This is a genomic window from Bradyrhizobium sp. UFLA05-153 (assembly GCF_054185185.1).
Window position 1 is genome coordinate 1 of sequence record NZ_JBBIAM010000014.1, and the last position, 57,671, is coordinate 57,671.

At 58.7% G+C, this 57,671-nt stretch carries 45 protein-coding genes and 2 pseudogenes (1 of these 47 running past the window's edge); 23 read left to right on the top strand and 24 right to left on the bottom strand.

Annotation, left to right across the window (positions count from 1 at the left end; genetic code table 11):
* On the bottom strand, positions 1-1,432 hold a 1,432-nt coding region (locus tag Q2941_RS10830; RefSeq protein WP_458192444.1), incomplete at its 3' end, for an alpha,alpha-trehalose-phosphate synthase (UDP-forming).
* Positions 1,433-2,110: 678 nt separating this feature from the next.
* Between Q2941_RS10830 and Q2941_RS10835 the strand changes: the two genes are divergently transcribed.
* From Q2941_RS10835 to Q2941_RS10855, 5 genes are all read left to right on the top strand, one after another.
* Positions 2,111-2,770 carry a GMC oxidoreductase gene (locus Q2941_RS10835; RefSeq protein ID WP_458192445.1) on the top strand — a complete coding sequence of 220 codons (660 nt, stop codon included), beginning with the start codon at positions 2,111-2,113 and terminating at the stop codon, positions 2,768-2,770.
* The gene (locus Q2941_RS10840) at positions 2,770-4,080 is read left to right on the top strand and encodes an aminotransferase class III-fold pyridoxal phosphate-dependent enzyme (protein ID WP_458192446.1); all 1,311 of its coding nucleotides are present in this window, start codon (positions 2,770-2,772) and stop codon (positions 4,078-4,080) included. Before Q2941_RS10835 ends, Q2941_RS10840 begins: the two co-directional genes overlap by 1 nt.
* A gap of 29 nt (positions 4,081-4,109) precedes the next feature.
* The gene (locus Q2941_RS10845) at positions 4,110-5,051 is read left to right on the top strand and encodes a sulfotransferase family protein (protein WP_458192447.1); all 942 of its coding nucleotides are present in this window, start codon (positions 4,110-4,112) and stop codon (positions 5,049-5,051) included.
* Positions 5,048-5,911, top strand: coding sequence for an MFS transporter (locus tag Q2941_RS10850; RefSeq protein WP_458192448.1), 864 nt, complete (start codon positions 5,048-5,050; stop codon positions 5,909-5,911). Before Q2941_RS10845 ends, Q2941_RS10850 begins: the two co-directional genes overlap by 4 nt.
* Positions 5,912-6,030: 119 nt before the next feature.
* Positions 6,031-6,297: a hypothetical protein gene (locus Q2941_RS10855; protein ID WP_458192449.1), complete on the top strand. Its 267-nt coding sequence runs from the start codon at positions 6,031-6,033 to the stop codon at positions 6,295-6,297.
* Between the two features lie 620 nt (positions 6,298-6,917).
* Here the strand turns inward: Q2941_RS10855 and Q2941_RS10860 are convergent.
* The 4 genes from Q2941_RS10860 to Q2941_RS10875 form a co-directional block, all read right to left on the bottom strand.
* Entirely contained in the window at positions 6,918-7,427 is a 510-nt protein-coding gene (locus Q2941_RS10860; RefSeq protein ID WP_458192450.1) for a hypothetical protein, read from the bottom strand.
* A 355-nt stretch (positions 7,428-7,782) separates the two neighbouring features.
* Positions 7,783-8,094: a hypothetical protein gene (locus Q2941_RS10865; protein WP_458192451.1), complete on the bottom strand. Its 312-nt coding sequence runs from the start codon at positions 8,092-8,094 to the stop codon at positions 7,783-7,785.
* Positions 8,095-8,145: 51 nt separating this feature from the next.
* Positions 8,146-8,331: a hypothetical protein gene (locus Q2941_RS10870; protein ID WP_458192452.1), complete on the bottom strand. Its 186-nt coding sequence runs from the start codon at positions 8,329-8,331 to the stop codon at positions 8,146-8,148.
* Between the two features lie 502 nt (positions 8,332-8,833).
* Positions 8,834-10,063, bottom strand: coding sequence for a Fic family protein (locus Q2941_RS10875; protein ID WP_458192453.1), 1,230 nt, complete (start codon positions 10,061-10,063; stop codon positions 8,834-8,836).
* Between the two features lie 846 nt (positions 10,064-10,909).
* On the opposite strand from Q2941_RS10875, the gene Q2941_RS10880 reads away from it, so the two are divergent.
* The 3 genes from Q2941_RS10880 (at position 10,910) to Q2941_RS10890 (ending at position 12,981) form a co-directional block, all read left to right on the top strand.
* On the top strand, positions 10,910-11,197 hold the full coding sequence (locus tag Q2941_RS10880; protein WP_458192454.1) for a type II toxin-antitoxin system ParD family antitoxin: 288 nt from the start codon (positions 10,910-10,912) through the stop codon (positions 11,195-11,197).
* A 7-nt stretch (positions 11,198-11,204) separates the two neighbouring features.
* Complete coding sequence (locus Q2941_RS10885; protein WP_458192455.1) at positions 11,205-11,561, top strand: type II toxin-antitoxin system RelE/ParE family toxin; 357 nt, start codon at positions 11,205-11,207, stop codon at positions 11,559-11,561.
* A 934-nt stretch (positions 11,562-12,495) separates the two neighbouring features.
* On the top strand, positions 12,496-12,981 hold the full coding sequence (locus tag Q2941_RS10890) for a hypothetical protein (RefSeq protein WP_458192456.1): 486 nt from the start codon (positions 12,496-12,498) through the stop codon (positions 12,979-12,981).
* A 204-nt stretch (positions 12,982-13,185) separates the two neighbouring features.
* Here Q2941_RS10890 and xopAD read toward each other — a convergent pair whose 3' ends face one another.
* Positions 13,186-21,381, bottom strand: coding sequence for a XopAD/skwp family type III secretion system effector (gene xopAD, locus Q2941_RS10895; RefSeq protein WP_458192457.1), 8,196 nt, complete (start codon positions 21,379-21,381; stop codon positions 13,186-13,188).
* Positions 21,382-22,029: 648 nt separating this feature from the next.
* Between xopAD and Q2941_RS10900 the strand changes: the two genes are divergently transcribed.
* Positions 22,030-22,152, top strand: coding sequence for a hypothetical protein (locus Q2941_RS10900; RefSeq protein WP_458192537.1), 123 nt, complete (start codon positions 22,030-22,032; stop codon positions 22,150-22,152).
* A pseudogene (locus tag Q2941_RS10905) lies at positions 22,095-22,288 on the top strand (ATP-binding protein); the annotation flags it as partial. The gene Q2941_RS10900 and the pseudogene Q2941_RS10905, both read left to right, overlap by 58 nt.
* Positions 22,289-22,422: 134 nt before the next feature.
* On the opposite strand, the gene Q2941_RS10910 reads toward Q2941_RS10905, so the two are convergent.
* From Q2941_RS10910 to Q2941_RS10930, 5 genes are all read right to left on the bottom strand, one after another.
* The gene (locus Q2941_RS10910; RefSeq protein WP_458192458.1) at positions 22,423-23,589 is read right to left on the bottom strand and encodes a Wadjet anti-phage system protein JetD domain-containing protein; all 1,167 of its coding nucleotides are present in this window, start codon (positions 23,587-23,589) and stop codon (positions 22,423-22,425) included.
* Positions 23,586-27,209 (bottom strand): SbcC/MukB-like Walker B domain-containing protein, encoded by a 3,624-nt coding sequence (locus Q2941_RS10915; RefSeq protein WP_458192459.1) that lies wholly within the window; start codon positions 27,207-27,209, stop codon positions 23,586-23,588. Before Q2941_RS10915 ends, Q2941_RS10910 begins: the two co-directional genes overlap by 4 nt.
* Positions 27,206-27,910 carry a DUF4194 domain-containing protein gene (locus Q2941_RS10920; protein WP_458192460.1) on the bottom strand — a complete coding sequence of 235 codons (705 nt, stop codon included), beginning with the start codon at positions 27,908-27,910 and terminating at the stop codon, positions 27,206-27,208. Before Q2941_RS10920 ends, Q2941_RS10915 begins: the two co-directional genes overlap by 4 nt.
* Before the next feature lies 1 nt (position 27,911).
* Positions 27,912-29,345 (bottom strand): Wadjet anti-phage system protein JetA family protein, encoded by a 1,434-nt coding sequence (locus Q2941_RS10925; protein WP_458192461.1) that lies wholly within the window; start codon positions 29,343-29,345, stop codon positions 27,912-27,914.
* Positions 29,346-30,805: 1,460 nt separating this feature from the next.
* Positions 30,806-31,315 carry a hypothetical protein gene (locus Q2941_RS10930; protein WP_458192462.1) on the bottom strand — a complete coding sequence of 170 codons (510 nt, stop codon included), beginning with the start codon at positions 31,313-31,315 and terminating at the stop codon, positions 30,806-30,808.
* A gap of 2,049 nt (positions 31,316-33,364) precedes the next feature.
* Between Q2941_RS10930 and Q2941_RS10935 the strand changes: the two genes are divergently transcribed.
* The 3 genes from Q2941_RS10935 to Q2941_RS10945 are packed head-to-tail and all read left to right on the top strand — an operon-like array spanning position 33,365 to position 36,223.
* Positions 33,365-34,066 carry a response regulator gene (locus Q2941_RS10935; protein ID WP_458192538.1) on the top strand — a complete coding sequence of 234 codons (702 nt, stop codon included), beginning with the start codon at positions 33,365-33,367 and terminating at the stop codon, positions 34,064-34,066.
* 17 nt (positions 34,067-34,083) lie between these two features.
* A complete protein-coding gene (locus Q2941_RS10940; RefSeq protein ID WP_458192463.1) occupies positions 34,084-35,547 on the top strand; it encodes a type II and III secretion system protein family protein in 1,464 nt (487 codons plus the stop codon).
* A gap of 10 nt (positions 35,548-35,557) precedes the next feature.
* On the top strand, positions 35,558-36,223 hold the full coding sequence (locus Q2941_RS10945; protein ID WP_458192464.1) for a CpaD family pilus assembly lipoprotein: 666 nt from the start codon (positions 35,558-35,560) through the stop codon (positions 36,221-36,223).
* Positions 36,224-36,462: 239 nt separating this feature from the next.
* Here Q2941_RS10945 and Q2941_RS10950 read toward each other — a convergent pair.
* From Q2941_RS10950 to Q2941_RS11005, 12 genes and pseudogenes are all read right to left on the bottom strand, one after another.
* Positions 36,463-36,617: pseudogene (locus tag Q2941_RS10950) on the bottom strand (IS1595 family transposase); the annotation flags it as partial.
* Positions 36,618-36,983: 366 nt separating this feature from the next.
* On the bottom strand, positions 36,984-38,021 hold the full coding sequence (locus Q2941_RS10955; protein ID WP_458192465.1) for an EscU/YscU/HrcU family type III secretion system export apparatus switch protein: 1,038 nt from the start codon (positions 38,019-38,021) through the stop codon (positions 36,984-36,986).
* Complete coding sequence (sctT, locus tag Q2941_RS10960) at positions 38,018-38,845, bottom strand: type III secretion system export apparatus subunit SctT (RefSeq protein ID WP_458192466.1); 828 nt, start codon at positions 38,843-38,845, stop codon at positions 38,018-38,020. Before sctT ends, Q2941_RS10955 begins: the two co-directional genes overlap by 4 nt.
* A gap of 11 nt (positions 38,846-38,856) precedes the next feature.
* Positions 38,857-39,132 carry an EscS/YscS/HrcS family type III secretion system export apparatus protein gene (locus tag Q2941_RS10965; protein ID WP_458192467.1) on the bottom strand — a complete coding sequence of 92 codons (276 nt, stop codon included), beginning with the start codon at positions 39,130-39,132 and terminating at the stop codon, positions 38,857-38,859.
* A 2-nt stretch (positions 39,133-39,134) separates the two neighbouring features.
* Positions 39,135-39,800: a type III secretion system export apparatus subunit SctR gene (sctR, locus tag Q2941_RS10970; RefSeq protein WP_458192468.1), complete on the bottom strand. Its 666-nt coding sequence runs from the start codon at positions 39,798-39,800 to the stop codon at positions 39,135-39,137.
* Positions 39,793-40,902: a type III secretion system cytoplasmic ring protein SctQ gene (gene sctQ, locus Q2941_RS10975; RefSeq protein WP_458192469.1), complete on the bottom strand. Its 1,110-nt coding sequence runs from the start codon at positions 40,900-40,902 to the stop codon at positions 39,793-39,795. Before sctQ ends, sctR begins: the two co-directional genes overlap by 8 nt.
* Entirely contained in the window at positions 40,902-41,435 is a 534-nt protein-coding gene (locus Q2941_RS10980; RefSeq protein WP_458192470.1) for a hypothetical protein, read from the bottom strand. The genes sctQ and Q2941_RS10980 overlap by 1 nt, the downstream gene beginning before the upstream one ends.
* Positions 41,411-42,769 (bottom strand): type III secretion system ATPase SctN, encoded by a 1,359-nt coding sequence (sctN, locus tag Q2941_RS10985; RefSeq protein WP_458192471.1) that lies wholly within the window; start codon positions 42,767-42,769, stop codon positions 41,411-41,413. The genes Q2941_RS10980 and sctN overlap by 25 nt, the downstream gene beginning before the upstream one ends.
* Positions 42,766-43,389, bottom strand: coding sequence for a type III secretion system stator protein SctL (gene sctL / locus Q2941_RS10990; RefSeq protein WP_458192472.1), 624 nt, complete (start codon positions 43,387-43,389; stop codon positions 42,766-42,768). Before sctL ends, sctN begins: the two co-directional genes overlap by 4 nt.
* On the bottom strand, positions 43,386-44,018 hold the full coding sequence (locus tag Q2941_RS10995; RefSeq protein WP_458192473.1) for a nodulation protein NolU: 633 nt from the start codon (positions 44,016-44,018) through the stop codon (positions 43,386-43,388). The genes sctL and Q2941_RS10995 overlap by 4 nt, the downstream gene beginning before the upstream one ends.
* Positions 44,019-44,030: 12 nt before the next feature.
* Positions 44,031-44,885, bottom strand: coding sequence for a type III secretion system inner membrane ring lipoprotein SctJ (gene sctJ, locus Q2941_RS11000; RefSeq protein WP_458192474.1), 855 nt, complete (start codon positions 44,883-44,885; stop codon positions 44,031-44,033).
* Between the two features lie 5 nt (positions 44,886-44,890).
* On the bottom strand, positions 44,891-45,409 hold the full coding sequence (locus Q2941_RS11005) for a nodulation protein NolB (protein WP_458192475.1): 519 nt from the start codon (positions 45,407-45,409) through the stop codon (positions 44,891-44,893).
* Between the two features lie 191 nt (positions 45,410-45,600).
* On the opposite strand from Q2941_RS11005, the gene Q2941_RS11010 reads away from it, so the two are divergent.
* Positions 45,601-46,296, top strand: a complete 696-nt coding sequence (locus Q2941_RS11010) for a secretin N-terminal domain-containing protein (protein WP_458192476.1) — start codon at positions 45,601-45,603, stop codon at positions 46,294-46,296.
* Between the two features lie 1,275 nt (positions 46,297-47,571).
* On the opposite strand, the gene Q2941_RS11015 is transcribed toward Q2941_RS11010, so the two are convergent.
* Complete coding sequence (locus tag Q2941_RS11015) at positions 47,572-47,967, bottom strand: hypothetical protein (protein WP_458192477.1); 396 nt, start codon at positions 47,965-47,967, stop codon at positions 47,572-47,574.
* A gap of 572 nt (positions 47,968-48,539) precedes the next feature.
* Between Q2941_RS11015 and Q2941_RS11020 the strand changes: the two genes are divergently transcribed.
* The 9 genes from Q2941_RS11020 to Q2941_RS11060 all read left to right on the top strand — a co-directional run.
* Positions 48,540-49,178 carry a YopT-type cysteine protease domain-containing protein gene (locus tag Q2941_RS11020; protein WP_458192539.1) on the top strand — a complete coding sequence of 213 codons (639 nt, stop codon included), beginning with the start codon at positions 48,540-48,542 and terminating at the stop codon, positions 49,176-49,178.
* Positions 49,179-50,091: 913 nt separating this feature from the next.
* Entirely contained in the window at positions 50,092-51,942 is a 1,851-nt protein-coding gene (locus Q2941_RS11025) for an HrpF/NolX family T3SS translocon protein (protein ID WP_458192478.1), read from the top strand.
* A 635-nt stretch (positions 51,943-52,577) separates the two neighbouring features.
* The gene (locus tag Q2941_RS11030; protein ID WP_458192479.1) at positions 52,578-52,763 is read left to right on the top strand and encodes a hypothetical protein; all 186 of its coding nucleotides are present in this window, start codon (positions 52,578-52,580) and stop codon (positions 52,761-52,763) included.
* Between the two features lie 71 nt (positions 52,764-52,834).
* Entirely contained in the window at positions 52,835-53,113 is a 279-nt protein-coding gene (locus tag Q2941_RS11035; protein ID WP_458192480.1) for a nodulation protein NopA, read from the top strand.
* A gap of 115 nt (positions 53,114-53,228) precedes the next feature.
* Entirely contained in the window at positions 53,229-54,116 is an 888-nt protein-coding gene (locus tag Q2941_RS11040; RefSeq protein WP_458192481.1) for a SctD/MshK family protein, read from the top strand.
* 37 nt (positions 54,117-54,153) lie between these two features.
* Positions 54,154-54,690 (top strand): hypothetical protein, encoded by a 537-nt coding sequence (locus Q2941_RS11045; RefSeq protein ID WP_458192482.1) that lies wholly within the window; start codon positions 54,154-54,156, stop codon positions 54,688-54,690.
* Positions 54,691-54,692: 2 nt separating this feature from the next.
* Positions 54,693-55,136, top strand: coding sequence for a tetratricopeptide repeat protein (locus Q2941_RS11050; RefSeq protein WP_458192483.1), 444 nt, complete (start codon positions 54,693-54,695; stop codon positions 55,134-55,136).
* Positions 55,133-57,274, top strand: coding sequence for a type III secretion system export apparatus subunit SctV (gene sctV, locus Q2941_RS11055; RefSeq protein ID WP_458192484.1), 2,142 nt, complete (start codon positions 55,133-55,135; stop codon positions 57,272-57,274). Before Q2941_RS11050 ends, sctV begins: the two co-directional genes overlap by 4 nt.
* 173 nt (positions 57,275-57,447) lie before the next feature.
* Positions 57,448-57,671 carry the 5' portion of a tetratricopeptide repeat protein gene (locus Q2941_RS11060; protein ID WP_458192485.1) on the top strand. It continues 175 nt past the right edge of the window, so only the first 224 of its 399 coding nucleotides appear in the window; the start codon lies at positions 57,448-57,450; the stop codon falls past the right edge of the window.

The window sequence follows — 57,671 nt, forward strand, 5'->3', positions numbered from 1 at the left end:
TTGGATCCACGTGCAGCGCCTCATCTTCGTTGAGGTCTTCTGCCGCGCCTGCGAACTTCGATAAGACCAGCACGCCCGGATCGTCCGGATCTTGCGCAGCAACGTATTCTTTCGCCACCAGGTTCATGCCGTCACGCAGCGGCGTCACCACACCAACCTCCGCGGTGCGGTAAAGGCCCGCGAGCTCCACCTGCGAGACGTGATCCTTCTCATAGAGAATCGGCCTCCAGCCGTCGTCGATTCCATGCTTACGATTGACGTCGTCGACGAGGCCGTCGATATCGCCCTGATATTCACTGTATGCTGGAATATCGGTGCGCGAAGGGGTCGCGATCTGCAACAGCGAGATGCTATGCGGCTTGTCTGTCAGCAGCTGATCGAAAGCTTTGATCCGGTTGTCGATACCCTTCGTATAGTCGAGCCGGTCGACGCCAATTGCTAGCTTCGTGCCATCGATTTTTGACTGCACCGACGAAATCTTCTCTCGATGCTTGGTCAGCGATTCCACAACATAGTCTGCGAACTGCTTTGGATCGATTCCAATGGGAAACACTTGGCACCGGGTCAAGCCGCGGGCCGAGATCACGACATCGCTCCTGCTCTCCAGCCCAAGATGCGATTGGAGGCAAGAAAGGAAATTATCGAGATTCCAGCGGGTTTGAAAGCCGACAAGGTCGTAGGCCAGCATCGATGCCATCAGTTCGTCATGATGGGGCACCTCTTCTATCACATCAGGATTCGGCCATGGCGTATGTAGGAAAAAGCCGATCGGCTGCTCAATCTTGAGCTCGCGCAGCTCGCTGCCGAGGGGAAGGAAATGATAATCATGCACCCAGATCGCGCCTCGACTTTCAAGGCGCGACAGCGCGCGCGCCACGGCGCAGTTGACGTCGCGATAGCTCTTATAACTTTCCTCCGAAGCGGGGGACATCCGCTCGGTCAGCGAATGAAATGCCGGCCACAGGGTAGAATTTGAAAATCCATAATAGAATCCGGCATAGTCGTCGGCCGGCACCTCTATCTTTGCAACTTGACCCTTGCCGTGCTGTTCAAAGGCGGATACCTGCTCGCTGCCCTCGCTTAGGGTCCCCGAAGTCCCCATCCAAACGGCGCCAGAACGTTCAACGACGGGCTCAAGGGCCGCGGCAAGACCACCCGTCTTGGGTTTGTTAGGGTCGAAAGTCGAACCACGGTTGGAAACAACGATAAGTTTCTCATCGGGCTGCTGAGACGCTGTGCCGATCTCGGCCGCCTGCAGGGCAGAAGCAATATGACGGGAGAGCTCCGTATCGGCTTGCCTAGGCCGCCCCTGTGCGGCTTTCCTCAGGCGCGGCTCAAGGGCGGCTTGGTTCACTTGCAGCCGTTCTGGCCTTGCGCGCGACATGCCAGAAGAAGTCGTACTTGAAGCCTTCATGACGTTAAACGGGTCCATTCCACACCTCCGATTGAACAATCAGAACGGTTAGCTCCGGACTCCCCCGCTTCACATGTTAGGGGCTCAATCTATCGAGAAGCTGACGAGAGTTAGATCGAATCATGGCGGCCGCAGGCTCGATGCGGCGGCAAGCTCGATCATGTCCTCGATGCCGCGAGGGCGTCGAGGCATCCTATGACGACCTTTCTTGCAACCATGCCAATGTAAATCGCGCTTCGGATTCAAAAGCCGGCGTATGGAACGAAAGGTATCGTCGGCGGCCGCCCTGCAGCAGGTGCGTTTGGCATAGCTGCTGGTCTATGGTGCACAAGACCCAACCGTATAATCGTGGCGTGCGCACAACAACAAGGCGGTCTCTCGGGACGGATATGGTTGAGCTACCCGCTGCCACTGCTCCATCGCCACGCGGCCGTCAGACGCCTTGAGCATAACGGTCATATTCTTCATACTTTTTTGCTTCAGCCGATCTTGAACGTATTCACCCGACCCGCGCGCTCAAGGGACTTGAATCGCACGGAGCGTCATATTGTACGAGTTTCAAAGTAGGTCGCGACGGTCTGACGAGTGCGTACTTCAAAGCTATCGCTGACAGTTCTCGTTAGCTGTCTTGGCCTACTGTTTGTGTGGACACGTCGCCATGACGCATGGCCGATGTCCCTTGCTACAGGTGGGACAATGACGTCCGTTGACGTATCCGTAGTCGGCAGCGGTGCCAATGGCTCGATCGTTGCCCACGAGGTCGCGCGAGCCGGATTCCGGGTGCTCGTCCTCGAAGCGGGCCACATGCTTCCCATCGGCGCCTCACTGTCAACTGTCCAAAATGGCAGGGATGACGCGGTCCTGGTGCGCTCTCCGGCCGGCACATTGATGCCGTTCGAACAGCCATGGAGCGTGTCGGCGCCCGGCGGTGGAATGACGTTGTACGCTGGGATCGCCTTCCGATATCGCAGTGATTTCGACGCGGAAGCGCATGTCGCGGGCGACGCGCTCGACCCGATCTGGCCTATCGATTACGCCGACCTTCGCCCTGACTACGAGGAGCTCGAACTTCGGATGGAGGTGGCCCGGCTGGCCGGCGCAGATTCACTCGAGCCACCCAGCGATGGAGCCGTTCTGCCGCCGCACGGCTGTCGAGCGGGGATTGATCCGAAGGCCTCCGCGGTCGACCGCTGGGGCCGCGTGCACGATATCGACAACGTCTACGGCACTGACCGCCGGTTCTTCCCGTATCCCGGGGGCGTCAATCCAACCTTCACCATGCAGGCGAACGCGTTGGGATTGCTCACAGAACCCTCACGCAGCTGGTCTGACCGGCCGCGACCGGAGAATCGTTGATGTTCACCAGCACCCCCAATGGCACGTTGACCGCGACGGATAGGCACAAATCCGCACTGCGCCGCGCCTTGCGGATCACGGCGTCGGAGAAATGGGATCTCAATCGGCGTTTTCCGGTCGTCATGAGCCGTGCCTGCGGTGCGCATGTCTGGGATGTCGACGGAAGACAATACGTGGATCTGACCTCGTGTAGCGGGGCTGCGCCGCTTGGAGCCGGATATGAACCGGTCGTCGATCATGTGACTGCCGAAATGCGCCGCACCGGCGGCATTCTGCCCGGACCGTTGTCCGTGCATCGGATCGAGGTGGCCGAGCGGTTGGCGGAGATATTCCCCCTCGCGCAACGCTCGATATTTTTCCGCACTGGCTCCTGCGCCACGACCGCTGCAGTCCGCCTTGCCCGCGCGCATACCGGTGTAAACTTGGTGCTTACCAGCGGATATCACGGCTGGCACGACTGGCACTTACAGGACCGTCCGGGGATGGGACTACCCGACCGGGACCTCGACAGTATCGACTTCCACTACGACCTTGACCTGCTCAAGAGACTGACCAAAGGGCAGCTTGTCGCTGCTGTGATCATCACCCCCGAGGTCAACTTCTTCCCGCCTGAATATCACCGGGAATTGCAGAATATCGTACACCGGTACGGCGCCCTGCTGATCCTGGACGAGGTGATGACGGGATTTCGCTACGGCCTCGGCGGCTATCACACCGCGATCGACCTTGCGCCCGACCTGATCACACTTAGCAAGGGACTGGCCAACGGCATGGCACTGTCGGCGGTGGCAGGTCACGCAGACGTGCTCGATGCCGCCGAAAAGACCTACATGGGCAACGCCTGTCAAGGCGAGATCAGCCCCTTCGCGGCAGCGCTCAGCACCCTCGAAGCGCTTGCCGATGGTACCGCGCTCGAGCGGATGCGTCAGGTTGGCGAGCAACTCATGAACGGTCTCAACGAGATCTTCGTCCGCCAAAAGGTTCAGGCGCGCGCGTTCGCATGGCCCACGATGTTTGACGTGGTGTTTGCCAATGCCGAGCTTGGTCATACCTTCTTTCAGGAAATGTCGTCGCGCGGCTTTCTCATGCAGTACGGCGGCCGTTTTATGCCCTCCGCGGCGCTCTCCGATGCCGACGTGCGGGCCGCGATTGAAGCCGCCGCACACGCCCTGCCGGCGGCACTGACTCAGGTAGAGGCTACGTCCGACGATCCGGATCCGACTGCCGCTGCCGTGCGGTTCGCCGGTGATCACTTCATTGCCACTGCAGATTCGATCCGGCGTTGGTTTTCCGCGCCGAGCCGCCCGTGAGCACCAACCGTCGAACAGGGAACACTGCCATGTCCGAGGCCGACCCGTTCTCCACCTCGCCAGTGCTGCTCGGTGGCGATGACCGGTCCGGCATCACCTTGCTGAGCGTCATGCTGGACTCGCATGCCGATCTGGTGGTGGGGCCGGAGATCGACTTCCTAGAACCTCCGAATCTCGGCTCGCACATTCTGGGAGCGACCGACCTGCTCGCAGCTAACGATCCCGGGGTCACCGGCACGATCAAACGTGTGATCGACCCGTTCTGGTATGACGGCGCGCACTTCGTGGTGCAGTGCCAGCGGTTTGGCCTCCACTTCGACGACGTACGCAAGCTCGTCACCAAGGTGATGGACGAGACAGCCGGCGACATCGTTTCATTCGCCGACAGATGCAGGCTGATTAACGAGATCGGGGAGCTCGTTAAGGCACGAAAGGGCGCTCGGCGCTGGGGACTGAAGCTGCAACGCAAGATCACCCAAATCGACGTCTTCGCCCAGCTATGGCCGGATGCGCATTTCGTGCACATCGTACGGGATGGTCGGGACCTTGCCGCCTCGCATGCGGAAACCGTGCCAGACTGGGGCTACCAGACCATACCCGAAGCCGCGCGGGGCTGGCTCGAATTGGTATCTCGGCCTCATTTGGTCGCACCGCCTGAGCGCTATCTCGAGGTGCGCTATGAGGATCTGGTGACTTGCCCCCGTGTCTGGCTGATGCAGATCCTGAATCACCTGCACCTGCCCTGGGACGAAGCGGTTCTGCGGCATGCCGAACATGAGCACGCGCTGTTCGAACGGCCGTACGGCCACCCAGCGGCCAAGCCCGCAGGCATGCCGCTGCATGCCAGCCGTCTTGGTCGCTACACGCAGGATCTCACACGCGCGGAGATCGAGGAGTTCGAGCGCATCGCCGGCGGTGAATTAGCCCGGTTGGGTTATCTGCCGGCCTCGAGCCCAGCCATCGACGCATGAATCCCACCGAGATCTCCAGCCCATCTCGCAGGCTACCGGGCGGCTATCTGGGGCTGCTTGTCGGACGCACGGTCTCTGAATTGGGATCCGAAGTGACGCTGCTGGCGCTACCGCTGACGGCGATCACTCTGCTGGGAGCGGGCCCGGCGCAGACCGGGCTGCTGCTCGCCTGCGGCCGGGCGCCGTACCTCATTATTGGCCTGTTCGCCGGGGTGATCGTGGACCGCCGCCCGCACCGATGCATCCTGTTGACTGCCAATTTAGTGATGGCAGCAACGCTCGCAACGATTCCGCTGCTCGCCAGCCTTGGCCAACTTGGAATGGTCCAACTGTGTATGGCAACCACCCTTGTCGGGACGGCTGCAGTGATCGGCGACGTCGCCTATCTGGCGTACGTGCCAACGGTCGTGGATCGGGCTCTATTCGTCAGAACCCAGAGTTCCTGGCAACTCAGTAGGTCTTGCGTGGTGACCGTCGGTCCGTTCCTGGCAGGCTGGCTGGTCAGTGCGTTCTCCGCGCCAACCGCGATTCTCGCCGACTCGGCCTCCTTCGTGCTGGCCACTGTCTTGCTGTCGCTAGTGCCGGCACGCACGGCCGAGCTGCCGACAACTGAATCGAGCTCGGTCATCGGTCAGATCGCGGAAGGACTGACGGCCGTGTTTGGCAATCCTTTTCTGCGAGCGGTTACATTTGCGACCGGCAGCTTCATCTTCTGCTACAACGCTTACTCTGCGGCTTTTCTGCTTTACCTGACCCAACAGCTTGGTTTGGACGGTTTGACCACGGGTTTGGTCCTCAGCGTCGGCGCACTGGGTGGTATTGGGGGCGCTGTCACCTCAGGGGGTGGGCCGCCCGCGTAATCGGCCTCGGTCCGGTATTGATGGTCACCTTGGCGCTCAGCGGCGCAGGCATGACTCTGGCAGCGCTGATCACGCAGCCGCGGTCGGCGGCCGTCATTTGCGTGGCGCTGTCCTAGTTCGTGCTGTCGTTTGGTCAAGAGATCTACAACGAGCACCAAGTCTTCGTTCGATACGCGCTGTCCCCGCCTCGGCTGCTGGGCCGCGTCAATGCGAGCATCCGGAGCCTGGTGTGGGGGCTTGCGCCAATCGGCGCGGTGCTTGGCGGTGTGGTCGGCGCCGGACCTGGCCTGCGGGCTGCGTTACTGGCCAGCAGCGCGCTGGGCGCGGCCTCCCTGCTATGGATCTGGCGATCGCCCCTGCGCCACACCCGCAGCTTGCATCTCTGAACTTACGGACTGGCTGGCAGGACTGCGTATTGAGATCAACGAGCTCGGGACCTCGAGCTGCGGCCGGGCCGGCTGACCTTGTGGCGCATCAGCGTGCCCGGCACTGTTCAACGTGGCTCGCTCAGCGCGACCTTGACGATCATGGAAGCCTTGTGAGCGGCGAGGTCACGGTGCCGCTCCCGTGACATTGGCCGGTGTCTCGTCAGCGCCGCGCTCGCCGCAAAGGTGGGCAAGCAGCGCGGTCACGTAGTCATCCGCATTATCGCCGTCACGCTTTTGGCGCGGATGATCGTGAGATCGGCAATTGATAGAATGGCGCGCGCTCGCTGGCGGCCGTCTGCCCGCGCGCGAGCTTCCAACCTCTCGATCGAGGCGCCAGGGCTCCTCGCCACCCGGACGCAAAGGAGCCCGCGTCTCGATTTGGTCCCCCACTATAAGGTCTAGACGGTCGTTGCGAGCCTGGGCCTTGGACAGTCCGCATCGGCAAAGGCGCTGAGCAGATTCTCACAGTCAACTCAGCAATATAACCAGCATCATAAAAGACGTTCGAGCTGCGATTTCCGTCCAGACCACACTGGTTTGACCTGCCCCGAAAGCCAACCGGCCAGCGCGGCGCCTATTCATTTCGGACCAGCGGCTTCAGGCCAATCTGCGAACTCCATTTCGAATCGACCAAATCCGGCCGGCTTGGTCGTGAAACTGACGGTCCTTCCCGACAGAGCCGCCAAAGAGCCGGATGCGAACTTAAAGACCATCTTACCGGACGCTGCTATGCCAAGAGATCTCTCGTCCCGCATGACAAGGAAGGCGATTCCCTCCAGGAGCTGTCCAACCGCAAATCCGTCGATCGTACGGTGAATATCGAGAGACGCTAAAGATGTCCCTTTCTCACCGTTCAACTCGCTGACCGAAATCGCCGTAATGCCCGCATCTCGCAATGTCCCGTCGGCCACGTGACAGGTATATTGAAGGCTGACAATGACGTGCTCATCTCGATCACCTATTGGCTCTCGGTCAACCCCGTCTATCGAGCAGTCGTAGCGCCGGATCGTGTCCGCAAGCGCTCCCCCGCCGAGCTCAAGCAAACTCAAAGCGGAACATAGCACGATCGCGAGAAAGGACGTCTTCATCTGCCTATGCCTTCGTGGGATATCCTCCGTTTGATACGTACAACTTGACGCAGCGGTCGATTCAAGCGCCTTCGGCGGCTTGTGGCCCGGACGGTCGTCAGGTGCCCTCGGTCATCGGAGCGCCGCAGGGATCGGAACGCGCCCAAGCGAATAGCTACGGTGAAAGCTCGCTGTCGGCCTGCGATCGCCCGATAACATCGCCGATGTCCATCGGACCGTGATAGCATCCCCACCGGAGCAGACATCCACGGCAACACACTCGTCTTCGGTCGGCATCTCAACCGCGATGAGCGCGTATGCGCTATTTCGGGCGTACCCGATCGACTCGCATTTCAAGCGGCACTCAGGGAAGACTCTATAACGTCGGCGCAAACGCAGGGTATGCAGGAATATGGAGACGTGACGGGTCGGCAAGGCTTGGACTGTACGCAGCATCCACTTGTTCTTGATCGAACGATATCTCTCCCGTCTTGCGCGTCCGCTTGCTGCGCAGAGGAGGGTGACCGATTTCCATAAAGTCAAAAATATAGAGAGAATGGACGATCTTGTTACGCCTGGTCGCTTCGGTCCGGAGCCGTTGCATGATTTCATCAAAAGACTTCAGCCATGCCTCCTGCTGCTGGCTTCCGTCTGCGATTTCCGGGGAATGAACGATCGATTGGACCAAATCTATCTTCTGGCTGTTCGACAGAGTACGGATGACACCATGGCTGACATGTCATCGGTCCAAACCTATGGCGAGCTGAATGATCTGCTCGAGCTTCGATTCTGCGTCCTGAAAGACGACTACATATGTACCGATGAATTGAAATAGGCGCTCGATCTCGGCCTTTTCCTTCTGCTCCTTTTCGTCCAGGGCGGGGCGGCTCCGCGGATGGATTTTTGAGCTCGGGATTTTGCTCAATCGCGGCGACGAGACTCCTCCAGGTGACGACCATTTTAAGCCCTTCTCTTAGCTCCTGATCGATGTGCGATCGCCCAACATCTTTTCAAGCTCTGCTTCCACGCGCCCAACCGACAAGCCGGTGAGGCCGAATCGTTCAAAGAGCGAGGCAATCAGGGGATGCAGATAAATCGCGAGGTTGGATGGGATTTCCTTCAGAGGAATGACGTCTCCAGCATGGCCTCATCACTGCACGCGCCGCCTTCCATGAAGAGGTCTGCCATTGGGCTCGCCCAGCCGCCGACGATGACTAAACAAGTCTACCTGCAGTCCAACGGCTTCGCGCTGATCATGCTTTGGTGCGAGCCTGCGGACGATCCTGACTTCGACGCGGACGGCAAACGGACGGCCAAAGAACGCCTGCAGCATCGTCGCGCGGTTCTCCTGAATGCCGTCAGCGCCTTTTGGTCTAGGATGCGACGCGCCGGAGCGCGCATTCCGCAGCGATCGACTCTCGCGCGGGTCAGGCCCCCCTGGCTCCGACCGGCTCTTCCTCTAGATCCAACTGATTGGGAAGTAGAGGCTCTTCGCCGAACGGACGATTGATGATGCTGAGCGCTTCGGTGGCGACATAAACGCGATTGCGCGAGTAACCGGTACGCTCTTTCAGAATACCCGCTCCTTCCAATTGCGCGATCGCCTGATGGACCTGCGGCGGACTGATGTCCAGCAGTTCGCCAAGCCGCTTGGCGGTCACGATCGGATAGTTGTGAAGTTCGTCGAGAGCGCGCGCGGCCGCCGACGCCTTGCGGAATTTGCGGCGCTCCCGCCAGACATTGGATAATTCGGACAACGCCTCACGGGTCCGAATGAGTTCTTCAACCGTGCCGGTGACGGCGTCGGCCATGAAAGTGATGATCGGCTGCCAGTCCAACCGTTGTTGGGCATCCTTGAGCGAGGCGTAGTACATACTCTTTTTGCTCTCGATATATGGCGACAGGTACAACGGCACATGCTTCTCGGCCGCCATCATGAGCGGAAGGAGGAGACGACCGACACGGCCATTGCCGTCGCGGAAGGGATGGACCGCTTCGAAATGAGTATGCGCTATCGCCATGCGCGTGACGAATCCTTGTGTCATCTGCTGCATTCCCTCGTTCCGCAGAAAGTCGACGGTTTGAGCGAGGCAGCCGGGGACGTCTTCAGGAGGCGGAGGATTCAAACTCGAATACGCGATGTCGTTATTTCCACCGATCCATACGACGCGTGTGCGAAGGTCGCCCGGAACGTCCTTATAACCCCGATCGTCCTTCATCACGGCGCGGTGGAGATCACTGATCAGATCCATCGTGAACACGCCGTACCCGTCCTTTGCCGCCAGCGGAATGAATCCATCGAGTGCCACGGCGTAGTTGCGTACTTGACGCGCTTCATCCCTGGCCCCGTCGTCCCCCGTCTCCTCGACTGACAGCAGTTCGTCGAGAGTGCTCTGGGTACCTTCGATTGACGACGAGCTCACCGCCTCACGCCTGGTAAGCACGCGGCTGACGATGTAGGGGTCTTTCATCTGGGCGGCGATGGCATCGACCTTACCGAAGGCCACTTGGGCGGCATCCAAGGCTTTCGCCGCAGCGGCTATCGATACGCCCTCCTCCGGGGGTGCCGGTGGAATGATTCCGTAATGGGAATCGTACGGCGGCGGCAACCGTTTCAAGGTTTCCCGGATGGGATGGCTGAGATCGCTATGCTTCATTGGAAAACCAAAATTAAGGGATAGCTTTCCTATTTATAATTAGGGTTCCCAAAAAAGCCATACCATGTTGCGATCTCAAGGCCGCGAATGTAAGTTTTCGGAATCGGCTAAAGTTCCCATTGCAACTCATTGTTCCCTATATGTTCTATATACAGTGGCATCCGGCAATACCGCATGATCCATGTTGAAGCCCCCAAATAAACGGCTGGCCGCCAAAATGGCTCTCGGCAGAAACCCCACTCCAATCGCGTCTGTCGGACGGGAGACGAGATGCCAGCGCTTACTAGCGAGCCATCCTGGACAACGCATTCTGCCGAAGTTCAGACGACGCCGCCAACCGCGCTGGCGGAATAAAGTTGGAGCATGAGAGCAATTCATAACTAATCGTCGAAATGTTAGACGCCTACCGTCTGGCGGACCGAATCATTGGTCAACTGGCCGACGAACATCGCCGGATGGCGGACCAGCGGGCCCCCGATGCCGCGTAAAGTGTGATTTCCACTCTGAGCAAGTTGAGACGGTGGTTTTGGCGGCCTGCATAGGTTGTCGAGCGAAAGGCGACCCTCGCTGGCGATAAGATTTTCCCCAGACTAAACGGAGATTTTAGTCTGGGGCCATTTCTGGCCATTCTAGACATCGGTGAAAACCGAATGAGATAGATGGCGCGCCACAGCCGATGAAGATGGGCACTATTGCTTCGCTGTGCCGCTATGATGGGGCGGCCGAAACTGCGATTAAGCGATTCCGCGCGGCGGTTGCCAAGTGTACGCGCCAACATTCAGGTTGAGGCGATCTGGAGCTCATGGCATATTATGCCATATGCTCCACTTTCGAACGAGGATGCCAATGCCCACAAGAAATGTCGTGCTGACCGAGCGTCAAGCAGAGCTCCTTGAGACACTCGTCAAGTCCGGCCGCTATCAGAACGCCAGCGAAGTGCTGCGCGATGGATTGCGGCTCGTGGAGCAACGCGAGGCGGAGGATGCGGGCAAGCTGAAAGCCCTGCGGGCAGCGGCTCGCGCCGGCGTCGGCGCGTTGGATCGAGGGGACTTCAAAGAATTTGGGAATATCGAGGAGTTGCAAACCTTTTTGAATGACCTCTCGGAGAAGGTCATCTCCCGAACCGCCAAATAGAGCCCTCATGGCCGACCAGAGATGGCGCGTTCGTCTCGGCGCTGCCGCGGAAGTCGACTTTGCCAACATCCTCAAATGGACCACTGAGAATTTTGGCGCGCGACAATCTCGCATCTATCGGGACACCCTTGTGCAGGCGATTGGCGAACTTGCCGACGGTCCCAATGTAGCGGGCTCCAAGGCCCGGGACGAGATCATCCCAGGCCTTCGCACGCTCCACGTTGCGCGGCGTAGCCGTCGGGGGAGCCATTTCCTGATGTACCGCGTCGCGCCGAACAGCACGATCGAAATCGTGCGCATCCTCCACGACAGAATGGATTTTCGACGCCACGTCCCGTCTGACCCCGACGAGAGCGCCGAGTAGAGCTGTCTCCTTGCAGAGAACGCCGGCGCGCCTCTGGATGCGCCAGCGTGCTCTGGCGTAGAATTGGAAGTGGCGCGCCCGGAACGATTCGAGCGTCCGACCCTCAGATTCGAAGTTTGCAAACTTTCACACTAAAGTCTCAGGATCGAGAACCGACGCTCGAGCATCGATTCAGCCCCGCAAACTCCTGATCGCACCACCGATCACGGTCGGATTTGAGGTGGGACAACCAGCAAGCGGGAATCTCCCACTTACCAAAGATGATCTGACGAAGATTCCTTGATGAGACCATCAAGCACTCTCGGTCGCGGATCATCATGTGGGATTTATACAAAGACGTCCGCTTCGATAAAGATCAATGGAAACCGAGCTGGGCTAGTCCGAAGGACGTGCTGAAGGAGGCTTGCACGAAAATGGAGCTTTCCGGACAACACTATCACTGCAAGGCAAACATCCCCCGCTAGAGGAAGTCCTGTACTCGAGGTCATACCCTGCTATCTTGAAAGCGTTTGGGGTTCTACCGGCGTGAATTTATCCAAAGGGAAAAGCCGACACCTTTCCATGGAACGTGATTCCCTACCAGCCTTGGCTTGCCAAATTGCCTGGCGAGGCTTTGAAAGCAGCATGCCGACCGTTCTGGATGAACATAAGTTTCGCCAGGGCGTACATTTGGATTTCACAAACACGCGCATTAACACGAATCGAAAGAGCAACCCCACAGACCGCGAATTCGCTGCGAGCGGCCGCCGATTGTACAGCGTAAGAATAAGGCGTGCTTAGATCGTCACTCGAATTGACGGGGCCTCGATCCGCAAGTGCCCAAGCCAGAAGCTCGCGGGAGTGCTCCACAACCCGACGCAGTGAAGAGTGCTGTCGCACCTCAGTCATCGCCCCATCGTATGAGCTGCCTCAACTGCTTCGGCCCGAGAATTTGTTGCGGAAACTATCTGTTTGTCCTTTCGGCATTCGCCAGGTTGCTTTCGACTGGCAGAACGTCAATCACTTCCCTCGATGCGACATAAACGTCGAGCAAGGCTCGCCGAAACTGCGCAACGACAAGCTGGCCGACGAGCTGCTCACGCCGCTACTGCAGGCTTGCGAGCAGGCCAACAGTTCGCACCGCACGATCGAAGGCGAACTGCTCAAGGTCGGTTTCGGTCCGGCGTCTGTCGGAAGCGTGAGATCCATCTTCGACAAGTTCAAAGCGGCCGTCGATGCGACCGTCAAATTGCCCTTCTCGGATGCGCCGTGGCGCCTAGTCCGCTCGATCGCCCTTTCGCTGAACAACGATTCGTCCTGGCCGCAAGCCGCGGACAAGATCATCCAGGGACTTCTCGACCATGCGATGCATAAGCCGCCGTCGCCCGGAAACGCTCGCGATGCTCCGGGAAGGCCAGCGCGCCGCCCGCCAGAACCTTAAGACCGCCGGCGGAGTGGCCGGCGGGCGCATCAATTACGGCGGCGGCCTGCCGATTGCTCGCCAACCTGCCAACGACTTGGAAAGAGGCCGCATCTTGACCGACGTATCGGCCGATCCTCGAAGTGGAAGCGAGGTGATCGCCTTGACCGGCTCGTCGGGGCGAGCGCACCGTGTCGTGTCGGAGAAGCGATCGAGCCAATTTCATTAGCCTGAGCCGGCATCAGCCCCAAGTCTGTCCTCAAGTCTGTCCTGGAGTGCCGGCCGATCGGCGACGAGGCGGTCGAGGTGCAGCGGCTCGCGCCCTGGCCGCTCGCCTTGCGCCAATCGTCCAACCAGCGCCCGCGTGGCGTCCACGACAAAAACTCCGCAATCATAACCGTTCTGCTGCCGGGTTATGCGAGCTACCTGCAGACGGGCGCTCAGTCTTGCTGCGAGCTGTTCTGCAACTGTGTTGTTGTGAGCCCAGGCGGGGTCGTAGTGGTACGCAAGCGCGCCCTCCGGCGCGTGGCGATCCACGAACAGTAGCGACCAATGCGTGCCGCCGCCACCAGCATCACCATCGCTCACTGGCACGAGCAGGAACCTGGCGGTATCATTACCATCCCGGTCATGTACGATCCGCTGGAATGTTTCCAGAAAGCCGCTCCGGCTCTGGATCAAGCGCAGCAGATGCGCTTGGGCCGGCTGAACGAATCGCGTCTGCGCCGCCAGAGGTGGATTGCCCCTCTGCAACTGCTCGTTAAGGAGCGCGTAGTCCGCCGCGATATGCTCGTCACCCAGCCATTCCGTGGCGCCGGGTACCAAGCTGGCGCGGAGCGAGGCTCTCGGATCCAAAGATGCGACGTGAGCATCGGATGTTTTGCGCGGAAAGACCCGCGGATGATGAGCATCCTCAGGCATCATGTGCTGTGTCGACGGCAAATCATTCACGGACCCAAAATCAACCACGGACTCACGACTGCCGTGGACGTCTGACCACCGAGCGCTCGCAGGTGATGGTGCCGCGGGTCCCAGCCTCTGCTCATTGAGCCGAACCGAAGCTCCCGCGCTCAGAGGGTTTGACGCTGTGGGAAGCCCTTGATGCGCGTTGGACAACGAAGCGTTCTCCGCCGCGCCGCAGAGATAGCCGTGCAGCGCCGTCACACACGCATCCGCGTTCTTGTTGTCGTTCCTCTTATGGGGCGGAACGACCGTGATATCTGCTTGACGATACTGCGGGATTCGCTTCTTGACGATTTCCTCGAAGAGCTCTTTCTTGATGGCCATCTTGTTCGAACTCCGCTCGCCCGAGGTCTCCTCCGCCTCGTCGGTCCGCAACAACGGCCGGCTGGTGTCATTTGCAAGGCGCTTCCAAATTTCGCCGTGGTCGGTATCGAGCCAGATCGAGATCGCTTTATCCAGGATGAGGCGCCGCGTTTCCTCACGCTCGAACGAGCCACCGCCGGTTGCGAGCACCACGTTGCCTTCCTCAACACGCTGCGCGATCAAGCTCGCCTCGCGATCTCGGAACCACTGCCTGCCTTTGTCTTTGGCGTCGAAAATGTCCGTAACCTTCAAACCGGTCTCTCTTTCAATTTTTTTGTCAGTGTCGACGAAGGCGAGCCCCAGTCGCCGTGCGAGAGCAGGGCCGATGCGGGACTTGCCGGCGGCCGGTAGTCCGACAAGCACAATCGGCCGCGAGCCCAGAACAGAGACAACCTCTTTTGCGATCGGTGATCTCTCCGCCATTCTTGGCCGTTCGGCAACTCGCAGACCAAAGATGGCGCCGGCAGCGGATCGAGTGTCCAGTTCGTTTCCCCAGTGGGAAATCTCCCCGGCGCCCTCCGGGATCGCCACGTCCTTACAGACCTCGCGCGCGCGCTGGGCTAGTTGTCGTGTAGCCTCGTCCAGAGCATCTCCGCTGGCTTGCAGCCGCAGCCTTCCTCGCTCCTTGTAAGTATCGTGATTGGCAAGCTTGGCTTCAAAGCTCTGTGGGGTATGGAACTCTACCTCAAAGCGATATCCGTCCGGCGTGGTCAGCACAGTGGCGACGCCGAGGAACGTGGGATCTCGCATCCTGAACCAATTCGTGGTGCTGATCTCGGCGTAGCCCCGCTCATCGAACGCCAACATGGCCTTCTTGAAACCACGTGTGAAATCCTTATCAGGTATTACAAAGAGATGACGCACGGCGTTGCTGATCAGCTGTGTGTCGCCGTCAGACTTGGTGATCGCTCCCGTCAGTTGGTCTGTCATTGACCCCTTGGATCTCAAGCAGCGATTTAAACGAGGCATGCTCACCTCGATATCCGCCCGCTTGAGTATCTCGGCGACCCGAAGGGTCGCCGTAGTGATGTCGTTCTCTTCTTCCACGGCCCTTTCAGACTCCGCCCTGGCGCGCTCGGCAGCCTCCGCGCTGGTCAAAATCATCGTCATAGCGGAATCCTCCGTGGGGAGCTGTCGACCGGAGGGCTTAGGGAGGATGTGTTTGTCGGCAGCGAGCTTGATTGAGGCTTCCATGATCGAGGCCGCTAGTGTCGGATTGTCCTTCAGATCGTCCAGGGACGTATCGACATCGAACCTGCCCTGCTTGAGTGTGGCCGCTACGCTTTTGACATAGGGCACGGCCTTCAGGCCCGGCGTGTTGTGCAGGAGCCGCTGAAGCTGTTGGCTTTTTTTAAGGAACAGGCGGGCGCTTGTATCGGATTTATAGGCGTCGGTTCCGACCTTGTTGCCGAGGCTCAACAGGTTGATTGCGCTTTGTACGACGTCGTCCGGCTCGTAACCATCCGGTCTTGGATCGATGCGCGCAGGATACTGATCGAGTAAGGCCTGGACGCGGTCTCGCGGGTGAGCGGAGGCCTGATAGGCGTCCGCCAAGTCAGGGAAAAGCTCGCAAACCGTTTGGCTCACCCCGGGGTCTAGATCGGTGGCGCCTGCTTTTTCGACCGGGACCTGCTCATCCGCGCTCTCAGCCCACGCCTCCAGGTCGGCCACGAGTAACTCGGTGATCTCGCGAGCGACTGGATGGTCCGCGACTTCGAGCTCGCGCATCGCCCTTTCCAGCGTAGCCTGAATATCCTGCCCGCTCGTCTGCTCCCGGTTCAATAAGTCACGGATCTCTTGCCTCAGCCCGTGGTGAACGCCCTCGTAGATGCCAAAGATGGCTCGTTCCGCAAACCAGCGCCGGGCTTGATCGGATTGAGCCAGAAAGTTTCTCTGCAGCGTGCTATAAGTTTCCAAGGTGTCCTGCGTGGCAGCCAGGATCTGGTTGCCACGACTGAATTGGTAGCTGCCGTCCGCGATGGCGGGGGTATGCGACTTTGGCGGCTTGAGTGAGCGGATTCCGCGCGCCTGCTCCTCGGCATCAAACTGCCGAACATGCTCATAAAGCTGCGGCCGGTCCCCGAGAATAATGACCGCATCCCCATCGAAGTCGCCGTCGAGATTTTTCTGTTCATCCGGCGGGACAGCAACCAGGGACCCGGGAGCGAATATCTCGGTGGCCTGGAGGATGCCGACACAATCGAGTGAGGTGTCCGTTGTTACGCGGTCCTTGCGCTCAGTCCAGGTCGAATGGGACTTCACGTCCTCGGCCGACATCACCAGCCCACGATCTCGATAGTTGGACGGCCACACCTCATCAGGCACCACGATGAGAATGCCTTTTGCGAAAAAGATCGGATCGTCGGCCGCCAGTTGATCGCCTGACTTCTCGGCGACATTAAAGCTGTATTGCATCGCCACGCATTTATCGAGGAACGCCCCGGTCGGATCACCATGAGTTGCCGTCTTCACGCGCTCCGTGGTGAACGGGCGCAGGTTTGCCTTGTCATACGGGGAGCGGCCGATCAGCACACCAGCCGTCCCAGCCAACGTATCGCTCTTGAGCGTAGGCACATGCAGGTGGCCATCACCGGAGGGCACGGCGACCGCGCCGGGGCCTTCGATGTGTCCGGCCGTCACGGTACGATACAGCTGTTCCGAACTCAGCGGCTCCCCTTTTCTCCTCTCAAGCCAGCTCCTGGTTTTCTCGCGCACTTCCTCCGCCACGCGCTCGCTGCGCGAATAATATTGCAGCGCCGCGGCGGGCAGCGAGGCCCTCCTTTCCTCACCGTAGGCAAGCAGCCGATCAGGACCTTCGCGCTGGCTACCTCGGCGAACAGCTAACATGCGCTCGGCTAACGAGGCTCTGATGAAGCCACAGCCATCGTGCGGTCGCAAAGCGATCGGCCCCTCTGGTCCAATCAGCTTAAAGGGATGTTCCTCGCCGGCAGGGCGGTCCGGCAGCAGCGACAACTTAAAGGCCCCCTCCAGAGCGTAGTCATGAGGGCCAAGATCTTTGATAACAGGTGGCGCGGCAAACCCCCTACGCTGAGTATAATAATATGCTTCTTTAAAGGGAGCCCAGGCGCGCGATAGCTGCTCGAACGCCGTGCCCGGTGCGGTGTCGGCATACGGAATCGCTAGCAGCTTCCCGCCGGAAGCCGGGGGTCTTTGCTCGCCTGGAGCGACGGCAGCAATCTGTGAAAGGGTTGGTTTCGGCGCCTTTAACTTGCTTCCGCCGAACAGGTCCATGCGGTAGGGCACATCTTCGACACAGAACACGCGCCTCAACATGAAGGGACTCGGCTTTTGCGGTAGTTGCACCGCGACGACGGGTAACGCTCCCGACGTCAAGCGGTGAAACATCGAGTATCGCGTCTCGGGTGCCGTGGGCAGTCGGCGCCCCTGCATGTCCACGACTGGCAACTGCATCAGTCCCGCCTTACCCTGCGGCGGTCTAGGCTCGTGATCCATGGTTCGTAACACCCGGTGCGTATCGAAGACGGACGAGGGATGTTGAGTCCGGATCGCGCCCTCATCCAGCGTCATGAATGAGTCGAGCGCATCAACCACATCGTCCGTCTCGATCTGCGCGATCAGGTTCCAGCTCATGTTGGAAAGATCGCTTTCGATCAGGGCTCGTGTGTCGGCCAGGATCTTCTTGGTCACATGCTCCAGCTGTTGCCGCCTCATCGCCAAATCAGACTTTTTGCCTTCGACATACGGCCGACGGTACAAAGTCGACAGGACCTTACGTGCCTTGAGCACCTGAAAAATCGAGAGTGCGGGACGACGGGCCGCAACCGAGTCAGGGCTTCGCCGCTCGGCATTGCTCGTTGCTAGATATACTCCGATCTTCTGCTCTAAAGCTGGCTGCAGATCGTTGAGCAGGTTGAGAGCTTGCCTCCGGTGCCAGTGCATCGACTTCTGCGGGCTGCGGGCCAGCGGCAGCAGGGCGATGCAAATATTGCCCATGGATTCGAGATTGCTCTCGCCGGCAAAGCCCGAGGCATGAAGCAATTCCTCGAGCCGAGTTAAGCCTGTCGACGCGAGCAGACCGAGTTCGTCAAAAAGCCGAGCCTTTCCCAACGCCTTGAATATGTTGGTTATGCTTAAGAGATCGGCCTGCTCGAGCCGATCATTTGCATAGTGCAAGTAGTGAACCAACTGCTGTAGCCGGTCTTTGAGCAGAGTGGCCTCAGCAATCTGACCACTTTCCTCCGCCCTCATGAAGCTTCGTCCCGCAGCATTGGTGATCATGCTGAGCTGAGGCGTGGTGAAAACAGCGAACCGCTCACCTCCCCGACCAAGGTCGCGCGCTAGATGCACGACCACCTGGCTGCACGACGTCTCTCCTCGCCATTTGATGAAGCTGTTCATCAGGTCAGCCTGTTGCGGTGGAGTAAAATCGCAGAGCCGGCGGCGGAGGACCTCCCGAGCGATCGCGGCGGCGGCTTCGGAGCAGTCTTCGTCTTGAGGCCACTTGCCAAAGCCGTTTGCCAGGTTCGCCAACGCTTGGCTATTGGAACCGGATAGTCTGTCGCGGTCGCAAAGCTCACGGGCGATCGCAGTTGTTGCTTGGCGACAGCTCTCATCTGTCGGCCACTTGCTAAAGCCGTTCACCAGGTTCGCCGATTCTTGCCGGGTAAAAGCCGAAAGTCGATCGGAGCGTCTAAGCACCTCACCGGCGATTTTTATCGTGGCTTGAAACACAGCCGTCTTGTCCGGCCACTTGCTGAAAGCGTTCGCGAGGTTCGCCAGTGACTGCTCTGAAAAACCAGTGAGCTGACTGTCGCGGTCGGCACGGCCAAGGATCTCTTTGGCGACTGCGCTTATGGCTTCGCCGCAGGCGAGCTCTGCCTGCCACTTGCTGAAACCGTTTGCCAGATTGGCCAATTCCTGCTGCGTATAATTAGAAAGCCGGTCAGGAAAACTGAGGATCTGGTCGGCAATCACGACGGTTGCCTGACGACAGCCCCTCTCTTGCGGCCACTTGCTGAAGCCGTTCACCAACTTCGCGAGGTCCTCCTCAGGATAGTCAGAAAGATCGCCCGCTCGGCGAGCGACCTCAAGAAGCTCGGAGGCTATGACCACGGTTCCCGCGCGACAGGTCGAGTCCTCCGGCCATTTGCTGAAGCCGTTTACCAGGACGGTCTGGCCCTGCGGAGTAAGATCGCGTAGCCGCCCGCGGACAACCGCCCCGGCGATCGCCGCTGTCGCCGCTCGACAGTCCGCGTCCTCGGGCAGCTTGCTGAAGCCGCTCACCAGGTTCACCAATCCTTGTGGCGTGAAATGAGCCAGTCCACGGCGGAGGACCTCCCCGGCGATTGCCCCTATGGCCGCGCGACAGTTCTCCTCGTTCGGCCATTTGCTGCAGCCGCTTGCCAGGAGGGACAGGTTCTGATGCGCAAAATCTGAGATGTTCCGTCGGCAGATCTCACCGGCAATTGCAACGGCGGCTCGCCGGGCAGGCCGCTCGTCCGACCACTTTCCGAAGCCGTTCACCAGGTTCGCTAGGCCCTGCGGCTCAAAATCACAGAGCCGGCGTCGCGCAACCTCCCTGGCGATGGCGACTGTCGCCTGCTTACACCTCGTTTCATCCGGCCATTTGCAGAACGCATTCGCTAGGTTCGTAAGTGCTTGCGGATTGAAATCAGAGATGTGCGTGCGACGACACACTTCATCGGCAATCGCGACGGTCGCTCTGCAACATTTCGTCTCATTAGGCCACTTGCAGAAGCCGTTTACCAAGTTGGACAGTTGCTGCTGAGTGAAATGGGCAAGCCCCGCATGTCGGGCGCGGCGAGAGACTTCGCTCGCAATCGCGACTGTGGCTTCCCGACACTCCGTCCGTTCCGGCCACTTGCTTAATCCGTTCGCGAGCAATGAGAGACTCTGTTCGTTCAGGTCGTGAAGCACTTCGTTCTCATCGCAAAAAAACTCGGCGATCCTGATTGTTCCATTGCGGCAGGTACTCGATTGTGTGTGCCGGCCGAAAGACGCCGCAAAGAGCGAAAACGCCTTAAGGTCGACTTTCCTCATGAGGGCGCTATCAAGTCGTGACAGTTGAGCTGCCATGGCCTTGCAAGCGTCTATACCCGCTTGACCTCCGGCCTCCCGGCTCACCGCATTGCAGGTCGTGGCGTAGCCCCACGATTGCTGGCAGCGGATGTTCTCTTCCCACCGCGGGACGAATTCGGTTTTGAAAAGATCAGCAGACCTTTGCAGAAAAGCTGCTAGCCCCGGCATCTTCAACTGCTTGGGATTATTCTGTTGTGTATGGTCGACTACACTTCTCGAGAATTGATAGAAGTCATGCGCGCGAGAAGCGCGATCAATGGTCTCGATCGCTTCGCGCACTTTTCTACTCTCGAGCTCTGCACGTCCATAGCGTTCCGAGGTCGCGGCATACGGACGGTGCCCAGCCAGCTCGTCGATGCGACGCTTACCCGCCCTGGCGCGCAGCTGCGAAGCCAATTGTGCGTTTGCGGCAAATGTGCCCATTCGCGAGCTTTCGGTGGCTAGGTCACCTCGCCGATCCGCAAGACGAGAATGTGTTAAGCCGCCTTCCGAATCCTGCGCGTTGCGGTAAGTGGCATGGCGCCCCTCGTGAACGCTCTCTCCTACTACATCGCCGGAACGATCCGCTCCCGATCCAGCCTCCAGTCCCGACCCGCCTTGGCGTCGTTCCAGCGCACCTGTTTTGGAGCTTTCCGGCTCCAGATCGTCTCGCCGAGGATCGACGCCGGAACGAGAGGAGCTTGCTTTCCGAGTTTGCGCGCCACGCGCGCGCCCCGAGGAGCACTCGCGCTCGCTATTGGTTCCGTAAAGCGCACCCGCCGCGATTCTCGGTGCGTCACGGCCAGTATCGTAGAACGCGTCGCAAAGATCATCGCCAGGCGCGGACGCGGAGCGTATTGAGGAAGCCTTCACGGGCTGAAGCTCAGAGCGCGTCCGCGCAAGCACGGATCCGAACGCTCGGCCCGCTTCTCCACCGCCGTGGCTAGATGCAAACTGAGATTCATCATCCCGACCGATATCGCCCGCATCGAAGTCCGAAATCCGGGAGTTCATACGTCCGGTGATGTCTCTCATGCAGTGTCTCCGATGAGGGTAGGAATGCGCGGGCACTAACGCTCATGCCGAGCTACGCCCTGGACCGATATGTTTGGCGGCTCCTCAAGAGCTTAGGAGCGCGAAATGGCGACGCCAAAACTGAAGGATGCACAGTAGAGGCTAAGGGCACTTCGAGCAGCACCGCCACCGTCATCCGTCGCTGAAGCCGAAGCTGTCGCGAAAGGAGAAATACCTTTGCTAGCGCGCCGCGATGCTCGAGGTAAGCTGGCCATTCGATGCTCGTTGCCGCACGGACGCGCTGCTAACTCTGCCGGTCTACGGCACCTTGCGAAGTTGAGTTTTGATGTCAGCTGATGAATGTCGAATAGCGGATCATCGTTTCCATCTCTCACTCATGTATGTTGCCTTGAAATCGCAGTTAGCGCGAATGCCCTGCTGAGATTGGATGCGCCCACCAAGACCTTCCCCGCCTACACAGCGGAGCACATCGGTTGGATGGCCATAGACTGGGGAGTGATCACTTCAAAATGGATGATCCTAGCTGGAGCTATCAAAGGCAGACACAGCTAAAAGGGCGAGCTGACGAAAAGCTGACAAACCCGGTGCGGAAGATCACGGGTGCGGCCCAAACCCGCCCCGCGACCGTGGTGGCTGATCGGCGAGCGCGTGGCGGTGACAGTTGCGGCCGGCGAGGTGCGCATCCGCCATGGCATGCGCGAGGTTGCGGTCCACATGGCGAGCGGCGCCTGGACGATAAACTGCTCGCGCTGGCGAAGCCAAAGCTGCTGATTGTCGACGAACTCGGCTACCTGCCGCTGGAGAGCCAGACGCGGCGCATCTGTTCTTCCAGCTGGTCAGCCGCCGCTACGAAACCGGCGCCATGCTGATCACATCGAACCGCAGCGTTGCCGAATGGGGCACCGTGTTGTGGCGCTGGATGTTTGGCGGAAGCTGCCCGCCTGCTTCGATTGGATTTCCATTGTCGCCTACCCATCAGTTTACCACGACCGTCACGGGCTTGGGTGTCATCGAAATCCCGATCCTCGTCACCGTCTTCACCTATTCTTGGTCGATGAACCGACCGTACTTTTGCAAAGCAGGTATCAAAACGTCGTCGGCGTACCGACAGCCCGTCGAAAGGACCGGCTTTTGGCCAACCTTCCTAGCCTCCTCCGGAGCATGGCCTTCTCCCGCATCGAGCCGGATCAGCATGGGCGCGTATCCCGGCTCCCAGGCTTTCACTGAAGGAAAGGTTGTGCGAAGGCTCGAGAGGATGGCCATGCCAGCAGGATCCAGATCGCCCCAAAAGGCCGCGCTGATGTCGCGGTCGCTGTAGAAGGCTGCCTCGAAGTCCTCTACCTGTCTTGCAGTTGAGACGGTGTCCAGACAGTAGAAAGTCCTTGAGCCCGACGTTTTCCTCATTCTGCCGGCCGCGCCCATGAAGCCGCCAGAATAGATCAACGCGGCGCCTCCGTAGGGTGTGTGTCTTCCTTGCACGAAGGCATCGTTGGCATCGCGGACGGCACGCTCGAAGGAGGTCTTGTTTTCGACGAAGAGAATCCAGGAAAAGCTCCCCGCAAAATAGACGTTTAGATGGATCGGCTGGGGTGGATAGGGGCACTCCGCCAATCCCAGCAAGGCCGCGATCAGCTCGGACCTGCTATCGAGCACCTTGGAGAGGCCCCAGAAGGTTCGGCTAGATACCTCGCGAAGGTAGACGTTTTCCTGGGCATAGTAGAGGGTGCGGACGGAGATCAGGCGTTCGAAGACCTCAGCCGCGGAGCGACCCGCGATGGAAACGGGAAGCTCGCTGATAGCCGACTTGATATCGTTATCGAGATCGCTGCCCTGAACCAGCGATCGCCATTCCTCCGAATATTTTTGGCCAGGCCGCGGCCGCCCGTAGAAAGTGCGAAGACGGTCCTCGTTGCCTTCGGCGGCCGATAGCTCGAATACGGGCTCGCGGTCCTCGCGAGAGCCGTGGCGAGCCGCCCGACGATAGACCACTGTTCCGATGCCGGCTTCGGCAAGAACGTCGAGAGCATGCCAAGCGACGTCGCGGTCGGCAATGGTTTCGGCCTTGAATATCTCCGGGGCCGTGATCTGGTCGATCGAGATTCTTATGGCGTTCTTACGCTGTTCCGGCCGCGACCGATCCAGCCGATCGAGCGCGATACCCAGCAGACGCCTTGCGAGTGCATCGCCGAGAGCTGTTTCAGGGGTCATTCCGCCGCTTCGCCTACCTCTTTCTCGACGGGATTCGCTTTTTCGAATTTCGCGGTCACATCCCGGATCGTGTTGCGGCGATGCTCCTCGTAGATCTCGGCGATCCGCTCCCTCTCAAGATCGACTTCGTCGATCCAGGTCTGCGATCCCGCCGTCGGCGCCTTCGAGAAGCTGATGCGCCGGTTGAAGACGTCCATCAACGCCGCCATGGACTTGGTCGGCGCGGCGCAAATTAGCTGGAAGCCCATTTCCTTGGTCAGGAACGCAATCACGCGTCGGGTCCTGGCTTCGTCCATGTTCTTGAAGACCTCATCCAAGAACAAGGTCCGAAAATGGGAGATCTTCTGCTTCGAGAACAACTTGAAGCTTGCAGCGAACACGGCCGCGCGAATGATGTAGAAGGGGGTTTCCGCCTCTCCGCCGGATCCGGTACCCCAGGTCGATAGGTTGCGCGGATCTCCTCCTTTCGAGGATTTCTCGAAGTCGTATTTCTTGTAGTGCCGATAGTCGGCGATCCGATTGAGCTCCCGCATCGAATACTCGACGTCGTTCGACAGGAGGAGCGTCCGAAGCTCATCCATCGTCTCCTTTTCCTGGGGCGCGAACTCGGCCGCGGAAAACAGATCGGCCGGACCTGCCTCGGTGCGCTCGCGCACCGCACGGAAGAGATCGAGATATCGGCTGTACTCTTCCCGCAGCGATTGCGTCATCAGTATCTTGTCGCCGGAGAAACTGATGTCCTCGAGACTCTTATTGACCACTTCGATCGTACGGTCCGGTCCCGTGACTCTCTGCAGAATGCGCAAGCAGAAGTTCGACGTGAACGATCTGGTGAACTGCTGTTCGGCCAGCACCAGCTTTTCCCGGTGCTCGACGAGGCCGGTGTCACGCTGGCGCCTTATCTGATCCGCGACTTGGTCGAATTGAGACCGAAGCCACTCCGCCATGTGTTCGGGCGATGGTAACGGTGAGGGATATTGCAACGTGTGGACGATGATCTTCTGATATTCGAGTGCATCCCGGTTGTATTCTTTAAGCGAGTTTTCGGCGGCATTCTTGGAATCCTGCGCCAGTGATCGCCGCTCGATATTGCGATCATGAAACGATTTGACGGGTCTGCCTGACTCCATTTCCTGCCGGTATAGCGTTTCGAAAGGCAATTGTTTCATCGGTGGGACGCAGAAAAGCGCCGTCCGCCAATTCTTTTCCGAACGTTCGGCGTCGGGCGTCAATTTGACGATCAGAATATCTTCCGCGGCGGCTTGCCCGTCGGCGGCCCGAATATCGCGGTTGAGCTCGCCGACCTTGGGAAGCAGCTCATCCTTGCGTCTGGTGAAACCGGTGACCTTCGCTTTGATCTCCGCGGCCTGCTGCTCGAGCTCGGCGATGCTGGAGACGTCGAGGCCCTGAAGTTCCTGGGTCGCGGTGCGCAGTTCCTTGCCCGCGGATTGAAACAATCCGACGTCCAAGTCGTGCAATTCAGCGTGCTTCGCGCGTCCCATCAGGTTGATCGCACTTCGGACGCTCAGTTCGCTCGCTTCCTTCCTTCCGATCTCCACGACGATCTGGTTGATGGCATGAGCAAGCGCAGCCGCCTGACGTCGGCGGACTTCGTGGCCGAATACCAAGCGTTCGTCGAGCTCCGATCTGTTTCGGTAGTTGTACCCCGCCACGGAAACTCCGTCCTGCAGCAATCCGCTGCGAACGTTCTTGAGTGCTTCTTCGGTCGCAACGCAGACGGTCCTTCCGTATCGCGCGGTCAGATAACCGAGAGCCACTTTGTCGTCGCTTCTCAGCTTGCCGACGAGCGAGTCCGTCACGGCGACGCCGGCCTCCCTGAGGGCTCGACCGATCTGAGCGACTGACGGGCGGGCACCCGCGGCATCGCGATAGGAACGCAGCAACGCGATGACCCGCGTCTCGTACTCCGGCTCGTAGAGTATGGCGAACCTGTCGCCGCCTATGAATCCTTCCACCGCGTTCTGCCAGGACGGATCCCGCATCTCTACCACATCGCAGAGGATGCGTGGTTTCGCTTCGGGCAGCACCCGCGCCAGGTGGGCAGCGAATTCAGATACGCCCGTAGGATAGTTCGTCCGTCCCCCAGCCAATGCCGTTTGCCTGTTCTCGCTATCCCGGCGTTTCGTTCTCAGCAGATCCAAGTCCTGCCGCAACCTGTCTTGAGCAAGAAGAAACCACTCGCCGACGGAATCGATCTCGCTGATCCACCCCGATCCAACGGCGGCGTCGATCGCGGCGACGGCTTCCTGGAGGTGGCCGGCAGCGCCACCATCCAGACCGTCCCTCACCGCGCTGAAGTGCCCTTCCAACTCCGGCAGGCTGATCCGGTCTATCTTCTCTCCGACGGCGCGAAGCCGAATCGACGCGTCACGCAGATCTTCGATTCCAGAGCAGGCAGACAGCGCTTGCCGAACGACATTCCGTGCGGCGCTCAGCGTGCCGGTGGCGCTCCGCAGTCTCTGCTCGAAACTTCGGATCGCGTCCTCGCTGCGCGCTATCCGATCCTGGATCTCCCGTCGGATGCGATCGACGTCGCTTTCACGAATGCGGGTCCTCAGCCGCTCCCATGCCTCGTTATGGAGCGCCGCTTGTGTTCCGCACTCAAGGATCTCCTTGTTCATCTCGTCCAGAGCCAGGGTCGCCTTCTTCTTGGCCGCGAGAGCTTGATCCCGCCTTTCCACGGCGTCCTGAAGGGACCTGGCGGCTTCAAGTGCGGCGAACATCCACTCTTCGATGAAGTGTTTCGCTCCTTCATTGAGCGATACGTTGGCCTCTTCGAGGAGCCGAACGTTGTTCTCCATCTTTACTGCTTGTTGCCGAAGGTTCGAGACATCGGTGATCGTGGTCTTGAGAGTCTCGATCATCCGAGCATTGTCATCGGGCTCCAAGATGTCTTCGCGGATCAGAGCGTCGATATCGTCGGGCTGGCGGTAGGCGATCGAGTTGACGAAGGCGCGCATGCAGCCTTCCGCCTCGCGGCGGTCGACCGGGGACGATTGTCCCTTGAGGGCAGCGTACAAGCGGCAGACGTACTCGGTCTTCGTGCTGTAGTCCCGAACGGAATCCCTGCCGAATTTTTTGCGAAGTGCGACCAGGAGTTCGTTGACGGGGATGACCTCCTCGGCGCCGTCGATCATCCTTATCAGATCGGCCGAGCCGACCTTGGCGCCGAATACGACGATTCTTACATCCTCCAGCGATTTGAACACCGGCTGGTTCGCGAGCCGTTCCAGCCTCGCTTCCGTACCGACGATGGCAGTGAACGGTTGCCCTGCTCCTTCGTCTCTATCGTCCGGCTCGAAATAGAGGCCGGCATACCCGTGGGCACCGTGCTGGCGGTGCCGCTCCGCGCTGTCGTCTGCGCCAAGGACGTAGGAAGCGACCGTGCGCTTTGTTTTCTTGCCCGAGGAGGTTTCGCTCTGAGCCGAGTTGTATTTGGCGAAGCGCAGCTCGTTTCCAGTCATCACGCCAATCACGGCATCGATGAACGAGGACTTTCCGGCGCCCGTTTCGCCGCCGAGCAGCACGATATCGGCAAGCAGCACGTCGCCGATCGGTAGCTGGCCCCAGTTTACAGTCGTCACCTGGTTCATGATCATCCGGTGGCATCCATTTCCACATCTTGTGTGTCGGTCGGGGATTCGGTCGCGTTCTCGGAGCCATCGCGCGTTTGCTGGATCGAAGCGACCGCGGCTGCTACCGCGCTGTCGTAGACAAGCGAGGTGATCTCCGGCCGGATGCTGATGACGGCGTCCTCGTCCTTGAGCTCGTCGATGTTGAATTCGGCGACGCCATGCTTCTTCAGCTTCATGAAAATCGCCCTTCGATGAGAGTCCGCGGCGGGCAGGTCGACCTTGAAGTTGACCTGCATGGCGGTGACGAACTCGGTCACCCTGACCGCTACCCGACCACCGGGACCCATCCTGCGTTCCACGATGAGTTCGTCGTAGAGCAGCTTCAAGGTCAGAAGGGCGGCCGTGAAGTCCTTGTGGACGGCTCCCTTCAATTCTCTCCGGATTTCCATTTCCTCGCCGACGTCCGGCAATCCGATGTCGCGCGCGCCGAACGGTTGAAGACGAAAGTGCGAAGTGCTGGGATCGTGGAATAATGAGGCGCCATACACGAACGCAAGCACGTCCTGGATCTCGTCCTGGCATCTTTGAGCGACCATATAGAGCGCCCGGTGACGCACGCCGTCTTCGCGGGAAAGAAAGCCGCGGCTGATGAGAAGCGCATTGACCGCTTGAAATTCCTCCAGCCTGACGTTCTTCGCCTTCAACCGGTCCTGTATCTTTTTCATGTCAGGCCCTTTGCGAGATCTTGTGGTCGACCGCGAGAAATACCCCGTTCGAACGGCGCTCATCTCCAGGTGAGACGGTCAGGCCGGTTTCGACGCCGAGGCTTCGGACGACCTCGACGGCCGACATCGCCGCGAGCAGCTGGCGGGCATCCCCGACAGGCATTTGGGTCACGGAGGTCGATCCACCGCCGGACAGCACCGCGGCGTTGACGCGGCTAACGACTTCCTTGGCCGGTATTGCGAAGGCCGCGGTCATGGCGTTGCGGATGTCCGCCGCCAGCATTTCCTCTCGCGACGGCTTCTTGCGGACGATCTTGGTCGGGGTCCGGACGCGATCGGCGCGTTCTGCGATCTTGAGGTCTGCGGGGTCGATCAGATCCGCACGGAGCGGGAGGAGATGGACGAGCATCTCCCGACAGAGGTCGTCGCGTTCCTCGTTGCTTGCTGCGGCGAACATGCCGGCGAACCTGATCAGCGGATCGTCGTTGCCGGCGGCGCTTAACTTGATCAGTCTGCCGATGAGGATCGCGTAGTTGGTCGAGAACTCTCCGACGACCCGGTGCAGCTCTTCATGTTTGATGTCGCGAGTTGATTCCACGACTCTACGGATCCGCGCCAGCATCCACGTATGCAGGCGCTCGCCATTGGCCTCTTCTTCTAGTGCCGGATGCTCGTCGACGATCTTCCGATCCGCAGCTTCCAGCGTCGTGGGATTCATCCCCGCGATGTTTTCGGTCAGATCCACGATATCGGAGGCGTGATTGTAGATGTTGTCGCTGTCGAAGTAGCGCGAGGCTCGCTTGTCGAAGTCGTTCACGCCCAGCATGTATCCCGCGAGCGCTTCCTTCGAGGTGGAAAAGGAGTGGCCCATAATGCGCCGCTGGTGCTCGGTGAAGAGGTCTGAAACCTGACAAACGTCGTCGAATATGGTCGACGCGTACTCATATGCGTCGACCAGATATTCGTGATTGCCTTCCTCGAGGAAGGCCTTCAATGCTCCCTTGCAAGCGCGCACGCTGCGTTGGCGCGCTACGGATGTCTTGCGCCGGGTGTCGGCGAACATCTTTGCGATCCGTTTGCCTTCCGGCGTGAAGCGCCACAACACCTTCAGGAATGAAGAGTCGTTGTACTCCTCGAGCATCCCGAAGCGCTTCAGGCGTCTGCGCACCTTGTCGGCATACTCGCGGTCGTCGCCCGCGCCGTCCAACTCCTCGTCGCCTTCTTCGCCAGAGAAGATTAGAGATCGGTTCTTGTCCAGAGAGCCGACGATGATTTCCGTCAGAGTGGGGCGATCGAGCATAATGTCGTAATCGGCGTTCACGCCGAGCGTGCGTTCGTAGATTTCCGTCACCACTTCGAAGAATACGGCGCGATGTCTGCCGGTGAACGGCCGGAATATGTCTACCCGTGCCTTGGAGAGAAAATGTTCCTGCATAAAATGCTATTACCAACACAAGAATGCACAACACGAACGAGCAACCCTATGCGCCCGTCTCGGTCGAGACTAGACCGAACCGAGTGAGACATGGCGTCGCCAGTGCGCTACAAAAGTCTCGTTCGGCTTATCGGGCAACCATCAGGGCTGCCGGGAGAACCATAGAAAGGCTGCACGCTCTAGCTGAAATGGAACAAAAATGGAACAATAGGTCAAGCCGGAATCGCCGACATGAGTCGAAGGTCTATTGGGCTACAGCGCCGCCTCGTCCACCCGTAGACGTATTTCACGGCCTTGACAACTTGATCTCGATCGGCCTCCGCGATTGCGAATTCCTGCCGCAGGTGAATCGCTCGGAACGACGACGATCGGCAAGGAGCCGTTCCCGATCTGGGCGGCCAAATCGGCTCTTACTGCGCGTCAGCCGTGTGGCTTCACGGCGCGCCAGTTCGCTGCCATAGGACCGAAGACAACCTGATCGGGATCTGCGCGTGCGGCTTCGATTTCTTCGTCGGTCACCGCGAAGCGTAGGAAATTGCCGTTCTTGTCGCGCAGACAAGAAACAGTCTGCCCGCCAATCGACGCGCCAACGCCTAATTTCGCGGGGGCCGCCACGGTTCACTAGAAGGAATACGAGGGAGGTGACCACTCAACACCCAGCACAGTAATTGTCGACCTTAGCGGGATTGCCATGGACTGGGACGGCTCGGCTATGTGGGCCGCGTCCCGCCAATCAATTCCTGTTCGGCGCGAGATACTTCTATCCTCCAATAGTCCTATTCGTTCTTGCCGCTCTCCAACACCGAATCGCTTCTCTCTGGGAGTGTTAGTTCGAAATGACTGTTGGACGTGTCCCCATACGCTGCTAGGGAAGCGCCTGCTCACCATGATTCCTGGCTGAAAGTAACGGAAGTCCTATGTCGCTGCGTATGATCCCGGCGTGGCGGATTTGCTCCCGCTGAAGCGATGAGAGCGTCGTTCAGGCGCACACTCGGATCTCACGAGCTCTCTTAAGTGTGAACAAGAACCGGGGAGCATTCCTCGAGGCCTCTGCAGGTGAGCGCTGGCAAATGCGCATCGATCGCAAGGCGCTAACGCGAATTCGCGCAGGGTAAGAATAAATCGTACTTGCATCGTCAGTCCAATTGACCGGATCGCGCTCCGCGACAGGGACGAGAAGCTCGCGGGAGTGGCTTCAGAGCCCGGCGTTATGGAAAGTGCTGTTGCACCTCGATCATCGACCTATCGTATGAGTTGCTCTCAAGTGCTTCAGGGAGCGGATTTGTTGTGACAAACTATCTGTTCATCCCTTTGGCCTTCACCAACAAGTCGCTTTGGATTGACGGAACATCAAACACCTGCTCGCGATTCGCTATCATCGTCGAGCAAGGCGTAATGCCCATTCACGTCGCAGCGGGTTCTTCGGAAATGGCGTGATGGGAGCCGCCCCCGGCGCGGCGTCACTTCGGTGGAGCAGCGTCAGGCCAATCAGTGAACTCCAACTCGAATCGACGGGAACCGAAAGGTTTGGTCGTGAATTTGACGGTCTTTCCTAAAAGAGCCGCCAACGAGCCGGATGCGAACTTAAATACCGTCTTACCCGAACCTGCGATGCCGGCAGCTCTGTTGTCCTCCATGACCGAGGAGCCTATCCCCTCCAGGAGCTGGCCAACAGCAAATCCTTCGAGCGCGCGGTGAACATCGAGAGAAGTCAGGTACGTCCCTTTCTCACCGTCCCACTCGCTAACCGATATCGCCGTAATTCCCGCGTCCTTTAACAGCCCATCCGCGACCCGACAGGTGTATTGAAGGCTGACAATGATGTGCCCATTCCGATCGCCTACCGGCTCTCGATCAGTCCCGTCTATAGTGCAATCATAGCGTCGGATGGAATCCGCAATCGCAACCGTATTCAGCCCCAGAAAACCGAAAACGGAACCTAGTACAACATGGAGAAAGGGCTTTTTCATTGCGCGCACTTCGCGGATATGACTCCGGAATGGTGTACAACTTGACGCTACGACCGATTCAAGCTCATTTGACGCGTTGGCGCTCCTAACGTTGCACCGGCATCATTCAGGGCTGAACCGAACGATAGGCACGCAAGTGCCAGCTGAAATCCAAAGCTTGATAGGAACCCTCGACCCAAGATGTACCGATGAAACCTATTGACGGTGCGAGAGAGGCGGCACTCGCGTCCAATCAGGCAACTACATCCGACTCAACAACCCGGAATCTATGGGCAAAGAACGCCAGCGCAGCGGCCTTGCGCGCTTCCCGAAAGCGCTGACCGAGCTCCTTGAGTAGAGGATGTGAAGTAGAGGGTGTGAAGTAGAGACCATGATACGCTCTTGGATCGTTGTGGGCCGTCAGGATACGTATGCAGATCAATTTGTCCTCGGGGCTAGGAAATGATCTCTAGAATGATCTGTAAACGCATCACATCCGCGAGGCGGCGGCAGCTTCAGAAAACGTTACAAGGCCTGCATCGGGGATCCGGCCGCTGATCTCGCTGTACAATGTGTGGAACCATGAGAATTGGATAAGCCCTGCTCCCTTGGTGGAAGATGCGGCTACCCGACAGCTCCCTTGTCCCGCGCGCGATCGATTTGACCATCAAATTCAGAAGGCGCACCCGTGATCAGTAGCCTCGCTCTAATGACCACCCCGCGAGAGAGCCGCCGGCTGCCGAAAAAGCCGCTTGATGAAGTTCAACCCGGTGCGAGTGAAAGCCTTCGCTTACCTTGATCCAGGGAAGCGCAATACGGTAGCCGTCGAACTTGATCTCGTGGAAATAGCCGCCTTTCGGCACCCTGGTCCGCGGGGTTGCGAGCTGGGGTTAGATGAATCCCGGTATCCCCGGTGACGCGGCCGAGCTACGGGATTTTGGACGACTACAGACACATATTCACTGAGGGGCTTGAATCGTACGTAACGTCAGATTGTATGATTTCAGACGAGGTGTCGGCGGCATGTAGTCGAGCCAACACTTCCTGACATGGAACAAGAATTGCGAATGTCTCAAGCTCTAAACCTCGCAACTACCGTATGCGTCACGACCCTCAAGTTCTTCCCTCGAAGTTCCGATCTGGTCCATCCGCATAAGTGGGCTCCCCCACCGCTCCTTTCAGTCGGCACAAGAAGACTGATTCAAGGTCGTGGCTCACTGTCTTCGCGTCGCCATTGTGCGACAGGAACTGCAGGTCAGTCAAAATTCGACAGCCGATCGCCCCGCTGCGCTTCGTCACAAGGAGTGGGATGCAGGCAGCGAACCGGCCCTTGCGCGAAGCGCAATGACATGGGTGCGGGACAGAACCGCAAACGGTTCTGTGTTCGCCAGGGGATTGCAGCCTCGCCGGCTGTATATGACTCAATGCCGGGATGACCGGCTTCGGCAGGTGTCTCATCGCCCATCCAGACGCCTTTTGTCCGGCTGCGCCGCACCGACTATTTCGTCCTGAGTTAGCTAGTTTCGGATCGTCGGCCAGCCGCAAGGTATGATCTGCCCCATGTGTCAACGCTTGCAGTTGCTATGACTGAACGATGCTGCAGGCGATCGATGCATAGTGAGACGGGCCGCGGGCTAAGGGCAACATCGGAAGCCCCAAATGTCGGTTTCTCGCGTCAATTCAGCTGCAAGTGGCAGCTATTCTCTCTTGCTTGCTTATGTCTGCGCCTGTAGCCGACGTTGATATTGCCTTGGCAGGGCCGATGACAAAAAGCAGCGCCTCGATTAGAGCCCAGAGACGCAAGAGCGCTGCAATGCGCCGCGGTGTCTTGAATCATCTGCGCAGGACAAAGACCACATTGCTCGCCGCCAATGACGGACGCGATCCGCTGCAAGCGGTTGAAATCGCCAATGGGCTGACAGCCGATTTGATCAAGGTCGTCGGCAGCCACTCTTCCTTCGCTGATTCCCGACTTCCAACGTTTACGCTGAAGCGCGGTTATTCAATTTGGGCCGACCTCAGGGTCGGGGGATGTGCTTGTTGCCGGCGTAACTTGAAGAGGCGATGAAAATGCGGACCCTACTGGTTGATCATCATGCAGATCTTACGCAGACCGTGCAAGAAGCGCTCCTGGATTGCGGTTTCGCCGTTGATGTCACACGCACTTTGGATGAGGCGACGGCCGCCCTTGGTTGTGCGCACTATGATATTCTCCTTCTCGAGTTGGTTCTGCCGGATGGAAGCGGCCTGGACTGGTTGAAGCAATTGAGGCGAGACGGGCATTCGATGCCTGCAATCATGATGAGCAGGCTCAACGAGCTTGGTCGGCGGATCGCGATTTTCAACGGCGGTGCGGACGATTTCCTGCCCAAGCCCGTGTCTACCGATGAACTCATCGCGCGGATGCGGGCCATTTTGCGGCGATCAACGCAAATGACTGCCCCCGTCGTTACATTTGGCAATCTCAACTTCGATCCGATCGGTCGCCAAGTTTCCGTTGGTGGTCGGCCATTAAAAATCGCGCGCCGCGAAGTGTGCATGCTCGAGCATCTGCTCAGTCGTGCGGGCCGCACCGTGCCGCGCGCGTCACTGGAAGATAGGCTCTATGCGTTCGACAATGAGGTCTCGACCAATGCACTTGAAGTCAGCATCTATCGCCTGCGCGGGCATTTAAGTGAGTCGGGTGCAACTCTACGGATCAAGACTGCTCGGGGCATCGGCTACATCCTTGAATTGGATGGCGTCACATCGGCAGCGCAGCTCGTCGATTGAAAGCAAGGGCTGCCTTGATGGTCGTTCGTAATAATGATTCTGGTGGCGTTCGACAATCGATCGTCATGAGCCCGTTATGGTTTACTGTCTTTCCCTGTCTTTCCTATCTCCTATGCGCAGACATCCTGCTATCTCCACGCACCGCTGCAGCCCAGATACAGCAGGATGTTAGAGGGGACCCGTCGCGTACCACTCCCGACAAAACCACGGGCACGCTGAACCTCTCCCCCTCACTCGGGAAGACAATTCGTCTATCCGCGCCGGCCGCGAGCATCTTTGTAGCCGACCCGACGATCGCAGATTTTCAGGCGCCTTCGAACAAGACCATCTTCGTCTTTGGCAAGAAATCCGGGCGGACCAGCTTGTTCGCCTTGAACGACAACGGCGAGACCCTCGCCGAGTTACGTGTTGTCGTCACGCAACCGATCGAGGATCTGCGTGCCATGCTGGAGGCCCAAGTCGGTGACTATCCGATCCAAGTCAGCTATACGCCGCGCGGTGCGATCCTTAGCGGAACCGCGCCCAATGCCGAGATCGTCGACACTGCGATGAAGGTTACGGAGCAATTCCTTGGTTCCGGCGCGGTGATAGTTAATAAGATCCGCGCGGTCGGGTCGCTGCAGGTCAATCTGAGCGTGCGCGTGGCGGAGCTCTCGCGCAGCGCAATGAAGGAGCTCGACATCAACCTGTGCACGTTCGGTCAAAACGGCACTTTCAGCGTCGGCTTGATCAGCGGCAGTGGTTGTAGTTTCGGCGCGGCTAAGGGCGGCGGTACGGCAAGAATCGGATTCGGCACTGGTAGCATGAGCGTCGGGGCAGTACTTGATGCGCTCGCCAAGGAGCACCTTGCTTCCGTGCTGGCTGAACCGAATCTCACCGCGATGTCCGGCGAATCAGCGAGCTTCCTGGCCGGTGGCGAATTTCCTATTCCGGTCTTGCAGGACAATCGTCAAGTCTCCGTCGAATTCCGCCACTTCGGCATCAGCCTGGATTTCGTGCCGACCGTTCTCAGCAACAATCAGATCAATATCCGCGTAAAGCCCGAAGTCAGCGAACTATCAACACAAGGTTCCGTCAGCATCAACGGCATTTCGGTGCCTGCCCTCTCCACGCGGCGTGCCAGCACCGTTGTCGAGCTCGCCAGCGGTCAAAGCTTTGCAATCGGTGGGCTAATCAGACGCAACTTCAACACTGATATTCATACTTTTCCTTGGCTGGGCGATGTGCCGATCCTCGGCGCGTTGTTTCGCTCGTCCTCATTTCAAAAGGAGGAGACGGAACTGATTATTATCGTCACGCCTTACGTCGTGCGGCCAGCATCGAGCCGGAGCAAGATGAGCGTACCTACCGATCGCATCGGACCGCCATCAGATCTGGGACGCACTCTTACGAACACGTTGGCAAGTCAGCCAAAAAGGCGCGGCGCTCCCCACAGCAGCGCACCAGACGCACCAATCGGTGCCGGCTTTATCATCAAATGAGGATGGCTGAATGACCTTGCGAACTGTGTGCCTTCTGATCTCTATGACGGCAAATGTCGGCGGCTGCACAAGCAGTGCCCCGACTTATGTCGAGCCGACTGCGCAAGCGATCCTGGTCCGCCCGCAGACCAGCGTCTTATTGTTAAAGAGCTTTCGAGGTATCGAACGGCAGCATCTTCGTGATTTCATTGCGCGTGCCAGCCGCGGCCGGCTTGATGCGGTCCGCCTCAATATCATCGGCTCGCCCCGGCTCATCGCGCAGGTCGCCAGTCAGGCCCGCGCAATGGGCGTCGACGCCTACAATATCCGTCTGAATGGCCCGCGCATCGTCAAGCACGAGGGCTTCGCCGTGCAAGTCGAGGCGATTGTTTATGAAGCGCGCCCTCCCGACTGTCCACCTGTTACAATCGCCGGTCCATCGGTAAATGACAATTCTTTCGATGAGACGCTTGGCTGCTCGATCCGCAACAATCTGGCGGTGACGGTCAACGATCCGCACGACTTGCTCGACAATGAGGCTGTCGCGGCGAGCAACGGCGATCGCGCGGCGCTACCCGTTGCCAGCTACAGGACCTTCACGACAGGTGATAACAGCAGTCGGGAACGTGGGGCCGACAGCAGAGTATCTTCACAAGCCCCGTCAACGGGCACCACGGATGTACATCCTTCCCAATAGCGAAATATCGTTCAATGAGGTGAAGGTAACTTTCACCGCTCGCCTGATCGGTTTTCACCCAGCATGCCGAAGTCGACCAATCCTGGGTTCGTGGATGGCGCCTGCTGAAGTGCGCGGCGCCGCCCCGTTCCGCGACCGCGTTTTGGTTTGGTCCTGGTGATATTGACCTGCCCGGATCGGTTGTTACTATTTTCGTCCCGGGCGGCGCGACAGCGCCCCATACGATCCTGGGCCGGTCACATCGCGCCGTCGCGCAGCTTGTGCGGAATCTGAAATGCCATTTCGTAGCGCTTGGGCGGCGCTGGAACTGCACGGCCGAGACGCCAGGTGTTTGGCTGGAGACGAGATACGCCGCCCAGAACCAAACACTGATCGAGGCATGCGAGCGCTCGAGTGTGGCCGGTGCGCGCGATGAACTTTGTCCGCTTGCAAGCAGGATAGCGATGCAATCCTTGGATTGTACTCTGTGTCCCCAATCGATCGTGTCAAAAAAACGCGGGCGATCGACCGAAGATACTCCCGCTCACTACTTCCTGAAAATCCGTTCCGACGCATTCGATGAGCGCGACGGGCGTCTTGTTTGATGCCGATCTCCATCACGTTAGCAACGAGCCTGAATATTTCCTATCGGACACAAAGGCATCCGGCGGCGTATGACGTGCTTGGCCGCAAGCCGAAGCATTTTACCGAACTTCGAGCGATCTCCATCGGCTTGACATTAGCGTGGGCGTCAACCGTATAGGCGTTCTTGAACTGTGACCTAGACCTTTCCGGCGGCATAGAGTGCTTTCGCGACAGCCGGGAAATACTGGACGGGAACGGCCTTACCCAGCTTGGTATTGCGGATGAGCTGACGTGTCAGGGCATAGTCATCGACAATGCTGAGACGAAGCGCCCGGGCCTCAGCAAGCAGCCGCGAAGCGGCTTCGCCCTCGCCGCCGCAAACCAAGATCGGCACGCCGGTCTCGCCGCGAACATAGCGCAGCCCGGCCAGCATCTCCTGCCCTCTAAAAATCAACGTGGCGCGATGCAGACCGAGCGGCCGTTCATTCGCCGCTTCCTGTCGGAGGCGACGGTGTTCACGTTTCAACTCCGGATTACCCTGCTGCTCTTTGGACTGTTGCTTTGCCTCGGTCTCAGTCATGCGCATGTCGCGAAAAAACAACCAGCGCTTGATCAGGAGATCGACCAACCCGCCGATCAGCAAGGCACCGGCACCAATCCCCATGAGCAGTTTCAACTCAGTGAAGACGAGGCCGACACAGCCCATGCCGCAGGCCGGGAGATTCACCAGTGGCTTCCAGGTGCCAATCACGACCGGCAGAAGGCTGGCGCCGAGGAGGAGCACTTTAAACAGCCCCTCCCCAAGCTCTATTAACGAACGCACAGAAGCGATGCGCTTTAAGCCTTTGATGGGATCCATGTTCTCCAATTTCGGCTTCATCGGTTCCAAAGAGAAGACTAGTCCATGATTGGCCAGGAGCCCAGCTAGAGTGGCCGCGACGACGACAGTTCCAAGGAGCGGGCCGACGATCGCCATAGCCAGTTCGGACAATGCGCCAAGCGCCTGCTGGACCGCGATGTTGAAAGGCAGACCCAGCAAGCTGTCGACCAGTCGCAGTGCTGCGTGCAACTCTTCCTCTATGTGGCCTGCTTTTAACCAGAGATAGCCGAGACCGGCGCAAGCACCGACCGCGCTCACGAAACCTGAGCTGCGCGGAATCTGCCCTTTCTTGCGGGCGTCGTTTAGCTTCTTGGCAGTATGAGGAAGCTTCTTCTCTTCACTCGTTTCGCTCACTTCAGCAGCCTCTCGAACCATTCAAGGACGGTGTTGGGCCTCGACTGTGTGATCTCCGATTCCATGTATTCGATGAGATAAACGGTGTAGGTGACCATAACGATCGCAAAACCGACATTCTTAATCGTCGGGGAGAGATCGTTGAGCTTGAATTGTGGCACCAAACGCCCGAGCATCATGACTGATACGTCAACCACGAGCAGGAAGGCCACTACGGGCCCCGCGACCAGCAAACTTGTTCGCATGATGTGGTCGAGCAGCCCTAGCAATTCCAATGCCCCTTGGACGGTCAGGGTGGGCAGAGTCCGATACACCGGCCAGATCAGATAGCTGCCATAAAGGCAGCTGATCATAGCCTGCAGGCCTCCTGATACGACGAAGATCGTGATCGCAGTGATCCCAAGAAACAGTCCTGTCGCCGAAGACTGGCTGTGCGTCGCGGGATCGGCCGAAGCGACCGCGCTGGTGATGCCGCGTTGAGTGTCGATGATTTCACCGACCGCCTGGATGCTCCATAGTGGGATACCGAGCAGAATGCCGAGTAGCAGGCCGACGAACAATTCCTTCAAACCGAGCAGCGTCACCCTTATCAAGCGAGTGTCCGGATCCAGCGCCTGTAGGCCGTCCTTGATTTGCATCAGGCCCGGTAGTCCAATCGCAACCGCCAGGCAGCCGCGGATCAGGCCGTTGATCTGCGGGCGCGTAAACACAGGAAGGACCAGCATAATGCCCAGGGCGCGGGCCGCACCAAGACCGGCTGCTGCGACGAGCTCACTGACCGCCAGGATTAGACTTTGAATCTCGGCGAGCGCCATGCCATGCATGATGGGGACCGCTAGTAGCTCGCCGTGAGGGCGGGAAACTCGGTGAAGATCTGCTTGGCTTGTTCGATGAGCGGGGCGCTCAGCACAGGAGAAAATAGAGCAATCACCGCGACAACCACCAGGAGCTTCACGGTGAGCGGCAGGGTTTGATCCTGGAGCTGAGTTGCCGCCTGGATGAAGTCGACGCTCAGGCCGAAAACCACCGCTGCGATGAGTGGTGGCAGAACCCAGATCATGAAGATAACGAGCGATCGGCTCATATGAGTTAGAATGCTGGCATCACTCATGGTCAACCTCCCGGTGTTGCGTAACTCAGCACCAGCCCGTGCATGAGTTTGGACCAGCCATCGATCGTGATGAATAGAAAGAGCTTGAAGGGGACCGATATCACTGTTGGTGATACCATTGACATTCCCATCGCCATCAGAATCGTCGTTACGATAAGATCGATGGTGATAAACGGAAGATAGAGAAGAAAGCCAATTTCGAAGGCACGCTTGAGTTCCGAGATTAAAAACGATGGCACAAGAATGACGAAATCATCAGCTGCGGCGCTGCCGCGCATCTCTTCCGGCCAGACGTGTTCGGTCGAGGTGAGGAAGAACTTGCGCTGCTCCTCGTTGGTGAACTTCTTGAGATAGTCCCTCAACGGCTCCCTCCCCTCTTTAGCGGCGGTCACCCAATCATCGAACGTTTGGTAGCGGAGCTGCGGATCGGTGATGCGATTATAGGTCTGCTCAAGAACGGGCGCGCTAACGAAGGCAGTGAGAATCAACGCCGCGCCATAGAGAACGATGTTCGGTGGTACCGGCTGCGTCCCGAGCGCGCTGCGGACCAGGAAGAGAACGACCGATATCTTTACAAACGCAGTGGTGGTAACGGCTGCAAACGCCAGCAGGCCAAGCCCGGCTGTGACTGCAAGAAGCGCCAGGATTCCTGGCTGAAGGTCAGTCATCGCGCGCCAACCTTCCGCGGAGTCTGACGCCGAGCTCGTCGCCGATACGTACAATGTCGCCACGTCCTATGCACTGGCCGTTGGCAACGATATCGACCGGACCGTCGATCGGCCGGCCAAGTTCGAACACATGGCCCTCGCCGATACTCCTCAATGCTCCCAGCGGGATCGGCCAGCGGCCGCATTCGAAGACAAGCGTGACCTCGATATCGTCCAGATCGGTTTCTGATCGCAGTTGCTGCGATTCGTGCCGCGCCGTCATTTGCGCATACTCCAGGCTTCGCCGGGGCCGGAATGGCCCCCGCAAGATCAGACGCTCGCCGGCAAGATCTGCGGCAGCCCATAAGCTGCCTGCAGTGAGGATAATCTGGCCGCGGGCAAAGGGTATTACATCCGGCAACAGGGCATCGCCGGCACGGGCTTTACGAAGAAGCGCGGCGGAAATGCGGAGCGAGCCGATCTCTCCCGCAGCTATGACAGGCAGCTCTGCAGGAAGCTTACGCGGCTGTCGCGGCAATTGGCCGAGCAGCTCGCCTAGCGCGAGGAAGGCGGACGGTATCGGACCATCAAGAGGCGAGAACAGGAACAGGCGACCTTTGTCCCTCAAGGGACCGTAAGTAATGCTGAATTCGAAATAGGGACCTGGCGTCTTGGCCCTGTCGACACGGAGAAGCTGCACGCTCTTTTGGGTCTCCATCTCCAGTCGAGCAAGCAGCGGTTCGAGTCCTAGTTCGAGAACAAGCGAACGACTCGGCTCCGAGGGCAACCCAAGGCCGCTCTGCACTGTCGAGATCAGCGCCTCCACAAGCGGACGGGGTAACGACAGGACCACCGTTTCGTCTCCGACGCCCCAAATGCAGTCGAGCATCGAAATGCGCGAAGGCTCCTGCTGCCAGACAAGCCGGTCCATCTGTACCGATAGCTGGTCATTGCCAAGACGGACGTGCAAGAGCACGCGGGGGGCCGCGATCTCGTTGAGCAATGAGACGACAACGCGCGAAAGAGTGAGCGGCGGTTTGAATGTTGCGTTTCTGCCGACAGTATTTTGCGGCGGTTCCGCAAGCTGGCACGTTGGTGCAACCATAAGACGGCTCGCGACCATTAGCTCGGCTCGGCAGCGACATGGGGTTGCGCCCCCCTCGCATACCGAAGCAAGAGCTCATCATCGGAATCTATCTCTACTGCAAGTTCCGAATGAGCATCCAGCGCGCTTCGGACGTCGTCCTCGATTTGTTGCCATTTGCTCGTCGCCGCCGAGCATTTGGCCCAGCGCGCCCGCATTTCGGATAGAGCTGCTTCGGTCTGCTGTTGAGCTGTGCGAGCGTCAGAGACTTTCCCACGTCTCAACGCGATCTCCGCTGCGAGCGGCTCAAGGGCGATGTGGAGACGATCGAATGCCGCAACTGACAAGCTATCGGGCGATAGCACAAGTTGGTAAAGCTCCGCTTCGATCCTTGCCCGGTGTTCCTCTGCAATTGCAAGATCGCTGAGAGCTTGCTCCGCGGCCAAGGCAGCGATGCGGCACTTGGCTTGCGCGTTGGACAAGTCACTACGCGCGGCGCGCTCCCGCATATCCTTTACAATCAGTAATCTTGCGGCGTGAACAAGATTCACGCGATCAGACGCGACATCCATGCGACGGTCTCCTCGAAATCGGATTTCTCATCTTCGCGCTGGCGCAAAAAATCCCTCAGATGGTCGATCGAGGCGACCGCACGGTCGGTCAGCGCATCGTTGCCCGGCTTGTATTCGCCGATCCTAATCAAGAACTCGGTCTCGGCGTGGCGCGAGAGCAGTTCACGGAACAAGGATGCCGCCTTACGATGCTCCACAGACACGACCGCATCCATGACGCGGCTGCGGCTCGATAGCACATCAACGGCGGGGAAATGCGCCCGCGCCGCGATAGAGCGGGAGAGAACGACATGACCATCGAGGATGCCGCGCGATTCCTCGGCAATCGGATCGCCCGCGCCGTCACCTTCAACAAGGACGGTATAGAAGGCCGTGATTGAGCCCCGCTCAGCCATGCCAGCACGTTCCAGTAGCCCTGGCAGCATGGCAAAAACGGAGGGAGGAAAGCCTCGGCGGGTTGGTGGCTCACCCGCTGCAAGGCCGATTTCTCGCATTGCGCGGCTAAAGCGCGTTAATGAATCCATGATCAGGACGACTCGCAGGCCTTTTTCGCGAAAATATTCGGCGAGCGCCGTTGCCATATGTGCGCACTGAGCCCGTTCCATCGCCGAGCGATCGGAGGTCTCAACAACGACGACAGTGCGGCGAAGGGCCTCCTCCCCAAGGTGCCGCTCGATGAACTCACGCACTTCACGTCCGCGTTCACCTATCAGAGCGACTACAGTGACGTCGGCGGACGCGCCTTTCGCGATCTGTGACAACAGCGTCGACTTGCCACAACCAGGATCTCCATAGATGCCGATCCGCTGGCCCTCGCCACATGTCAGAAGACCATCCAAGACACGGACGCCGAGTGGCAAGGCCCGCTCGATAATGCGCCTTGTCATTGGGTTGGGGGCTTTTCCACGCAGCGGACGAGTTTCAGTCGTTTTAATCGGGCCCTTTCCATCGATTGGACGGCCGAAGCTGTCGATCACACGGCCAAGCAAATCCGGACCGACCGGCACTTCATGCATTCGTCCTGTGGCCACGACTTCTGCGCACCTGGAGAGGCCTGCCACGTCGCCGATGGGCGTGAGCAACACGCCATCGTGCAACAGACCGATCACCTCGGTTTCGAGCGACCATCCCGTGCGCGGATCTCGCAACAGACAAAGCTCCCCGATACGAGCGTCCGGCAGGACGGCATGGAGCAGTGTGCCGATGGCCCGCGTGATCCGTCCCCGTACGGCACGCGTATCGATGTGCTTTGCCGTAGATCTCAGACATGAGAGAGCCACATCGACGGTCCCATCGGCAGCGGGATCGTCATGCTTTGACAATCCCGTTGTCATCGTTCGCCTTCCTCAGAATTCACCCCAAAGCCGCGGTGCAATGCGCGAAGCTGCGCCGCAAGCCCCAGATCGACATTTCCAAATTCGCTCAACAGCACGCATTCCTGCGGCGACAGCGCCGGATCCGCTTCGATCCGAACCTGCGGCCGGCCCTCCCGCCCGTCGCATGCAGCGAATTCTCGGGCGATCTCGTCGGCTTGCATCGGAGCGACATGAAGGCAAACTGGCCCGCTACCGTATTTTCGCCCGATCGCGTGACGCACGGTCCTTACCAGCATATCGCCCGGATCGAAGGCACCCAGCAGTTCGCTCACGATCTCCATCACGAGCTGAGGCAATTCCTGCTCCAGAACGGCCTTTCGCCGAGCCACCTCGGCGGCTGCTCGCGCTATCAGCTGTGCCATTTCCCCAGCGCCGGCGTTCAAGCCCTCCGCATGGCCGCGCTGGCGCTCCCGCTTATATGCTGCGCGCCCCCAGCTGCGCACCCGCTTCAGATGCCGCTCAGCCGCGGCGCGGGTCTCCATGGCACTGTGCCAGATTTCGAGCTCTGTTGCCGGTATCAATGGCCCGAGCGGTCGAATCTGCGGAGCGGCGGGCGCTGCGGTGTCATCGGCTGTCATACTGTTGGGATCTCCGTTCCCAAATGAGCCACCACCAAGGAAAACAAACAGCCTGCGGCAATGCGGTGTTCAGTCGCCGGACCTTCGGCAGCGGTCCCGACGGGCAAGCGTAGAAGTACGCGGTCACGGTTCGGTGCTGGATGCTCGTCGAGCCAGGCACCAAGACAGCCATGTCCATCGTATTCGATCTGGTGCGCGAGTTGCTCCGGACCGGTAACCGATTCGGTTGCGATCGCATGCGCCATATGTCGGATACCGAACGCGTGGGCTTCAGCGCCGATACGTTCGATCAGAATGGAAAGCTCATGCTTTGATACGAGCTTCAGCAGCGAACGTGCATGCCAGATGCTGCCAGCGAGCAGAGCAGCCCGACGCGGATCATGTCCGAGCAGAAGGTCTGGCTCCCAATTCTTTCCGTTCAGGTCCACTTCATTATCCAGCAGCAATCGGACAAGTCTTAGCTGCAGCCTGGAACTCTTCTGCAACCGCGCCAGCGTCGACGCAGACAGGACCGTGTCAAGACGTGCGGCAAGGCGGGTCGGATGAGCCGAGCCAGCAAGCTCGGTCAGGCTCACGGAAGGTGATTTGAACGAACGATGACATTCAACAGATTGCATCGGTACCGGCATCAGAATGCTGTCCTACGCGGCATCGCGGATCTTTTTGACGTCGATATCGGAAACACCAGAGCGACCTCCGATTTTGATTAGTTCGCGCAAGGACTGTTTCAACTGGTGGCTACGGCCACGCACTAAAATGTAGCATAGCCCACCGAAGAGGGCAGCGAAGAGACCCATCGCGACCGCAAGCCACGACGTTGGGATGGATTTCGATGCTCGTGCCATATCCGTCACTGGGGCAGGCCGTTGCTCACGTCGTTCGACCGGCACGAAAGCGACCGCCACCTTATCGTAAGACAAGCCTTCAATGCTGTTGGCGACGAGCATCTTGATCTGCGGCAGTAGATTTGAGAGGTCCGCATTGGCGTCGTGGCGGATGAAAACCGACGCCGAAGATGGCGTAGCGTCCTGTCGCAAGAGTTCGTTCTTCGGTAGAACAACATGGACACGCGCTGAGCGGACACCATCGATGTCACTGAGCGTGCGCGACAATTCTTCGCTCATGGCATAAACGTAACGCGCACGTTCCTCGGTCGGCGAGGCAATCAGGCCTGATCCTTTGAACACGTCACCGAGGCTCTTGAAGGACGGGTGCGGCAGCCCCGCGGCATTGAGCACGTCGATCGCGAAAGCAAGCTGCTTTTCTTCGACCTGGATCGTATTGGTTCCGTCTTTGGCGGCAACACGGACGGCATCGACGCTGTTGTTTAGGAGGAGCGCGAGCATCTCGTTTGCCTCGCGCTCCTGTATTTTCGTGTAGAGATCGGCCTTGCACCCGACCAGGGCAAGGACAAGCGGCAGCACAACAAAAGCATGAAACCGCCGATTGGATCGACGATCGCGGCCGCTTTCGCGCTGATCGAACCAATCATTCACGTCACTCAGCCCGCTGATAGCAGCTTGTTCAAAGATGAGCCGGCGCTATTGGTACTCTTGGAGACAAGAGAAACCTCAATCGCGTTGTTGTAGATGCCTTTCAGATGGGTCACCATCGTCGAGAAACCATCCACGCCTTGCGGTCCGCCCGGAATAGACGTTCCCGTCGTACCCGGTTGCAATAAAAGGGGCTGCTCCGCTGGTCCAGGATGGACAACTTTCGGAAGAGTTGCTCCATCACTGACCGCGACGGGCGCAACCGCGTTGCCTCGATATAGCGAAGAAAGTTTCTGGAGGACACTCTCTCCCAGCGGTCCCGTCTGCGTTGTTGTGCGCTGGACCTCCGATGGCGGGCCGAGGGCCAGCGTTCTATCTGTCACTGGCGGTGCAGCATGACTTTGATTTGGAGCCGCCTGTAGAAGAGCCCGCTGAAACTCGTCCTGCTCGCCCGCCGGTGTCGGAGAAGAAACCTTGGACAGTCCGTCGGTCAAACCAGGAGGGATCGGCGCAGCACCCAACTTCATGCAAGAACTCGTTGCTCCTTCAATATGGGATCAGGCTAGCCGATCGCTACCCTTAATGGGTCAACATCCTGGAGAGGCAAGCTGACGACGAGCTGACGAACTCGGCGCAGATGCCGTCATCTAAAAATCACATGTAACCACCAACGTAGAACGAATTTCAGTCCTTAGGTCTTCAGCCGCAAGAGGCGAGAATGCTCATTCGATCCACCGTGCTGGACATTCTGAAGAGAGCTATGTGCGTCGGAGTATTCGTTGGCACCGGAATGGACAGGGCGCCCGGCGCATCTCTGTCATTGCCATCCACACCTTACAGCTATACGGTTCTCGATCAGGAACTTTCTGCCGCGCTGCAGGAGTTCGGCAACAACCTCAATATCAAAGTCAACGTTAGCGCCGAGGTGAAGGGTCGCGTTCGCGGGCGCATGCCGGATCTACCACCACGCGAGTTCCTCGACCGTTTGACCAATCTGTATAATCTTCAATGGTACTATGATGGACTCGTGCTCTATGTGTCTGCTGCAAACGAAGCGCAAAGTCGTCTGCTTGTACTCACTCCGATCAGCTTTGATTCGTTCAAAGCAACGCTCGATACACTCAACATTTCCGACGATCGTTACATCGTGACGCCAGCCCCGGAAAATGGCCTCGTCCTGGTCGGTGGTCCTCCACGTTTTATCGCGCTCGTCGACCAGACGCTTAAGGGTCTAGTTGCGGAGGCGCAGGCGCGGCCACGCGCCGCCGAGATGCCGCCGCGGGATTCGGTGCTAATGTTGTTTCGTGGTTCCTCGACAATGGTCATTCGCGATGGACGACCCGAAGGCCCGTATTCGTCGGACGTGCTGCGTCAGGACGGTATCGCGCCCGCACAAGGGGCGGGTCAGCGATGACATCGAGGATAAAGCAAGCTGAAGGCCAGCGGCGATTTGTGATTTCCCCCTTAAGGCTCGTCAGCTTCTCGAAAGCAACTCCTCCTAAGGTCTGAAGAAGTCGAATATCTAGACGAGCGCTGCCGCCAAATGACCGCAATGGAATTTTTGGCGGTTGCTTGCGGGCTGCGGCTGAACGCGACCGCCCTCTTTATTATGCAAATGGTCTTCTTTGAAGATGAGCTCGAGCCACCTCATAGTAAAGGAGCGACAGGATGGATGTTAACCCAGTCAACACACCCAACGCGAGTCCACAAGGCAGCTCATCCGCGCACTCGCCCGCGGATCCAACGGGCTTCGAGCACCAGCTCAGCGAGCAGGAACATGGTGCTGCGCCACATGCTGCAACCCCGCCAGTGCGGCAAGGGCAGCCCTATTCACCATACTTCGACGTCGGGCATCCCTATTCGCCCTACCTTGACACGGGGCATTCTCATTCGCCACACTTGAGCTTGGAGCATGAGCAGCATGCGCCAGCCGCGGATCGCCCCGGACCATCATCGGGGGTTGGGGAGCCCTCTGCCACGGTCGGCGATTCAGAGATGTATGATGTCTCGCATGCTGTTCCCAGCAACTTTTCTCACCACACCCAGCCTGCCCCGGAGGGGATGGTCGACAAACTGAGTCACTTGGGCCTCTTGCCGGACCATGACCAGCCGAGAATGAGCTACGTGATCCGGGGTGAGCGCTACACGGCCGAGTTGGGGCCAGGGGGGCCCAATGACGTTCATCTCATCCATCACGATCGAAGTGCACAGACGAATGAAGCCGGGCCATCGCAAGCCAGGCCCTCGTCGCCCGCTGGGGCTGCGCCGCCGGAACTCGGAAATCTTGTCGATGAAAACGGACATCGGGTGAGCGCCAACTGGGTCTTCGCCGGCCAGACGGCCTCGCCCGCCCAGATCAATATGCTAAGAAGCGCAGGGGTCCTGCCCAGCGCGGGCTCGCCGACAACTTTCTCCGTCCTAGGCGTACCCCACACGGCCGAATGGCGAGAAGAGGGTTACATTCGTATCCAACCGCATGGGCTGGACACTCGCGTTTGGGCCGGACACTGGAAGCCAGGTTAGCGCACCGGCTAGGCGTTTCACACTTAGCCCGCGACTGGAGCTTACCCGCGTTGTGGACCTTAGGGATGTCGCCGACCGCAGGAGCGCCTGGCGACATCGAGCTCTTGCCGTACGTGGAATTAAAGCCAAGCTGCCGTTGGCAATATTGCGGCGGATCAGAAGATCCTCACGTCCCTTCCCTGGCAAGGTCGATCCTATTTACAGAGATCGGCTTCTTCGACATATGCCCAGTCGTGCTAGTGCGAACCTTTGGTCCGGCTGCCGGACGACAGGCGATGCCGGGCATGCGCGGCAAGGCTTTGCGCGATTGCCGCGGCGGTGCTGGCGATCGGCCGCCCAGGAATGGAAGAGGTGATTTGGACGCAACACCCAGAACACGGCTGTTGCGCGCGTTGCGCAGCAAAGTTTTGATCTCTCCCCTGCCATACAAGCTGTCCGCTGCAACGAACGAGAAGGGGACCTCTGCGACGATAGCGCCAACGATCGTGCGACGCGCAATTTTTTGGTTTGTCGCAAAGCGCAGATCGCCCGTGCATGCGCTGTAGCGAACACGGTCGTTCATCCATTCCTTTTGGCAGGTAGATTGCATAGTCGAACAAGGCATGGCCACGCCGCGCGCACATAGCACGCCAATCCGCCGATCTAGCAATTGGTGATTTGACTTCTGAGCCGGTGGACTGACGAGCCGCACCGCATGACGACTTACCCTGCTTCAAACGGCCGGCCTCGTCGATCGCCAGAACCGCGTCTTCATCGCAAAGCATTTCCGGCGCGTAGTCTCGTACGAGACGTGTACCGCGTCGGCATTACATCGTCTCGCCGGTCGGTGGCGAGCGTGCCATAAGCTCGCTGGGTCCAAACTTTGGTCAAATCGTCCAAAGCATGAACTTGACGCTGATAGGATCTGCTCTCCCAAGGCTATTCTATGAGCTGAGCAACACCGGCCAGTCAGCTCGCCGTCAGCTTGACTGAGTAACGTTTGCAATGTGGGGGCGACGCAACCTTAGCAAGGGCGAAATCGACATGCTAAATCGAATCAGCCACTCATCCACACTCGCTGGCCAAACCGACGAGCTGAGCAAGTCTGTAAACAGCGACAGGTTTGATAAAGCACTTGGCGATCTGCCCGAAAGAATGGGCTGCTGCGCCAGCAAGGCAGATGACTCGTCCTCCTCACCGAGGGGGAGCACCTCCGTGTTCCAACACAGGACAGCCGAATTGCGCGAGGCGAACAAAATTAACATCTGCGTTGGGCTCACTGCAGGATGGCTCAGCAATCTCCCGAACAGCCCGAGATCCCGGATGACTGCGCTGCGGCCCGGATCTGACGGGCACCGCTCAGCGGCTACGCGCCAGGAAGATTATGAGAGCCTTATGGAATCCGCGCAAGATGAGGAGACAGAAAGTTCTGCCGCAGGTTTTACGGCAAGGGCCACCGTACTAAGGCAAGCCGGCTTGAACCCGTCCGAAACAGGAAACGAATACACATTCGGTGATAGTGCGAGCTTTTCGGATTTGGCGGACAAAATCACCACCGATGGGAGATCGTATGCGCTCAGCTTGCGTTTCGAACGGGATGGAAGACATCAAAGACATTTGGTTGCGACATCGGCGTCGGGCGGAATGGTTACGTTGTTCGATCCCAACTATGGAGAATTTGCTGTTGAACCACAGGACGTCGCTGAATTGTTCCGAAAGCTCGCCAATCGTTACAGGAACCCTAACGGATTGGAATTGTTGAGCATCACCACGCAAAGGGTGCAGACCGCCTAAGGCCTTGCTGTAGGCCAACGAGATCGGATTCCTGACTCTGGGCAAGGTTGGATCCCCGCCATCGGTGATAACGGGGGCCGCTTTCTGCGATGGTTATGCTATCGACCTCGGGCAAGAACTGTGAAGGCCCTCGGCCCCACATCGGTGACAGCATCGTCTGGGGCCGCGCGGTTCACTTCTGCGATACCGCATCAGATGAACCGCCTACCCTAAACTCGCGCCTTGCGAGGCTATCGTAGAAAAGGCCCATCCGTGCTGCTGGTGAACAATCAAATCGTCTGTGCCGGCCCGCTAGCAATCTAACGACGATCTGCCAAGCATGGATACGGACCCTTCTGATCCGTCGCAACATCGCCGATGACAGCTTGGCCTTTTCTCCACATGGTGCCTTAAGGGCAGGTCCACATAGAAGCTGGTGTCGGTAGACGCCATCGCCGGACGATCGGGGACGACTTCGCATACGCTCAGCGAATCGTAAGCGGGCCGTCCTCGAAAAGGTGTTTCGTCGCTCTCGACCGTGGGGCCAGAGCGACACCATACAACGATGAACCGCGTCAACAGAGCATCGTGGCCGCGCCTGAGCTAATCAGCCACGTCGAGAGTACGCTGCAACTTTCGGCAGAATTGATCTGGTTTTGCCATTGTCATTTGTGGGGCGCTCTGAGACGCGTCAGCTTCTCGAAAGCTAACCCTCCTAACATGAGAAGCTGGGTCTCTAGACGTCGCTGTCGTCTATTGACCGTAATGGAAATGAAAGTCGGCGGGCAGGGCATGGTGGTTTTGTGAGCCGACATGCAGTGTACGAGCTCGGCCAACACTTCCATCATGTCTTGCTTGTCATTCGTCTTGAAGACAGCGGCGCCACAAAGATGCACCCGTGGCGGTCCTTCATTGTCACGCCCGAGGATGCACTATGTCGCTCAGCAATCTTTCGCCAGCCGGCAGCACGAATCTGCCACAGTCCGCGTTTGCTTCCGGGGTCACGTTGGCTCTGGGACCTTCTGCGCAGACGCACGGTCTGACCCAGCAAAGCGCATTTTCGAACTTCGAATCGACGCTGTCCAGTTATTCGCTCGAAGACAAGGCCATTGATCCCTCCAAGCTACAGGATCTGCTGCCCTCTGATCTGAAGTCCGCGCTAGAGTTGCCGCAGCACCCACAGGACCCGCAAGACCCGCAAGACCCGCTCGATCTGGTGCCAGCGGATCTAAAGGCAGCAATCGCAGAATTGGAGCAGGATCCGCAACCGACCAGTGCGACCGACTCTAATGTCGTCGCGCCGGCACCCATCGCAAGCTCGAGGATCACTTGGAACGGCGGCACGCTGACCGATACCGAACTACAGATCGTAGCAGTGTTGAACCGTCACAAGGACCAATGCCCGCTGAGCTGGGACTCGCTGGGGGACAAGGCCAACGATCCCTCCACGCCACCGGATTTGAAGGCGGCGATCGAAGGATTGCAGCAGGATCCGGAGCTATTCTATGCGATCGGTTCGCAGGGCGATGGTCGCTGCGGCGGCAAGATCAAGGCGAAGGATCTGTCCGAATTCTCTGACCATCACTCTCAAGTGGCCGCATTCCAAGAGCGGCAAGCGCAAGGCTACGAGCATAGCTATGTTCCATCCGACGGCACTGGAAACGGGCAAGTGTCTGTCATGACCTTGAACGATGCATTGCGCGAGCTTTATCGGTATTCCGACAACCTGCCCAAGGACCTGAGCCTGGCTGATTTCCGGCAGATTGTCGACGGTAATGCCGAAACCGGTAAATGCCCGCCTCAGGTCATCGCGGCGGCTCAATACTTCCTCGACCACGCGGACAGCTGGAAGCAGTTGTACGGTGGCACAATAGATAAAGTTCACAAAGAGGACTTCCTGCAAGTCGCTTCCTCGTCGCTGAGCCTCACAAAATCCGAACTCAATACGCTCGGCACAATCAACAAGAATCAGGGCGCCTTCTTCGGAGACGGCGACCTGACCCGGGACAAGCTGGCGAAGATGGCCGACGACAAGAGCCTCGACCCAAAGGTGCGGCAAGCAGCTTCCCAGCTGCTGTCGGATCCCCTATTGTTCGGTTTGCTGAACAATTCGATTACGGGTTACAAGACCCATCATCGGCTCCTCGACTTAGGTGGCGGGCATACGGTCGATTCAGGCAACATCAGCAACAACGACTTCACGCACTTCTACAGCAACATGTCGGCTGCGAACCGCACCGTTCAGCAGACGAAGACCCATGTTCCCACAACCGCAGCCGAGCAGTCCGCCGCCGCGGACATGATGATGGGCCTTGCCGATCAGCCCGATATCAAGTCTCCGAAGAAGAATGGCGGGCTCCTCATGCACGCACTCGACGACGTGCTCAAGGTGGGCTCGAAGGTGCTTGATTGGGCTGCGACGGCGGTCGGCGTGCTAGGCTTCATTCCTGGCCTGGGCGAATTGACCGATCTTGCATCAATGCTGCTCGAGTGCGAGTCACAAGCGGCGAATCTAGTGCACACGGCCATTAGCGGAGGCAATATGAAGAAGGCACTGGAGGAAGCTGGCCTAAGTCTCGCGGCGCAGGCGGTGGGCTGTATTTCCGGCCCTGAGGTCAAACTCGCGCTGCGCGACGGGCTAGCCAAGAAGGTGCTCGAGGAAACAGCAACGGGCGCCGTCGACCTGACGGTTTCGGAGGCGCAATCCTATGCGGAGAACTATTTGAATGATCTAAAGGAGCGCCTAGAGACTGGCCCCATGCTAGCCGCAGGCGTTGCCAAGTAGTCCGCACGCGGCATCGTTCACGGAGTGCGGCCTAACGGACGAACTTGCGCCGCCTCCGCGTCAATGCCTGCGCACCGGGGATAATTTAGTGGTCTCGTTATGATGGCGAGAGCGCGAGAACCTCGAGGCTTTGGCCGCCTCGCTGCGTTCAAAAGCGACTTTCGGTGCCTCAACGTCTCCACTGAGCGTCATATCGTAAGGCTTGGCGGCAGGAAGCGCGCTCGTCATGCGTTGCGGTGCGCCACGTTTCATTGCCCTCGAGGGGACCAGAGCGCTCAACGGTCTGGTGGCAACTGCGCAGGCGCGGTTGCGCACCTGCCGCGAGCGCGGGAAAGGCATTTCGCTCCTCCCTCGTTGTTTTGGCGTCGAAACGTAAACGGAGCAGCCGGTGTAGCGTCTCGGTCGGCAGAACGAAGCAATCGACGAGACTGATCAAGGGTTCCCCGCTCGGGTGCAGAAGCACCTTGAGCAGGGACGCTCACCTCCCCCGCTTCGCCAGCGAAACTGGTGCACTCGCCAATGGATCGCTGCGAATCCTTCTGGGGCTCGTCAGCTTGTCGAAAGCTGATCCTATTAGCGTTAAGACAATGGTGATGCGGCCTCGACCGTATCGGGAACAGACGTTGGAGCACAAGATGTCCGGAGCAATCGAAAGCAGAGTTGGCGCCAATCATGTTGTTAACCAGCAGCTTTCCGCCGAACAGCCTGCCACTCAGCAAGAAGCGTTCGAAGCGGCTCTTGGCTCGGTCGCAATGCAAATTGCGAGCCATGGGATGTCCCTGATCGATGACGCCATGGCCGAAACAGAAGAGGATACCTGACGCCAGAATGGTTCGACGTCAGGAAAGCGCAGCCCTCAGCGGCCGCAAATTCAAGCAGAAAGGTGAATGACATGGTTGATAAAGTTAGTGGTGGCAGTCATCAGGCTGATCACCACGTAGATGATAACAAGGCTTCTGGTGACAAAAAATCGGGTGGCAGCAACGCCGGTTCTAATTCCGCCAATGGAGGGTCTGTTGCCAATGAGGTTATTCATGCTGGGACCTTCCAAGCGCAAATCGCCGAGCTGCAACGTATTAGCAATGAAGCGATGGCGAAGGATATCGAGTTGCGTATAGTTTCGACGCAACTCCAGACCGAGAAAAAAGCGGCCGACGAGCGCGTTCAGTAACGTGGAAAGCGGGGCGTGACCACCGCCCCGCTTTTCCCGGCTTGGTGGTCGTGCGAATAATTTGTCGACTTGGAATGAGCCGTCACGGCTTCTCTCCTTGTTCAGGAGACTATCATTGAGTGAAGCCGTTTCCCTCCATTTCGAGGTGCTATCTGGACTTTATTCCGGACTGACCGGCCTGTCCGCTGTCGGAACGAGTCTGATCGGTAGTGGCCTCGATGCTGATATGATCTTCGTCGAACAAGGGCTCGATCCGCAGCATTTCCGGATCAACCTTGTTGGCAATTCCATTGAGATCGAGGCGATTGCAGCGGGATGCGACATAGAGGGTCACGGGAATATTGCTGCAGGCCAGCGCGTTGTTGTTTCTCTTCCGGCTGTCATTCATGCGGGCGCGATGTCTATGCGCTGGTCGGCACAGGATGCAGCGCCCGTTCGTGCGATTGACACCCCGCGCGTGTCGATCCCGGCACTCGCCGTTCTGTTGGTCGGCATTTTGGGGACCGTCACTGCCTCGACCATCTTCTTCAACAACGCTGGCGCACCGAGTGCGCCTTCCGGGGCTGCCGTCGAACCCCTTCCCAAGCTGACCATCAACCGGCCTGATGATCGGACCATCCATGCAGCGGCCGAGGTGCTGCAAGAGGAAGTTGATAGAGCCGGGCTGCTAAATATCCAGATCGGTTCCGGGTTAGGTGTTGTGACCGCCGAGGGCACGGTTACGCCTGCCATGGTCGCTAGCTGGCAGAAGGCCCAGCAATGGTTCGATCGTCGTACGAATGGCGCGCTAACACTGGTGAACGGGGTGGCCGTCAAGGAGGAGAAGGCGCCATCCTCAATCGCCGTCGAAGCTGTTTGGCGCGGAGCTCAGCCCTATCTCCTTATCAAGGGGCAGAAGTATTTCGTCGGCGCGCTGTTGAATGATGGATGGACACTCAGTCGAATCGAGGAACGACGTCTGTTGCTGAGCCGGAATGGCCGCTCTGCCGCCATTCCCTACTAAGGATTTTCGACCCGGAGGAAAGATTTAGGAGACCGTCATGGCGAAGCTGTCCCACCCTGTAGAGTCCAGCTCCTATTCGCAGATCATGCCCCCCGTCGACCTGGCGCCAGTCATCAAGCCCGCCATTGGTCAAGTCAATAATATGGAGATCGATGATACTCATGTAGATCAAGGCAACACGCATGCCTCGATTGGCCGAGACATGCACGCGCCGGATCTGCCGATCGACGTCGCGGTCGAAGCTATGCTGGCGGTCAACGATATCGATGCAGTTACACCGGTGGGTCTCGACGAGATGCGGAACCAAGCCAGCGAGATCGACCCGCGCGCGGTTCTGGCCTTGCTTTACTCTCGTAGTCTCGCACATGGCCTGCTCTCCTTTGTCACGCCCCGCCTGCGTTATCCGGACGTGCTCCGGGCAGAGCAGCATGGTGCCCTTCTGGAACGCCTAGCCGGCACACTGTCGGCCAGGCCAGAGATTTCCGTGGCGCGCGAAGGTCTCGTGGCCCTGCAGCAGGAGCTGCAGCGCTTGATTCGGTTCAGACAGAACCGGAACAGTTTGATCCAAGGCTAGCCATGGTCGAAACGGGCGGAACGCAACTCGTCAGTCTTGTCCCACCGATGGACGTTTCCAAGACCGGCGATGACCTGCTGATCTCCGGGCAGGAACGCGATTTGCTCTGCGCACTTGCCTATATTCATCTCGCGTGCGGGCAGAGTGGACAAAGCCTGGCTCTGTTGCGGCTCGTCGTTCATGACCATACTCAAGATGTCGTCCTGCTCCGCATTTTCGCCTATGCGCTCATCTCGGAGGGGCTCGGCGATGAAGCACTGGTGATCCTGGATAGACTGGACATACTCGACGACCAGCCGTGGGCGCGCCTCCCCTTGACGCTCTTGCGTAGCCATGCCCTGCGGCGGGCCGGACGCATGGACGAAGCGCGGGCAACTTTCCAAAGCTATGTTTCGTTGCGTAGCAGCACAGTCGTTGTCAAACAGCCATCAAAAGAGCTTCCATGACCAACGCCCTGCGTAACTTCGTCGCGCGCGCGCCGGCCAACCCGGATTTGATGGTCACATTGTTGCTGCTTCTGGCGATCGGTATGATGATCATGCCGATCCCGATTATTGCGATCGATACGCTCATCGGATTCAATCTGGGCTTCGCGATACTACTTCTGATGGTTGCTCTACACATCAGCAGGCCGGTTGATTTTTCGTCCCTGCCGGGCGTCGTCTTGATCTCCACCGTATTCCGTCTGGCGCTCACCATCGCAACAACGCGGCTGATTCTGGCCGAGGGGGATGCCGGCAGCATCATTCACACGTTCGGCGACTTTGTAATTTCGGGAAATATCGCCGTCGGCATTGTCATCTTTCTCGTCGTGACCATGGTGCAATTCATCGTTCTGGCGAAGGGCGCCGAACGTGTGGCCGAGGTGGCGGCGCGCTTCACGCTCGACGCTCTGCCAGGCAAGCAGATGGCGATCGACGCGGAACTACGAAACGGCCATATCGATCAGAACGAAGCCCGCAGCCGGCGGGCCGCATTGGAGAAAGAAAGCCAGCTTTACGGCGCCATGGACGGCGCCATGAAATTCGTGAAGGGGGATGCCATAGCGGGGTTGATGGTGATCTGCATCAACATGCTGGGCGGGGTCTCCATCGGCCTGCTCTCCAAGGGCATGCCCCTCGACGAGGCGGTGCATCAATATACGCTGCTGACAATAGGTGATGCGTTAATTGCGCAGATCCCGGCGCTACTGCTCTCGATCACAGCTGCGACTATTGTCACTCGTGTCAATGGGGCCGCCGGCCTCAATCTTGGCGCCGACATTGTAGATCAGCTGACGGCCAGCACGCGCGCGTTACGGCTGGCAGCTTGCGTCTTGCTTGTAATGGGGCTCATTCCCGGCTTCCCTCTGCCCGTGTTTTTCGTGTTGGCCGGCGTCTTGGCCATGGGGTCGTTCGTCAAGGCAGGCGTGCAAGGCGACAAGAAAGCCGCCAATGTCACCGCTAAGGCTTCAGCCCAGCCTGACAACCAAGCCGTGCCTGCGGAGGCACTTCCGATCGGGTTTTTTCTTGCACCGAGCCTGATGCAGGCCATAAGTCAAGACGAATTGCGACAGCACATTGCACGCATTTCGGGACTGGTCTCAGCAGATCTCGGCATCACGGTACCCCGCATCCCTGTCCAGGTCGACCAGCAGTTATCCGAGTCTCAATTCAGAATAGACGTCGAGGGCGTCCCGGTCGAACAAGATGTGATTGACCCGACGCAGCTCGCGCTCGCGGACGACTTGGCGAACATTGAATTGAGTGGCATTCCGTTTCGGCATGATCCAGAGACGAAACGGATCTCGATAGAACAAAAACATGCACCGGCTCTCAAAGCCGCCGGTATCGGGCATCACCGACCCAGCGAAATCTTAGCATTGCGCGTCCATTCGGTATTGACTCGCTATGCACAGCGTTTGGTGGGCATCCAGGAGACGCGCCAACTGCTCAGCCGGATGGAGCAGGAATATGCCGATCTAGTAAAGGAGGTGCTACGTACGACGCCGATTCCACGGATCGCCGATGTGCTGCGTCGCCTGCTGGACGAGGGCATCCCGATCCGGAGCACCCGGCTCCTTTTGGAGGCATTGGCCGAATGGAGTGAACGTGAGCAAAACGTCGCACTACTCACGGAATATGTTCGCTCCGGCCTTAGACGGCAGATCTGTCACCGTCATGCCAACGCGAAGCGTGTCGTACCCGCCTTTATTATCGAACGTGAAAGTGAGGATATCGTGCGCAGTGCGGTTCGCGATACCGCTGTCGGCCCCTACCTGGTTCTAGAGGACCGGCAAAGCGAGATGCTGCTAGCCCAAATGCGCCAGATCCATTCGAGCATAGCGCCGGGTCAGACCCATCCCGTCGTCCTCGTTTCAATGGATATCCGGCGCTTCGTCCGCGGCTTTCTCACCCGCAACGCAATCGATCTCGCTGTTCTGTCCTATCAGGAACTCGCCTCGGATTTTACGATCCAGCCCGTCGGTTCCATCAAGCTGGCAGCAGCACCGCATAAAACTCCGTCGAAGGAAATTCGCGACAACCCCACGCCAGCCGGCGGACAGAGCACGGGGCTCGATCGACAGTTGAGAACAACGGCATGAGCACACATGAGAAGACAGTGCCGCCGCGGTCGTGGTCATTGCGTGCGGTTTCGTGCTCGGCTCTCCTCGCAGTCCTGCTCGCCGGCGGCTGCGCCAGCTCCGAGAAGCCAGCCCTTTCGGTGCAGGAGACGTCGCCGCCGAAGTTGCTCGGCGCAAGTGATATCGATCCAGCTATGCGCGAACGCATTGCGCGCGCCGTTGATCGGGATGGCGATGAGGACGCCTTGCGGGAGGCGCTGAAGCAGGAACCAGGGAATGTCGACGCGGTAATCGGTCTTACGCAGGCTTTGCTGGCACAAAAACGGCCGCATGAGGCGCTTGAGGCGCTCGACAACGTCTTACTTGTGGCTCCGAACGATATGCGTGCATTGAACGCCAAAGGCGTTATCCTCGACAA

Excerpts from the sequence above, each read along its gene's own strand:
- Q2941_RS10875 (WP_458192453.1), bottom strand. The coding sequence starts at position 10,063 with ATGAAGCATAGCGATCTCAGCCATCCCATCCGGGAAACCTTGAAACGG.
- Q2941_RS11005 (WP_458192475.1), bottom strand. The coding sequence starts at position 45,409 with ATGAAGTTGGGTGCTGCGCCGATCCCTCCTGGTTTGACCGACGGACTG.
- sctN (WP_458192471.1), bottom strand. The coding sequence starts at position 42,769 with ATGACAACGGGATTGTCAAAGCATGACGATCCCGCTGCCGATGGGACC.
- sctR (WP_458192468.1), bottom strand. The coding sequence starts at position 39,800 with ATGACTGACCTTCAGCCAGGAATCCTGGCGCTTCTTGCAGTCACAGCC.
- Q2941_RS10915 (WP_458192459.1), bottom strand. The coding sequence starts at position 27,209 with ATGATCATGAACCAGGTGACGACTGTAAACTGGGGCCAGCTACCGATC.
- Q2941_RS10845 (WP_458192447.1), top strand. The coding sequence starts at position 4,110 with ATGTCCGAGGCCGACCCGTTCTCCACCTCGCCAGTGCTGCTCGGTGGC.
- Q2941_RS10920 (WP_458192460.1), bottom strand. The coding sequence starts at position 27,910 with ATGAAAAAGATACAGGACCGGTTGAAGGCGAAGAACGTCAGGCTGGAG.
- xopAD (WP_458192457.1), bottom strand. The coding sequence starts at position 21,381 with ATGAGAGACATCACCGGACGTATGAACTCCCGGATTTCGGACTTCGAT.
- Q2941_RS10885 (WP_458192455.1), top strand. The coding sequence starts at position 11,205 with ATGGCCGACCAGAGATGGCGCGTTCGTCTCGGCGCTGCCGCGGAAGTC.
- Q2941_RS10925 (WP_458192461.1), bottom strand. The coding sequence starts at position 29,345 with ATGCAGGAACATTTTCTCTCCAAGGCACGGGTAGACATATTCCGGCCG.
- sctV (WP_458192484.1), top strand. The coding sequence starts at position 55,133 with ATGACCAACGCCCTGCGTAACTTCGTCGCGCGCGCGCCGGCCAACCCG.
- Q2941_RS11030 (WP_458192479.1), top strand. The coding sequence starts at position 52,578 with ATGTCCGGAGCAATCGAAAGCAGAGTTGGCGCCAATCATGTTGTTAAC.
- Q2941_RS10940 (WP_458192463.1), top strand. The coding sequence starts at position 34,084 with ATGGTCGTTCGTAATAATGATTCTGGTGGCGTTCGACAATCGATCGTC.
- Q2941_RS11015 (WP_458192477.1), bottom strand. The coding sequence starts at position 47,967 with ATGAACGACCGTGTTCGCTACAGCGCATGCACGGGCGATCTGCGCTTT.
- Q2941_RS11045 (WP_458192482.1), top strand. The coding sequence starts at position 54,154 with ATGGCGAAGCTGTCCCACCCTGTAGAGTCCAGCTCCTATTCGCAGATC.
- Q2941_RS10835 (WP_458192445.1), top strand. The coding sequence starts at position 2,111 with ATGACGTCCGTTGACGTATCCGTAGTCGGCAGCGGTGCCAATGGCTCG.
- Q2941_RS10965 (WP_458192467.1), bottom strand. The coding sequence starts at position 39,132 with ATGAGTGATGCCAGCATTCTAACTCATATGAGCCGATCGCTCGTTATC.
- Q2941_RS10880 (WP_458192454.1), top strand. The coding sequence starts at position 10,910 with ATGCCCACAAGAAATGTCGTGCTGACCGAGCGTCAAGCAGAGCTCCTT.
- sctL (WP_458192472.1), bottom strand. The coding sequence starts at position 43,389 with ATGACAGCCGATGACACCGCAGCGCCCGCCGCTCCGCAGATTCGACCG.
- Q2941_RS10980 (WP_458192470.1), bottom strand. The coding sequence starts at position 41,435 with ATGGATGTCGCGTCTGATCGCGTGAATCTTGTTCACGCCGCAAGATTA.
- Q2941_RS11020 (WP_458192539.1), top strand. The coding sequence starts at position 48,540 with ATGGGCTGCTGCGCCAGCAAGGCAGATGACTCGTCCTCCTCACCGAGG.
- Q2941_RS10995 (WP_458192473.1), bottom strand. The coding sequence starts at position 44,018 with ATGCCGGTACCGATGCAATCTGTTGAATGTCATCGTTCGTTCAAATCA.
- Q2941_RS10910 (WP_458192458.1), bottom strand. The coding sequence starts at position 23,589 with ATGACCCCTGAAACAGCTCTCGGCGATGCACTCGCAAGGCGTCTGCTG.
- Q2941_RS11010 (WP_458192476.1), top strand. The coding sequence starts at position 45,601 with ATGCTCATTCGATCCACCGTGCTGGACATTCTGAAGAGAGCTATGTGC.
- Q2941_RS11050 (WP_458192483.1), top strand. The coding sequence starts at position 54,693 with ATGGTCGAAACGGGCGGAACGCAACTCGTCAGTCTTGTCCCACCGATG.
- Q2941_RS11035 (WP_458192480.1), top strand. The coding sequence starts at position 52,835 with ATGGTTGATAAAGTTAGTGGTGGCAGTCATCAGGCTGATCACCACGTA.
- Q2941_RS10840 (WP_458192446.1), top strand. The coding sequence starts at position 2,770 with ATGTTCACCAGCACCCCCAATGGCACGTTGACCGCGACGGATAGGCAC.
- Q2941_RS10860 (WP_458192450.1), bottom strand. The coding sequence starts at position 7,427 with ATGAAGACGTCCTTTCTCGCGATCGTGCTATGTTCCGCTTTGAGTTTG.
- Q2941_RS10930 (WP_458192462.1), bottom strand. The coding sequence starts at position 31,315 with ATGAAAAAGCCCTTTCTCCATGTTGTACTAGGTTCCGTTTTCGGTTTT.
- Q2941_RS10945 (WP_458192464.1), top strand. The coding sequence starts at position 35,558 with ATGACCTTGCGAACTGTGTGCCTTCTGATCTCTATGACGGCAAATGTC.
- Q2941_RS10850 (WP_458192448.1), top strand. The coding sequence starts at position 5,048 with ATGAATCCCACCGAGATCTCCAGCCCATCTCGCAGGCTACCGGGCGGC.
- sctT (WP_458192466.1), bottom strand. The coding sequence starts at position 38,845 with ATGCATGGCATGGCGCTCGCCGAGATTCAAAGTCTAATCCTGGCGGTC.
- Q2941_RS10935 (WP_458192538.1), top strand. The coding sequence starts at position 33,365 with ATGCGGACCCTACTGGTTGATCATCATGCAGATCTTACGCAGACCGTG.
- Q2941_RS11025 (WP_458192478.1), top strand. The coding sequence starts at position 50,092 with ATGTCGCTCAGCAATCTTTCGCCAGCCGGCAGCACGAATCTGCCACAG.
- sctQ (WP_458192469.1), bottom strand. The coding sequence starts at position 40,902 with ATGGTCGCGAGCCGTCTTATGGTTGCACCAACGTGCCAGCTTGCGGAA.